This window comes from Acetobacter conturbans (genome assembly GCF_011516755.1).
GTDB lineage: Bacteria > Pseudomonadota > Alphaproteobacteria > Acetobacterales > Acetobacteraceae > Acetobacter > Acetobacter conturbans.
Map to the genome: position 1 here is coordinate 1 of NZ_WOSY01000017.1, position 51,423 is coordinate 51,423.

The following is a 51,423-nucleotide window of genomic DNA, read 5'->3' on the forward strand; positions in this document are numbered from 1 at the left end:
AAACCCAAAAACTAAACCATCCCAAAACCAACAGAAAATCCCGGAAAACCAACAAAAAATCACGCAAAAACAATGACAAAAATATACACAGAAATCCTAGAAAACCGATTCCCAACCGCCGCCCAGAGCAGCATAGAGTCGCACCACATCCACCGATTCCTGCTCAACCTGCGCGGTCAGGCTCTGTTCGCTCTGAAAAAGCCGCCGCTCCGCATCCAGCACACGCAGGAAACTATCGAGGCCATGCCGATAGCGCTCAAGCGCCAGATCATAGGCGCGCTGATCCGCGACTTTCTTCGCCTCGAGCTCGTCCTTGCGCTGCCCGTCCTTCGTGAAGGACGTCAGCGCATCATCCACGTCTTTCCAGGCAGACAGAACCGTCTTGCGATACTGGATCGCGGCTCCCTTCTGGCTGGCCTTCTTCAGTTCAAGCTGACCTGAAAGACGCCCACCCTGAAAAATCGGAAGCGTGATGGTTGGTCCCACATTCCACGCCCGGGCGCTCCAAAATCCCAGATCCCGGAAAGAGAACGACTGCATCCCGAAGCTCGCGTCGATCGTAACGCGGGGATAGAAATCGGCAATCGCCTGCCCCACCTCCGCCGTCGCAGCATGCAGCTCATCGCTTGCCGCCCGGATATCAGGACGACGCTCCGCCAGTTCAGACGGAAGCCCCACGGGCACACGCGGCGGAACGGGCTGGAGCCCTGTTGTCGGAGCGGAGAGCTCCGCATCCAGACTGCCGGGGGGGGATCCCATCAACAGACTGACCGCATTGATCTCCAGCTTGGCTTCCTGCTCCATCTGCGGGATCTGCGCCTGAATGGCGTCCAGTTCGGAGCGGGCCTCTTCCTGATCCAGTTCGCTGACAAGACCATGCTGGTATCGCGATGAACTCAGGTCGAGGACATGCTGGGCATCGTCCCGATTGCGCTTCAGAATATCGAGCTGCTGCTGCGTCCCCCGCAGGGTCATGTAATCGCGCGCCAGATCGGCTTCGCGCGCGATCAGCAGTGAACGGCGCTGCTCGGTGCTTTCATTGAGATAAGCCTGTGCCGCCTCATACTGGCGACGAACCCGCCCCCAGAGATCCACCTCCCATGTCGCGTCCACACCATCGCGCCAGCGATCAAGCAACGGAATGGTGGCATTACTGCTTCCGTCCAGAAGCTGCGCTATCCCCCCGCCGGTGCTCTGACCGATATGAGAGATAATTGTTCGAAGGCTCTGGGAGCTATACTGGGCGCGAGCATAGGAGCCTGATGCACTCAGGGCAGGAAAACGCTCCGCACCGGCCAGAACAAGCTGAGCCCGGCTCTCGGCAAGCTGCGCCGTTCCGCGCTGCACATCGAGGTTCTGGGTCGCCACCCGCTTTTCCAGCGAGGTCAGCTCAGGATCGTGGAAAACATTCCACCAGTTTACGTCCGGCGCATCCGGCACCGTCACGCTTCCGTTGCTTCCCGCCTGCGCGACCTTCCATTCAGGAGGGGTCCATGTTTGCGGCTTCTGATAGTTCGGGCCCACCGCGCAGCCTGACAACAAAATAGCAAGGGCGGGCAGGACCCGCTTTGATTTAGCTGCGCCCACCAACATTCGACTTCCTTACTCCCGCACGCTTTTACCTGCCGTCACGACCGCTCCATCCGTCCGCAAGGCAGACCAGCGCATCCTTTCGACATCATGCTCTTCACGCGCCGTGGCCTCTTTGATTTAAGGCACGATTCTTGACGCTGACCGACCAGTTCGGTCAGCATGCAGCCTATCGGCTTTCCCTCAGCCGTCAATCGCACCAGTGCCGCGCCGAATGAACAGGACACCATGGACCACAAGGACGCCTCCCTTCCCTGCTCCCACCCCGAAGGCTCAAACGCCAAACGGGAACAGATTCTTCTGGGGGCCGGAGCAGTCTTTGCTGAATGTGGCTATGAAGGCGCCAGCATGTCGGTCATCGCCCGTCGCGCCGGGGTTTCGAAGGGCACTCTTTACAATTATTTCGCCAGCAAGGCAGATCTCTTTACCGCCTTCGTGAAGCAGAAGACCGAACGGGAACTCCCGCAGACCTTCCAGCAGGTGAACGCCGATCTTTCTCCAGAGGACACCCTGCGCGGCCTCGCCAGATCGATCATCGCGCTCATCACCTCTCCCATGGCGCTGATGCTTTACCGCATCATCATCGCCGAGGCCGAGCACTTCCCTCATCTCGCAAAGATTTTCTGGGAGCATGCTCCCTCCGTGTGCATCGACACACTGGCGCGCTGGCTCGCGGAACGGACCGAAAAGGGGGAACTGAATGTTCCTGATCCGGTTTTTGCAGCCGAACAGTTCTATGCGCTGTGCCAGACACGGCTCGTGACGCGCCGCCGGTTTCGTATTCCCGTCTCCATGACGGAAGCCGATATAGAGCAGATCGCCGATGCGACGGCTGCCATGTTCCTTGCCGTTTATCGTGCGAGCTGAAATTTACGTAACGTCCCTTTTTCCATGAACCCGTCGTTCCTCCACCCGTTGGGGATTGCATACAGACAAGCGGATATGACCCTCCACCATCGGCTTTCATGAAAAGCATGCTTCGGTGGAAGGGACAGTATCCGGGTCAGCATCCCAGACTGCAAAGGAGACTGTCATGGCCGACAGAATGGACGACAACCTTCCCGGTGCAATGAATTCCGCTGTGGATTTCCTCACCCGTGCTCATAAGGATAACTCAGGGCTGGCGACGGCTGTGGGCGAATATATGGGGAAAGACGGATCACCCGGCATCCCGGTGGTCCGGCAACGGGCTCGCGAAGCCGGACTGGACGGGCTCCTCCAGAGCTGGCGCGACAAGATCGTGAAAGAGCCGGCGCGTGACGAAGACGTCAGGATTTTGATCCCCGAAGAGCAGATCAAGGTGTTTGGCAGGGCCACAGGTCTTTCCGACCCGGCTGTTGTCTCCGGTCTGGCGGAAGTCATTCCCGGCATCGTGTATCGCAATGCACAGCGCGAACATAGAACGCCGAAGGCGATGTGATGAACCGCCTGTCCTGAGACAACAGCCTCAGGGAACCGGCAAAAAGGGGCGGATATTTCCGCCCCTTTTTGTATGGACACGAGGACAAAGGAGAGAAAAGTCTCTCCATCAGATCACTTCCAGCGGAACAGAACTTGTAGGCGGGGTAAAAGCCCTGTCGAGCGCGGCAAGGTTCTCTTTCGTCAGGCTGATTTCACGCGCGGCAGAATTCTCATGAAGATGTTTCACGGAACCCGCTTTCGGAATCGCAATGAGGGAAGGCTGCCGCAACACCCATGCCAGGGCGATTTGGGCAGGCGTCGCCCGGCCGAGGCTCGTTTCATGTTCGGCGGCAATATCCGCGAGGGTCTGATTGTGCAGCATCCCTCCGCCCTGCCCAAGCGGTGAGTAGGCAATCGTCACCACCTTGCGCTTGCGGTCTTCGCCCAGCAGGTCGAATTCAATACCACGATGATCCAGACTGTAGAGAACCTGATTGGCGACACAGGAAGTGCCTGTCGAAAGCCGGTCAAGCTCCTTCATGCTGTTGACGTCGAAATTCGACACGCCCCAGCCTCCGATGACGCCTTCCTCCAGAAGCCTTTCGAAAGCTTCAACAGTTTCCTCAAGGGGAACATTGCCGCGCCAGTGCAGAAGGTAGAGATCGAGACGATCCGTGCCGAGACGTTTCAGTGACGTCTTGCAGCTTTTCATGACGCCATCGCGGGAGGCGTTGGACGGCAGAACCTTGGTGATGAGAAAGACCTCATCCCGCCGTCCCTTGATCGCTTCTCCCACGACATTCTCGGAGCGCCCGCTGCCATACATCTCGGCCGTGTCAATGACCCGCAATCCGAGATCCAGCCCTGTTCTCAGACTCGTCACCTCATCGCTGCGCAGCGAGGCGTTGTCCCCCATGTTCCACGTCCCCATGCCGAGAGGCGGAACGTCAATCCCATTCTTGAGCTTCACCATGCGTGTCACGACGCACTCTCCTTTGTGGAAATGACCTGCGACATTCAGGAACGATCATGATGCAATTCCGATGTCACCGCAGCCGGCAAACAGCCGGTTGCATCTGTTCGGTAACAACGCATGACAAGGCAAAACGATCCATTGCCAGGCGTCGGACCCACGCTGGCGTCACACGGATGCTTACTTACACATATTTTCCTGCGGGAACTGGACCGACCTGAAGCAGCCTCTCAGCGCGCCCGCGTCCAGCCCTTTGCTTCCTGTCGCCAGTAAGCCAGCGTGTGCCCGGCATCACGCAGCGCCACCCAGCGCACACGCGCCGCCGCGACAGCCGCCTCGTCCTGCCCGTCGAACAGATCGAACACCCGCTCGAACGGCTCTACCGGAAGCGCGTCGCCAATACCGGTGAGAAAGAGGAAACTCGCCCCGTTCGGCACATCGTCAGCAGCCGTGATCCAGATCGGCTGCCGTTCAGGATATTTCCCGCCCGTCGCCGCATGTGGCAGCCAGACGGGCTCGGACACTTTCCACAGAGCTTCGTCAAGAACAGCCACCGCCTTGGGATCACCGCAGCGAATGACTGCCCTTTTACCCGCATCGAGCGTCTTGCCGAGCAGCACCGGCAGCGCTTCGTGCGCGCCGGTGCGTGTCAGATGATAGAAGCCGATTTCGGCCACGTGGTCCGTCAGCCCTCGAACTGGCGCACGAACCGGTCAAGCAGACGCACGCCGAAGCCCGAAGCCCCTTTCGGAGAGCCAGACTTCGCCTTTGTTGCCCAGGCCACACCCGCGATATCGAGATGCGCCCACGGTGTTTCACCCACAAAGCGCTTGAGGAACTGTGCCGCCGTGATGGAACCGCCTGCCCTGCCACCACCGATGTTCTTCATGTCGGCAATGTCGGACTTGAGCTGCTTGTCGTATTCCTCGCCCATCGGCATCCGCCACAGCTTCTCCTGGGTCACAGTGCCGGCTTCTGTCAGCTTTGCGGAGAGTGTGTCATCGTTCGAGAACAGTCCGGCATACTCATTCCCGAGGCCGACGATGATCGCACCGGTCAGCGTGGCCAGATCGACCATGTAGCGCGGCGCGAAGGTCTCGCGGGCATACCAGAGCACATCGGCCAGAACGAGACGGCCTTCGGCGTCCGTGTTCAGCACCTCGATGGTCTGACCAGAGGCGCTGCGGACCACGTCGCCGGGGCGCTGCGCGTTGCCGGACACCATGTTTTCAACAATGCCGATCAGACCGACCGCGTTCACTTTTGCCTTACGACCGGCAAGGGCTGCCATCAGACCGGTGACAACGCCTGCACCAGCCATGTCCCACTTCATGTCTTCCATGCCAGCGGCAGGCTTGATGGAAATGCCGCCGGAATCGAACGTCACGCCCTTGCCGACAAATGCCAGCGGAGCGGAGTCATCGCCTGCACCGTTCCAGCGCATCACGACCATGCGGGGTTCGTTGGAGCTCCCCTGTGCCACGCCGAGCAGAGCGCCGAACTTCAGCTTTTCAAGAGCGGGAAGATCAAACACCTCGACTTCGAGGCCCAGTGATTTCAGCTCCTCGGTGCGCTTCGCGAACTCGACCGGCGTCAGGATATTGGCCGGTTCGCTGACAAGATCGCGTGTCAGGGTCACGCCCTTCGCCACGGCTTCCCAGCCAGCCCATGCTGCCTTCGCACCCGCTGCGTCCTTCGTGAGAATGGCGAGCGAAGCCAGCTTCGGCTTGTCGTCCTTCTTCTCCGTCGTGCGATAACGATCGAAGCGGTAAAGGCCGAGTGACGCGCCAAGCCCGGCATGGACGGCCAGTTTCGGGTCGAACGCCGCCGTGGAGATCGCGCCCTGCGCGTGCATGGCCAGCGCCTGCGCCGCCGTGCCACCAGCCTGCTCGGCCGATGTTTCGGTCACGTCCGCCTTGTCACCCAGTCCCACGAGAACAACTCGCTCCAGACTGGCGCCCGGGGCGAGCACCACACAGGTCGCGCCGCGTTTAAAGGTAAAGGACGCCGCTTCTGCCGCACGGGTCAGGGCACCGCCGGTGGCCTTATCAACGGTGGTGAAGAAGCCCGACCGCGCCGCATCGGCGAATTCCGGGAGCGCCAGTGCACCGCCGGCGGGGAGAGCGAGGTCGGAGAAGCTGATCTCTGTCACGTTGACGCCTTTTCCTTGTCTGACAGGCGCGACGGCGAACCGCTTCCGCTGCCGTGCCCCGAGCTGTCCGGCTACAGAAGTAGCGGACGGGGGGAGAGATTGGCAACGGGCGAATGCCCGAGCCCTGAACGCAAAAATGGTGCTGACAGGCGTGAAGCGCAACCGGGGCACTGTGTTCGTGTGACCACCTGAAAACGGCAACCTGCGTGCATGGCGGATGGGAGGGGCTGTCCCGACAGATAATCAATTGCGCCTTTACTCTTGTGGAGTAAGAGATAAGGCATGACGATCCATCCTGCTCCGCACTCCGACGCCGAACTCCTTGCCCTTGCCCTGCGTCTTGCGCGCGAGGCGAGTGACATCATCAACGCCATCCGCGCGAAGGGGTTCGTGACCACCACGAAATCCGATCGCTCGCCGGTGACGGAGGCCGATCAGGCGGCGGAAATCCATATCCTGACCGGCCTGCGGGGCGCTGTGCCGCATATTCCGGTCATTGCGGAGGAAGAAGTCGCCGCAGGGATCCGTATAGAAGGCGGCGCGGAATACTGGCTCGTCGATCCGCTGGACGGCACGCGCGAATTCGCGGCGGGACGCGATGATTTCACCGTGAATATCGGTCTGGTGCGCGGGGACCGGGCGGTTCTTGGCGCAATGGCGCTCCCCGCCTACGGCCAGTTCTATGCAGGTGGTGAAGGGCTGGGCGCGATCCGTTACGATGCGGACGGTGAGCATGCGATCCATGTGCGCAAGGCTCCGAAAGACGGCATTGCGGTTCTCGCTTCGCGCCATCACGGGGACGATCCGGCACTGGCCAAATTTCTCGATGGACGTCCCATCGCCTCCCTCGGCAATATCGGTTCGGCCGTGAAATTCGTACGCGTGGCGGAAGGCGTGGCCGATCTCTACCCTCGCCTTGGCCCGACTATGGAGTGGGACACCGCCGCCCCGCAGGCGATTGTCGAGGCTGCGGGCGGTCAGATCACGCTGCTCGATGGTAGTGGCCCTCTCCGTTACAGCAAATCAGGCTGGAAAAACCCCTTCTTTGTCTGCACCGGCAACTTTGGCGACTGACAGCGTCGCACGAGATAAAGTGCGACAAATCCAAACTGGCTGGGTGGCGCAGTTCCGTGATAAGCGGGCTGACTCACCGGGGTGTTGCATGACCGATCGCCTATTACCTGACGCCGAGGGCCTGTCCCGTGCCGCAGATCTGCTGCGCGCCGGTCGTCTCGTCGCGTTCGGAACGGAGACGGTGTACGGCCTCGGGGCTGATGCTACGGACCCGATGGCCGTCGCACGCATTTTCGAAGCCAAGAACCGCCCGCACTTCAATCCTCTCATCAGCCATTTCGCCAGTGCCGATGCAGCTTTCCGGCATGTGGTGGAAACCCCTCAGGCCCGCCTTCTGGCGGATCGGTTCTGGCCCGGCCCTCTGACGCTGGTGCTGCCTCGCCGTGCGGATGGGGCGATCTGCGACCTGACTGCTGCCGGATTGCAGACTGCCGCCGTGCGTGTTCCGGCGCAGGACATGGCGCTGGCACTCCTACGGGCCGTAAACCGCCCGGTGGCCGCCCCCTCCGCCAATCCCTCCGGCGGAGTCAGTCCATCCGATGCCGACCATGTCATGGACGGGCTGAATGGACGCATCGACGCAATTCTGGATACCGGTCCGTGTGCGGTGGGCGTGGAAAGCACCATTCTCGATCTTTCCGGTGACACACCGCGCCTGCTGCGCCCCGGGGGTGTGACGGCTGAAGAGATCGAAGCGGTGATCGGGTCTGTCATCCGTCCCGTTCCCGGCACACAGCCAGATCCCGCCGACGCCCCCATTATCGCTCCGGGGATGCTGACATCCCACTACGCTCCCGGTCTGCCGGTCCGGCTCGACGCCCGTTCGGTAGAGCCGGACGAGGCGCTTCTCGCTTTCGGCGAGCCGCTTCCTGGCGCGAAGGTGATGTGGAACCTTAGCGAAAGCGGGCGTCTGGACGAGGCTGCGTCTCGTCTGTTCGCCGGATTGCGCTATCTCGACCGCGAAGGAACCCGCATGGGCTGCCAGCGTATCGCCGTTCAGCCGGTTCCCGGCGAAGGGCTTGGACTTGCCATTCGTGACCGGCTCGGCAGGGCAGCCGCTCCGCGTCCTGCCTTACAGGAGCGTGACGTCGCATGAGCGACACTTTCGACCCCAAGGAACTGAAGGTTCTCTCCGATATTCTGGCGCTTGTGCTTGAAGATCAGCCCGGCCAGTCGGAGACCGCGCTGGCCGCCATTCGTGCGCGGGCGCTGCGCAACAAGGTCACCGGCGGTGCCCTGAAAAACCTGTTCACGTCCATCGCGCCCAATCCGCCGAAACGGGCTGCCACCACCGGCACCCGTGCCCGGACGAGCAAAACTCCTTCCGCCGATATCCAGATCGAACGCCAGCGGGTCCGTGATCTCTCGGAAAACCTGAACCGTCTGGACATGGAACTGCGCAGCGTGCGGGCGTCCAATGCCTCCCTGAAGGCCGAGCTGTTCCTCACCCAGCAGGCCCGGGCGGAGACACAGAGCCGGCTCGTCGCCGCGCAGTCCTCATCCCATCCGCGTTTCGGTCTGATCGGGATCGCTTTCATCGTCGGCTGCATTGCCGGGGTCGCGGGAACCGAACTGTTCCACTCGCTCATGCCCACGCCACATCACGTGCCGAACGCTGTTTACCTCCACTAATTCCAAAGCTTATCCGGACAAACGCCTATGACCAGTCTTCCTCCCGCGCTGCTCGACGCCCTGAAAAAGGCCCTCGGTCCCGGTGGCCTGCTGACGGACGCCAGTGATATGGCTTCTTACCTGACAGACTGGCGTTCCCTGTTTCACGGCAAGGCTTTTGCAGTGGCGCGTCCGGGCAGCACGGAAGCATGTGCCGAGGCTGTCCGTCTCTGCGCTGAACACAAGGTGCCGGTGGTTCCGCAAGGCGGCAACACCAGTATGGTCGGCGGCGCAACACCTGATGAAACCGGCCACGCGCTTGTTATCGTCACCAGCCGCATGAACAAGGTGCGTGAGATCGACCCGATCGACAACACGATGGTGGTGGAAGCGGGTGTGACGTTGAAGGCGGCGCAGGATGCCGCGACCCGGGCGGGCCTGATGCTGCCGCTGTCCATTTCCTCCGAGGGATCGGCGGAGATTGGCGGTGTGCTGGCAACTAATGCGGGTGGTAACAACACGGTGCGTTACGGCAACGCCCGCGAACTGGTGCTGGGTCTGGAAGCTGTGCTGCCCAACGGACAGGTTCTGAACCTGATGCGCCGCCTCCGTAAGGACAACACGGGCTATGCGCTGCGCCAGCTTTTCGTTGGGTCGGAGGGCACGCTTGGTCTGATCACCACGGCCATTCTTCAGTTACAGCCGAAGCCGAAATCCATTGAGGCCGCTCTGTGTGCTGTTGAAGATGCGAAAGGTGCGCTGGCGCTGTTCTCGGCCTTCCGCAATGTCGAGCCGAGCGCCATTCAGGCCTTCGAGTTCATGTCCGGGCTGAGCATGAACCTCGTCAATACGCTGATCCCGGATGCGTCGCTGCCACTCTCCGAACCTGCTCCGGCTTATGTTCTGGTGGAGCTGGCCAGCCCGCGCGGCGGCAATTCCCTGCGTGAACTGATGGAAGAAGTGCTCGGCAAGGCGTTCGAGGATGGACTGCTGAGCGATGCTGTTCTTGCTGAAAGCGAGGCCCAGCGTCTGGCGTTCTGGAAGCTGCGTGAGGAACATGCCGAGGCGCAGAAGCGGGCGGGCGCGTCCGTGAAAAACGACGTATCCGTGCCGCTTTCCGCCATCCCGAGCTTCATCGAACGGGCCACTGCGGCTTGTGAAAAGCTGATACCCGGTATCCGCGTCGTCCCGTTCGGGCATATTGGCGACGGCAACATCCACTTCAATCTCGTGCAGCCGGACGGTATGGACGGGCAGGCGTTCCTCGCCCGTGACCATGAGATGATGGACACGGTGGCGAACATTGTGCGCGAACTGGGTGGCTCCTTCTCCGCCGAGCATGGTGTCGGGCAACTCAAGAGCTACATGATGCCAGGCTGGCGCGGTGGCGCGGAGCTGGACATGATGCGGCGCATCAAGGGCGCGGTAGACCCGGAAGGCATCATGAACCCGGGGAAGATTTTCCCGGCAGTTTGATAAGCATCTGAGAACTTTCCTGCGTTTGACAGAGAGTTGTCGCCTCGTGGGTGCTGGTTGGAAGAACAAGCAGCACCCACGAGATGCCTCCAGATAAGCGGGGCTGGCACAGTGATGCAGAGAAACGACTGTCGTGCTTTTCTGCCTCTCTCCGTCGGTCACTGCGGGAAAGAACGCGTTCAGCCTGCGGGATCGGAGGCGTCATGGACAGGGCGCACCGCTATGGGCCGCTGGGCAATGTTTAGAGGCTGTTTCAAAGCTTTCTGCTGAGCGCGACCGGTGTAGGTTTTTGAGCCCTGAAGTGAAACAGCCACGCGGACCGTGAGCATCGGAGTGTGGAAAACTCTCGTCAGATCGCCAGCAGGGCGCTTTTGAAACAGCCTCTTAGAAGCTCTGATCAGTGGGCAGAAGAACCTTTGACCTGCCTTCTCTCTGGGCATCCGGGACCACCCATCCGCCTTCCCGCCTGCCTTGTCAGATGATAAACAGTGGGGGTGAACATGATTGATGCCCCCGACTCCTCCCCAGCCGCCGCCGATGGCGCTCTTCTCGGCGTTTCCCTGCGTCAGCCTCCTGCCAATGTGGACGCTGAGCAGGCGCTTCTTGGCGCGCTGCTGACCAATAACCGGGCTTATGACCGCGTCTCGGACTTCCTGACGGGAGCGCATTTCGCCAACCGGGTGAACGGCGCGATCTATGACGCGATTGCCAAGCGCGTCGAGGCGGGAATGCTGGCCGATCCGGTGACGCTGCGCGCCACGCTGGAGAACTCGGGAATTCTGGACGAGGTGGGTGGTCTTCCCTACCTCGCCAAACTGCTGACGGCGACGGTTGGCATCATCAATGCAGGCGACTACGGGCGTGCGATCAATGATGCGTGGATTCGTCGGCAACTGATCGATATTGGCGAGACGATCGTCAACAGCGCCTTCGGCAGCACCGATCTGGACGGACTGGACCAGATTGCGGCGGGTGAGGAGCAGCTTTTCAGGCTGGCCACCGACAAGGGGCAGGATGGCGGGTTCACCGGCTTCGACCGGGCGCTGATCTCCGCCATCGAGACGGCGGAAAAAGCTTTCCGCAATGAAGGCGATGTTTCGGGTCTGACCTCCGGTCTGCGTGATTTCGACAAGAAAACCGGTGGACTGCATCCGTCCGATCTGCTGATTCTTGCGGGACGCCCAGCCATGGGCAAGACGGCTCTGGCCACCAAGATCGCCTTCTCCGCCGCCCGTGCCCTAATGAATGCAGCGCGCGAGCAGGGCGAAGGCGTGCAGCCGGAAGGGGCGGTGGCGATCTTCTCGCTCGAAATGTCGTCCGAGCAGCTTGCTACACGTATTCTGTCCGAGCAGGCCGAAGTATCCGGCGAACGTATTCGACGGGGTGATATCGGCCAGAAGGAATTCGACCGTTTCGTACGTGTCAGCCGTGAACTGACGCAGCTTCCGCTAGTGATTGACGACACGCCGGCGATTTCGCTTTCCGCCATGCGGACTCGCTGCCGCCGTCTGAAACGAACCAAAGGGCTGAAGCTGGTGGTGGTGGATTATCTCCAGCTCATGCGGCCTGCCGTCGGCACGCGACCAGACAATCGCGTGCTGGAAATCTCGATGATCACGCAGGGCCTGAAGGCGATTGCCAAGGAACTGGAAGTGCCTGTCATTGCGCTGTCCCAGCTTTCCCGTCAGGTGGAAAGCCGTGAAGACAAGCGTCCGATGCTGTCCGATCTGCGTGAATCGGGTTCGATCGAGCAGGACGCCGACGCCGTGATGTTCGTCTATCGTGACGAATACTATCTCCAGCAGCGTGAGCCGAAAGAAACGGCCTATGATTCGTCGGATAAATATCAGGCTGCGCTGGAAGACTGGGGTCGCAAGATGGAGCTGGTCCACAACAAGGCGGAGCTGATTCTTGAGAAGCAGCGGCATGGGCCGACAGGCACTGTGCAGCTTTACTTCGAAGGCCAGTACACGCGCTTTGCGGATCTGGAAACGGCGCATGAGGATTACGGACGGTAAGGAACTGCTGTAAGAATCTCTGCTGAGCGATAGCGTCCCTGACGGGGAGCGACGGGCGGGCTCTGTTGTCGTTACGGATTAGCAGACGCCCAGCGCGTCTGCCCGGATCCGGGAGAGACCACAGGACCACTCCCGTGAGCTGTTGATTAACGAGGGGGGCCAAAGGTCCTGCTTCGGGTCGGTTTCCGGGGAAGCCCTGAGAAAGACCTAACCCTTAACTACAAAGCCACTCGCATGCGTATCTGAGCACCAAAGCCGAACAATCATGCAAGTCATGGGTATCCCTGCGACATTTGAGAGTTCTTACAGCAGAGAGTAAGTGTTTAACGATCCTTCTCACGCTGCAATGACAGCATAGCAACAGCCCGACAGGCAATGTTCAGCCTTCTCTCCAAACAGTTCTTTTATCCGATTGATCTGCTACGAAACATCCAGTATTAAACAATAATTAAAGAATTTTTACTGGTGATTTATGCCTGCCTTCATAGCTATTTTGGTTTCTATTTATGTAATTTATAACTATTTGAATGAGATTATCGAATTAAGCCTTATCGTTTTTATAGGTTTCGTTGCCTATAAAATGTTAACGGGGTCGTCAGCAAAACAATCAGCGCCTCCACCTCGCCAGCCCTCACCTTCTTACACTTCCTATACGCCGCGTCCGGCCCCTGAGTCGGCGGAAGAACCACTCCCTGATCTCAGGGATGACGAACCTCCCGAAGATGCGGCTGTCTCAACGGTTGCCGATGCCTTTGAGGATGAACGGCCCTGCGCGAAGGGTCTGGAAGGGGAGACACGGGTCAATCGCATCCTGAAAAACATTGGACGACCGTATCTCTCCAATGTTTATCTGGAGGATGATAAAGGTCTCACCCAGATCGATCATCTGGTGAAAATGAACTGGGGAATTGTTGTCATTGAGACAAAGACCTATGGCGGTTTCATTTCAGGAACGAAGAACCCGTCACAATGGAAGCAAAGTTTCAAAAAATTTGGAAGCGGGAAATATTACCTGTTCCAGAATCCCATCCGGCAGAATTATCGACATGTCTGCGCTGTCCAGCATATTTCCGGACTAGGCGGGAATATCTTTCCCCGCGTAGTGCTGGCGGGGGATGCCCGGACAAGTTTCTTCATCCATAAACAGATCATTCGCCTTCGCAGGCTGCAATCCGAACTGTCGCAGCGTCCAAACGACGCATCCTACATCCCGTATGAAGATCTCGATGCTGCGTGGAACAGGCTGAAACAACAGGCGAAAACCAATAAAGGACGCGAGCAGGAGCATCTTGCCTCTCTTCAGGCTCGCTCTGTCTGAACATCGAGATAGACTCGCTGTTTTTTAATTGAGAGGCATTTCCCGTATTGCCGGAGCACCGCCTGTCGGGGTCAGCTTCCGCACCGTTTCCACATCCACCGGGGGAGCGTCATTGCCCCATGCGCTGCGAATGAAACTCAGCACATCGGCCATCTGCTGAGGGGACAGGCTACGTACGAAAGACGGCATCACGAATGACGAAGGGGCTGTGCGGGTGGCGGGCAGCACAGCTCCTTTGAACAGGATGGCGACGAGAGAGTCCGGCCGGTCGTCCATCACCACCGGATTGCCGGCGAGGGGGGGGAAAACGGTGGGATAGCCGCGCCCATCATCGCGATGGCAGGCGGCACAGTGATCGACATAGACCCTTGCGCCCCGAGCGGTGACATCGCCTTGGCGGAGGGCTGTTTCCGTGGCGGGGTCGTAGCGCCATGCGGGGTCGGGCATGCGGGTGGGCTGCAACGACCGGAGGTAACGTGCGATGGCATGCAGGTCGTTGTCGGTCAGGTATTGCGTGCCGTGCTCGACGGCGTCCGCCATGCCACCGAAGGCCGATCCCAGCGGCGCCCCGGCTTCGCGCAGGAAAGCAACGATATCATCTTCCGACCATCGCCCCAGACCGGTACGATTTTCCTGACGCAGGGAGGGCGGGTGCCAGCCGTCCACCGCACCTCCGCCCGATAGATAGAGAGGTCCGTCAGCGGCCGTGAGAGCCTTTTCCTGCAATGTCAGGGCGCGGGGCGTATGGCATGCGCCGCAGTGACCGGGCCCTTCCACAAGGTAGGCCCCGCGAGCGATGGTGGTATCGGGGAAAGTTCGCCGAGTGGTTTTGAGGGCGACCTGTGGTGCGGGCGCGAACATCCCACGCCAGAAGATCAATGGCCAGCGCATCGATAATGGCCAGATGATCGTGCTGGCGGGTGGCGTTGTGGCCAATGGCTTCACGCCATAGCGGAAATAGACGAACAGGGCGTGGACGTCCGCGTCCGTCAGCCGGGCGTAGGAAGGAAACGGCATGGCCGGATACATCGACGCGCCGTCGTGGCGGACACCTTCCCGAATCGCGCGGGCAAACTGCTCTTCCGAGTCATGGCCGATGCCGTGGTCCGGGTCGGGTGTGATGTTGGGGCTGTAGATGCGGCCCATCGGCAGATCGAACGGCACACCGCCTGAATAGGGAGGCTGCCCCCTGACGGAGTGGCAGGCGGCGCAATCGGCGGCGCGGGCCATGTATTCGCCCTGCCGGATCAGGTCCGGGTCAGAATTGGCGGGGCGGCCGGTGGGGTCGGCTGCGAAGGCGGCCGCGATGGCAGACAGGCCAGCGCAACAGAGAGCCGTGGGCACAGCGGTGAGCATGATGACAGGCAGGATGCGGCTGCAGAGGGCGAACCGAACCCTGCTCATACCGGCACCAGCGGACCAGGGGCCTTGAGATAGGTCGTGCGGATATGATGCGCGGACCAGTAGGCAAGGGCTGCGACCATGCCGGTCGGGTTGTATCCCATGCCCTGCGGAAAGGCGTTGGAGCCGATGACGAACACGTTCGGCACGTCCCAGCTCTGGAGGTAGCGGTTGATCGCGCTGGTGTTGGGGTCGTCCCCCATGACGGCGCCGCCGCCGAGATGGGTGGTCTGATAGAGCCGCGTATCGAATGTCTGGCCCGGTTCCAGCATGCCGAGCTGATATTTCGTGGCGCCCAGTTCCTTCATGATCGGCTCGATTTTGCTGACCACGTAGCGGTTCATGCGGATATCGTTGTCATGCCAGTTGAAAGTCATGCGCAGCAGGGGCTGGCCGTAGGTATTCTTCCATGTCGGGTCGAGGTCGAGAAAGACGTCACGATAGGCCATGTTGCTGCCGTGAGCGTCGATGGCCAGCGCGTGCCTGTAGGTCTCGACGAGCGCCTTTTTGTATCCGGCACCCCAGCGAGGTGCGTCCTTGCCGCCACCGATGGTAGAGGCGGCAATGGGTTTGACGCCCGCCTGATTGACCCAGACGGGAGAGCCGCCGACGAAGCCGTGCGGGCCGTGATCGAAATTCAGACTGTTGAAATCATCAATGGCGACCCCGCCGCCGCCTGTGCCGATAAACTGATTGGTGAAGTGGTTTTCCGGCAGCCACGCACGGGAGGTGGTGATGGTCTGATAGACGAAATTGCGCCCGACAACGCCTTCGTTCTTCTTTGCATCATAAGGCTTGCCGATACCGGAGAGCAGCATGAGGTGGACGTTGTGGAACTGGAAGGCTCCCAGCACGATGAGGTCGGCCGTAATCGCCACTTCTTTGTTTGAATCGAGATCGAAATAGGTCACGCCGGTCGCGCGCGTCTTCGTGCTGTCGAGATCGACCCGCATGACGTGAGCGCGCGTGATCAGCGTGAAGTTCGGATCCTTCCGCAGAACCGGCAGGATATTCACGTTCGGCGAGGCCTTGGAATACATGTAGCAATCGTAACCACTGCAATAGCCGCAGAAATTGCACGGTCCCATCTGCGCGCCGTAGGGGTTTGTGTACTGGCGGGAGGCGTTCGCGGCAGGCAGGGAATAGGGATGGTAGCCTGCATCGGTAGCGGCTTTGCGGAAAAGGCTGGCCGTATAGACATCCTTCAACGCGGGTAGCGGGAAATGGTCGGATCGCGAGGGCGAGAACATGTTGCCGTTGCCGACGATTTTACCGTTGACCCTGTAGGCTTCTCCGGATGTGCCGAAGACTTTCTCGGCTTTGTCGAAGAACGGTTCGAGATCCTCGTAGGTCACGCCGTAATCCTGAAGGTTCATGCCTTCGGGAATGAATTTGCTGCCGTAACGGGCAATGACGTTGCTGCGCAGGGCAAGATCGTCGGGGGCTGCACGAAAATGCACGCCCGACCAGTGCAGGCCCGCGCCACCTACACCTTCGCCCGGCAGAAAGGCTGCGAGCTGACGATAAGGAAGCGCGGTCTGGTCGATTTTATTGCGGATGGTGACGGTCGTGCGGGACAGATCCTGAAACAGACGATGGCGGACCGCGCCGCGCAGTTCGTCGATGGACTCCGGATAGGCCCCTTCCACGGCGGTGGCGCGGTCGGGACCGCGCTCCAGCATGACGACCTTCAGGCCAGCCTCTGTCAGTTCCTTAGCGAGAATCGATCCGGCCCAGCCTGCGCCGACCACGACGGCGTCAGCGTTTATCGTGTTCATGGCGTGGCAGGCTCCGTCTGGTCAGGCAGGGGACAAAGGCGATGCGGCACGGGTCAGACTGTCTCGCCGCTGATCGACACACTGCCGAGTGGATAGGCGGGGCCGTAATGGTCCACCCAGTCCATGAAATCCGCGCGCGCACCGGGAAAGCCGAGCATCACCCAGCCACCGAGATGGCGGTTTCCACCGTGGATGGGATCGGAAAACGCGCCTTCCATCGTGTTGGTTCGCACCTGTTCGAAAAAAGTGCCCGAAGGGATCGTGCCGCCCAGCAGGATCGGCTGCTTCTCGAACGCTGTCAGGACCGCAATCTGACTTGCGTGATCGAGATCCGCGAAGGCATGGCCGTAATGGTCGCGGCAATAGCGGTCAGCGCCCGCGATTCCCAGCCGGTAGATTTCGCGGGGTGCATAGGGGAGCTGGTAGCCTAGATTGGCGGGACCCTGCTCGAAAGGACCGCTCATGAACCACAGGCCGCCCCGCCCATAAGGTGTGTCCATCTGCTGGTCGATGAAGGTGACGATGCCGAGTGTTCTGGCGCCGGGGCCTGTCTCGTCTTCCGGAAAGAGCTGTTCGCAGGCCGCATCCAGAAAGCGCCATTCTTCTGCGGTGAAATAACGTGGAGCGGCGGGGGTTGCTGGCTCGGCAGCCAGAGCGCGGTGCCAGTCGGCGAATGCGGCGGTGGTCCAGAACGCGGTCGTTCCGGCAAGCGCCATGAGGAAACGTCGCCTGTCGGGACTGGCCGGGGCGGATGGTTTCATCCCGCGCTTTTTCCCTTCGGGCGTCTTATCCTCGGGAACTTGCCCCCTGCGCGCTTCCCTCCCGGGCGTTTTTTCTTTGTCGTCTGGAAGGCTCATGGGAAGGGATCATGTCATGTTTCCAACATACGGCGCAAACCACCGGTTCGTCAGAGTCCTGTTCGGGTGGGCAGCTTCGTCGGGACCGGTTCAGAGGCGTTTGTCTGGACCGGTTCGAGCGCCCCGCCCCTAACAGACGATGACTATTGCGCAGCCCTGACCGGCCGGGGCGGCCCGAGGATCGACCGCACCAGACCGATCTGTTCCGGCGGGCAGCACACATAGGAGCCGGGAGCATCGTCCAGCGGCCAGACGACAAGCCCCATGTCAGCATAGATCGGCAGGAACGTCTCGCCGACGCGCCAGAACACGGGCCAGCCGCCTTCCTGCAAGGCCAGATCGCGCAGACGCCAGATCACTGATGCGCTGTCGCCATCATCACCTGCCGGGTCGCCCAGCCCGACGATGAAGGTGCCCCGACGGCGGATCGGCAGACCGGCGGTTCCGGCTTCACCAGTGAGCAGCCCATGTACCACGCCGCCGGGCAGGCCGGGCAGCGCGTGATCGAGGCCGTAATACCATTCCGCATTCTTCTCGTTCCACGGTCGGACCACCACCCGTCCCGGCCGGGCCAGCCGTGCGATCACCAGCAGGGAAAGCATGCCCGCCACGGTCACGATCCAGCGGGCATGACTCCCTTCCGGCACGAAGAGTTGCCACCAGCTGTCCGTGGCCTCCCGGTGCGTGCCGATGAGCAGCGCGCACCCGATGAGCATGATGAGCGACATGATGGTGGAAAAGGACAGCGGCTCACTGAGGAGGCGCGCGTGACGGTAGTAGCAGCGCCGGAACGGGGCGATGAGGAAGGCCGAAAAGGCCAGCACGGCGGGAACCGGCAGGGCGTTGCCGCGCAGGAAGGTCACAGCCGCCGCCACGACCAGCAGGCCGAGCGTCGTGCCCCATGCCAGCGTGACGCGCTGCGAGAGGCCAATGGCCAGAGCGATCAGCGAGGCTCCGGCGAGAGTCAGGGCATAGCCGCTGACCTGCCGCGAGATGAACATGATGACCTTGGAGCCCGCATGCAGATGCACCGGGTTGAGCAGGGGCAGGACCATCAGCAATACGCCGCACAGGGCGACCGCACCGGTCGCGACGGCCACGGAGAAATCGGCCTCGCTCTCCCGCACGACCTGACTGGGCCGACGTTCTTTTGCCGATCCCTCTCCGGTGCAGGCATTCTTGCGGGCCAGCGCCGCGTCGCCGCGCAGGAACAGTTCATGGGCGGCGAACATGCCACCGGCGATGAACAGCGGGATGATGTAATAGAACAGACGGAAGACGAGGATGACACCAATGATCTGTGGCTTGGGCATGTACGGCCCGAGGGCGAGCAGCATGGCGCTGTCGAACACGCCGAGGCCACCCGGCACGCTGGCGATCAGTCCGGCCGTATAGGATGCGATGTAGATGGCGAGGAACGATCCGTAATCGATCATTCCCGACGGCAGCAGCACCCATGCGATGGCCGCTGTCGCTGCCATATCCGCAGCCGCGACGACGGTCTGCGCGATGGCCATGGGCACTGAAGGCAGCTCTATCGTCTTGCCGCGGAAAGTCACTTCCCGCCATTTCAGGCCCGCCAGAATATAGGCGAGAACGCCAAGCCAGAGCGCCACACCCACGCCCGCGATGACCGGGGCCGGAACGCGACCGCCCAGCCCCGGCACGGCTCCCGGTTCGAGCAGCAGCACGCTGCCGATCAGCACCGATGCGCCGAGCAGGTAGGTGGCCGAGCAGAAGGCGATGATGTGGGCGATGGCGAAGGGCGGCAGTCCCCAGTTGCGGTAGAGCCGGAACCGCACGGCCGCGCCAGACACGGCGGAGAAGCCGAGATTGTGGGACAGGACGTAGGAACAGAAAGCCGCAAAGGCGGTCTTGAGGAAGGACAGGTTTTTGTGCCCGACCTGAATCACGGCCAGCCGGTCGTAGAAGGACAGGATGAAGTAGGACAGCAGGGTGCAGCCCGCGCCCGCCAGAAGGGCTGTGTGGGGAATCCCGTCCAGAGCGTGGCGGATATCGGCCATGCTGAGCGACTGGACTTCGCGCCGGACCACGAGAATGGCGGCGATCATCAGCAGCAGTCCGATGACATGCGGCAGATGCTTCAGCCAGCGTTTCCAGCCTTTGCCCTGCGTGCCCTGCAAGGCGCGGACGGCCTGCGCTGCGGCCTCCACACGGGAGACCATGGCGTCTTCAGCCTCCGGAGAAAGCGGAGGCGGCTTTTCTCCCGGTATACGCGTCATTGGCATGGGCGCGCCCTCAGGCTTCCGCGCTCCGCACCAGTGCCGCTTCGATCAGCGCGATCGTGCCCCGCACGCCGTAAAGCGCGATGAACCCGCCGAAACGCGGCCCTTCGCTCTGACCAAGCAGCACTTCGTACAGGCAGGTGAACCAGCTTCGCAGCGGCTCGAATTCATGTTTCTTACCAACCTCGAAGACGAGATTCTGAAGCGATTCCGCCGAGACGTCCTCCCCTTCATAGAGCTTGAGCGACTCTGCCAGATCGACCAGCGCCGCATGTTCCTTTTCGTCCGGCAGCCGGTAGCTTTTCGCCGGACGCACGAAGTCCGCGTAAAACACGATGGCGCGCTCCACCAGCGTAGCCAGCATCGGATGCGTCTCGGGCGACACGTCCGGATCGTAGCGGCGAATGAAGCCCCACATCACTTCCGGCGTCTCGGCATTGGCGACGCTGGCGAGATTCAGCAGCATCCCGAAGGACAATGGGCTGCCTGCGTGCTCGGGAATATGGCCTGCGTGAAGGAACCATGCAGGATTGGCACAGAGGGCGAGACGATCCGCATCGAGCGTTTCGTCTGCCGCGCCGGTGGCCACGCGGGCCTGAAGCACCGCGGCTTTTTCGACATGGGAGAGATATTCGTCCGCCGCCTTGGGGATCACGTCGAAGAACAGCCGTTTCGCGCGCTGGGGCTGGTTGAACATATACTGCCCGAGGCTTTCGGGCGGGGCGTAACGCAGCCATTCCTCGACGGAGAGCCCGTTGCCTTTGGACTTGGAAATCTTCTGGCCATGCTCATCCAGGAACAGTTCGTAGGTCAGGCCCGCTGGCGGCGTGGAGCCGAGAATGCGGCAGATCCTGCTGGAGAGGCGAACGCTGTCGATCAGGTCCTTGCCGGACATTTCATAATCGACGCCGAGGGCATACCAGCGCATGGCCCAGTCGGCCTTCCACTGCATCTTGGCGCCGCCGCCGGTCACGGGCGTTTCGAAATGCTCGCCGTTTTCATCGGTCCAGAAGACGGTGCCTGCTACCGCATCGACCTTGTCGATATGAACCTGCATGACGTTGCCGGTCTTTGGGTGGATGGGCAGGACGGGGGAGTAGGTCGCGCGGCGTTCCTCGCCCAGCGTTGGCAAGATGACGGCGCAGATTTCGTCATGCACTTCGAGCACGCGCTTCAGGGCGGCGTCGAAACGGCCGCCGGTGTAATACTCCGTGGAAGAGGCGAATTCGTATTCGAAGCCAAATCCGTCGAGGAAGGACCGCAGGCGCGCATTGTTGTGGGCTGCGAAGGAATCATGCGTGCCGAAGGGATCGGGTACGCGGGTCAGCGGCTTGCCGATGAATTCCATCAGCATCTCGCGCTTCGGCACGTTGTCCGGCACTTTCCGCAACGCGTCCATATCATCGGAGAACGCGAGCAGGCGGGTGGGGCGACCCGTCAGGGCCATATAGGCCTGACGCACCCAACTGGTGCGGGCGACCTCGCCGAACGTGCCGATGTGCGGGAGGCCGGACGGACCGTATCCCGTTTCCAGCAAAGCCGGACCATCGCCGCCTTTTGCAGCGACGTGATCGGCGAGTTTCTGCGCTTCCTGAAAGGGCCACGCTTTGGGCGCTGCCCCGGTCGGCAGGAGGGAATGGCCGGCAGGATTTACGGTTCGGTCTGACATGAGGCCGGAAGCTAGGAACAGAGCAGCGTCTGGTCAATTCAAATCACGCGCCCGCGACGATACCACGAGGCTGTCACATTGCCTCACGCTGCGTTATGTAAAATGAATACTCCGTATTTTTTCAGTCAAAGACCGCTATTTCATGTTCCAGACCGGCCCAGCCCGCTCCCTTCTGCTCTCTTTCGGCCTCTCCGCCGTCCTGTGCGCCTCAAGCATCCTTTCGCCCGCCCGCGCGGAACCGGAAGCGGCCCCGGTGCCGAAGGTCGTCATGGATGCACATGGCATTCCGGACAGTTTCGCCGATCTGGCGGACCGCCTTCTTCCGGCGGTGGTCAATGTCTCGACCACCCAGACGCTGAAGGGCGATTCGGACGAAGATGATGAGGAGGGCGAGGAAGGCCCCCAGATTCCCGAATTCCCGCGCGGCTCGCCGTTCGAGAAATTTTTCCACGATTTCATGAACCGCCAGAACGCCCCCAACGCGCCGCCCCGCAAGATGCAGGCGCTCGGCTCCGGCTTCATCATCGACCCGACGGGTTACGTGGTGACCAACAACCACGTTATCCGCAAGGCAGACCGCATCACCGTTACATTGCAGGACAACACAGTCCTCACCGCCAAGGTGATCGGCCATGACGACCGCACCGATCTTGCCCTGCTGAAGGTCACTTCGGCGCATCCCCTCCCCTTCGTGTCTTTCGGAGACAGCGACACGGCCCGTGTCGGCAACTGGGTGCTGGCGATCGGCAATCCGTTCGGCCTGTCCGGCACGGTGACGGCAGGTATCGTCTCCTCACGCGGGCGCAATATCGAGCAGGGGCCGTATGATGACTTCATCCAGACCGATGCGCCCATAAACAAGGGCAACTCAGGCGGTCCGCTGTTCGACATGCATGGAGCAGTCATCGGGGTGAACACAGCGATCTATTCTCCTTCGGGCGGATCGGTGGGAATCGGCTTTTCCATTCCGGCCAACGAGGCGCGGGGCATCATCGAGCAGCTTCGCAAGACCGGGCATGTGTCGCGCGGATGGATTGGCGTGCGCATTCAGGACGTTTCGCAGGAAATCGCTGACGGGCTCGGGCTGAAACAGGCCAAAGGCGCCCTGATCGCGGGTGTGGACGACAAGGGGCCTGCCGCAGCGGCGAAGCTTGCGACGGGCGACGTGATACAGGGGCTGAACGGCAAGCCCATCGAGGGGCGCTCATTGCCCCGCCTCATCGCCGATCTGCCTGTCGGGTCACAGGCGACGCTATCCGTCTGGCGTCATGGAAAGACGATGGATCTGCCCATCACCATCGGTGCGCTGCCGGAGCCGAAGGAAGCGGCGGCATCCGATCAGGGGCAGAAGAAAGAAACCAAACCCTCCGACAAGTCCGTGGATCTTGGAGGATTCGGCTTCAGGGCAGGCACCATTACGGATGAACTGCGACGCAAATTCCGCCTGTCCGACGACCAGAAAGGCGTCGTCATCACCGATGTCACCGATGGTGGTCCGGCGGCGGAACGCGGGCTGAAGCCTGGCGATGTCATCACCGAGATCCAGCAGGTGCCGGTCAGCACGGCCGCCGATTTGCGCAAGGGCATTGACGCCGCGAAAAAAGCCCAGAAACACTCGGTTCTGCTGCTGGTTCGCGACATGGACGGCCTGCGCTGGGTTCCATTCCCTCTGGACGCCACCCACTGAGATGTGGTCTGGCGAAAAGACGAGGAGTCAGGTGATGTTTTTCTCTCGACAATCGCCGGGCCTGAGCCGGGCGGCGCATCCTGCGGGCCTTCCGGCCCCGGACGGGATGGGCAAGAAGCAGGTGGAGCTCTGAATGGCTGAAGTACGTCTGACCATGCGGATCGACGTGGACGGCCACCCGGCGCTGGGACACGGCAAGATCCGCCTTCTCGAACATGTGGGCGAGACCGGTTCCATTTCCGCGGCCGGGCGGGCGATGGGCATGTCCTATCGGCGTGCGTGGTTGCTGATCGACTCGCTGAACAACCAGTTTCGCAATCCGGTCGTGGCGACGAAGCCCGGCGGTGGTGGCGGTGCGCAGCTCACCGAGATGGGCCGCACGGTCATCCGGTGTTACCGCGACGCCGAGCGTGACGCTGGGATTGGCGCGAAAACGCCTCTGGCGGAGCTGGGCACTCTTGTGAAGCGCCCTCAAAAAGCCCCATCGCAGTGACAGACAGTGACAATACGCCCACCACACTGAACAGAGCCGGGAGAATAAAAAGCGTGTCTTCATCAGTCTTCCGTCGCGACCTTCTTCGCGCGGGAAGTGGCGCCGCACTGGCTGCCCTCACGGCCGATCTGTTCAGCACGTCGGCCCATGCGGCGGACGCTCCCGCAGTGACGGCTCCCACACCGTTCGATAACAGTACGGTTCCGCAGATCGCCCGCCGTCTGGCCTCCCGTGCCTACAGCGCCCCGGACCAGTCGCTGCCTAAGGCCATCTCGAGTCTGAATTTCGACCAGTTCCGGTCCATTGAATACCGCGCCGATCAGGCTCTGTGGCATAGCCAGAACCTTGCGTTCGACGTGGAGTTCTTCCCGCGCGGCTTCCTGTATCCGCAGCGTATCGAAATGTATGAAGTGGTGGACGGTAAGTCCGCTCCTGTTCCCTACAATCCCGACATGTTCAGCTATGGCGACCCCATGCTGCGGGTGACGGACGATCTCGGCTTCGCCGGGCTGCGTCTGCGCTATGCCATCAACACGCCGGGCGTGATGGAAGAATGCGCCGTGTTCCTTGGCGCTTCCTATTTCCGCGCCGTCGCCAAAGGGCAGAATTACGGCCTGTCGGCACGCGGTTTCGCCGACGGGACCGGTGATCCGAAGGGCGAGGAATTCGCCATCTTCCGCTCTTTCTGGCTGGAAAAACCTCAGCCGGGAGTCGATTCGGTGGTGATTCACGCGCTGCTGGACAGCCCCTCCGTCACAGGCGCGTTCCGCTTCACCATCCGTCCCGGCGAGACGACCATCTTTGACGTGCAGTCGAGTTTCTTCCCGCGCGTGAAGATGGATCAGGCTGGAATCGCCGCGCTCACCGGCATGTTCTATTTCGACGCCAACGACCGCAATCATGTGGATGACTGGCGTCCTGCTGCGCATGACAGTGAGGCGCTCCAGATCTGGACCGGGTCCGATCAGGAGCTTTACCGCCCGTTGCGCAATCCGCTCGACCTCCAGTTCTCGGCTTTCAGCGACATCTCTCCGCGTGGATTCGGCCTGATGCAGCGTCGGCGCGCCTTCCATGATTTCGAGGATCTCGCCCTCAATTATGAGAAGCGCCCGTCCCTGTGGATTGAACCGATCGGCGACTGGGGCGGTGGCTCCGTCGATCTGGTGGAGATCCCGACGCCGAACGAGGTCAACGACAACATCGTGTCGTTCTGGCGTCCGAAGGAGCCGCTTCAGGCGGGTCATGAATACAGCTACACCTACCGGATGTACTGGGGATGGGATGTGCCGTTCCCCACGCAACTGGCCCGTGTCAGCGCCACCCGGGTTGGGGCGGTGACGGACCATAAGGAAGGTCGCTTCTTCGCCATCGACTTCACGGGTGGCCCGGTGGCCAACACCAAGCCGGACGCGCGCTTCCATCTTGTTCCGCAGACATCTGCGGGCACGATCAAGAACGTGGTGGTTGAGCCGAATCCCAACACCAACGGCTGGCGCACGACGTTCGAATTCTATCCCGCCGATACGAAGCTGGCGGAAATGAGTGTCGTCCTCGCCAGCGACACCGGACCGGTTTCAGAACAATGGATGTATCGTTGGACACCGTGACGCCCGCGCCCGACCTTTCTACAACCGGGTTTCACGCCCTTCCGCGGGAAGCGCCACTGCGGATGGAGGTGCAGAATCTCCATGCCGCCCCTGATCTTCATGGCCGGGAAGGCCGTTCCCCGACGGAGCCGCCGTTTGTCACATTGCGGCGGCTGGCGGTCATTGGCTCGGCACTCGCGCTGACGGCCTATGGCGCCTATCAGACGCATCTTGTGCTCGACGCCAACGGGTTTTCCGTGCTCGGCGTCATCATGGAGGTGCTTTTCGTCCTGCTGTTCACATGGATCGCACTGGCCTTCACCTCCTCGGTGGCGGGTTTCTGGTCCCTGATGACAAAAGGTGGTCTCGGACTGGGCATTCATGCCGACGGACCGCTTCCTGCGCTGAATACCCGGGTCGCGCTGCTGATGCCGACCTACAACGAAGATCCGCACCGCGTGATGGCGGGCCTGAGGGCCATCCACGAAAGCCTTCTGGAAACCGGCCGCACAGGCGCGTTCGACATTTTCATCTTGTCTGACACCACCAATCCCGATGTGTGGGTGACCGAGGAAGCGGCCTTTCTCGCTCTGCGTCGCGACATTGGTGACCGTCAGGCCGTCTTCTACCGCCGCCGCGCGAAGAACATCGAGCGCAAGGCGGGCAATGTGGGCGAGTGGGTCCGTCGCTTCGGCGCGGCCTATCCGCTGATGGTCACGCTTGATGCGGATTCCGTGATGGACGGCGGCACTCTTGTGCGCATCGCCGCCGCCATGGAGCGCAACCGGGAAGTCGGCCTGATCCAGACGCTGCCGATCATTGCGGGTGGCACCACTCTGTTTGCCCGCATGCAGCAGTTCGCCGGGCGCGTTTATGGTCCGCTGATCGCCCACGGCATTGCGTGGTGGCATGGCGCGGCGAGCAATTACTGGGGCCATAATGCGGTCATCCGCACGGCTGCTTTCGCTGAACAGGCTGGACTGCCGCACCTGCCGGGGCGCAAGCCGTTTGGCGGTCACATTCTCAGCCATGACTTTGTGGAAGCGGCGCTGATGCGGCGTGGTGGCTGGGCCGTTCACATGGTGCCGGCCCTGCTCGGTTCCTATGAGGAAAGCCCGCCCTCCCTGACCGATGTGGCCATTCGCGACCGCCGCTGGTGTCAGGGCAATCTCCAGCATTACAAAGTGGTGCCGACAAAAGGTCTGCACTGGCTGAGCCGGATGCATATGCTGGTGGGTATCGGGGCCTATGTCACCTCGCCGCTGTGGCTGATCTTCCTCCTGGTCGGTATTCTCATCTCGCTACAGGCGCGTTTTGTCCGTCCCGAGTATTTCGGTGACACCAAGACGCTCTATCCGCACTGGCCTCAGGTCGATCCGGTTCGCGCGAAATATGTGTTCATCGCCACGATGGCGATCCTGCTGGCGCCGAAACTGTTTGCCTACATCGCCCTGCTGTTCAACCGGGTGACGCTGAAGGGCTGCGGTGGTGCGATCCGGACGGCGCTCTCGATTCTGGTCGAGACCTTCATCGGTGGCCTCATCGCCCCGATTGCCATGCTGATCCAGACGAGCGGCGTGATCTCCATTCTCAGCGGGCAGGATTCGGGCTGGAATGCCCAGCGCCGCGACGATGGTCGGATTCCGCTGGGCATCATCGTGCGTGGCTACTGGCGCTATACGCTGTTCGGCATCATCCTCGGCACAGCGGCGTGGGCCGTGTCCTTCTCGCTGTTTCTGTGGATGACGCCTGTCCTGCTGGGACTGGTTCTCGCCATTCCCCTGGCGGCCCTCACGGCAAGCCGCGAGACCGGTCAGACCCTACGTCGGCTTGGGCTGCTGCTCGTGCCGGAAGAAACCCAGACACCGGATGTTCTGCTGAAGGCCTCCGCTGCGATCCTGCGTCCGGGCCCGGATCTGCCGGAGGAGGCGATGGCGGCTCTTCGCGCAGATGCGACCCTGCTGGCTGCTCACCGGGCGATGCTGCCTCCGCCACGCAAGGCCGGCGAGCCGATCGACCCGGAGCGGCTTGTCGGACTGCTGAAACTGAAGGAAGCCCGTTCACTGGGAGAGGCTGAAGCGGCGCTTTCACCAAAAGAGAAAGCCGCGGCTCTGGGTGATGCGTCCGGACTCGATCGGCTCATCGCCCTGCCCCGGTAAGCGACCACGCGGCATCACACCCCACAGAGGCACCGATGCCCCTCTTCACAACCCCGTTATCCGAGGAAAAAACTCCCCTCGGATAACGGGGTTTTTTGTGACCTCACGCCCGCGATCCGTCCAGTCAGCCACCTTGATGGGGGATCAGAAAACTCTGTCACTTCAATGATCTGCATCATGTGAGACCATCCATTCAGGTCTTGCATGATCGTCATGCCGCAAGATGCGAATGCAAGTCATTTCTTATATCACCTTGAAAAATAAAGGATTTTTCTTGCGCAATCACAAAATGCCGGTGTAAGAAACCTCCCATATTCCGAATTTGAAAGAAGATGAGGCACCCATGGCCATCAAAGACCCGAAGGTTCTCGAGCACCTGAACATCCAGCTCACCAATGAGCTGACAGCCATCAATCAGTATTTCCTTCATGCACGCACGCTGAACCACTGGGGCGTGACCCTGCTGGGCAAGAAGGAATACGAGGAATCCATCGAGGAAATGCGTCACGCCGACTGGCTGATCGAGCGCATCCTGTATCTTGGCGGCCTGCCGAACGTGCAGCGCTACAACACCATTCTCATCGGCCAGAGCGTCAAGGAAATCCTTGAATGCGACCTGAAGCTGGAAGAGAAGGCGCTGGATGATCTGCGCGACGGCATCGCTTATTGCGAGAGCGTCCGCGACTATGTTTCGCGTGATCTGCTGCTCAAGATCCTCGACAACGAGGAAGAGCATGAAGATTTCATCGATCGTCAGTTCGACCTGATCAAACAGGTCGGGATCGAGCGTTACATCCTGCTGAACTCCGCTCCCGCCAACGAAGGCTGAGCTCCGGACCACAGCACGGAACCGTAAGGGGGGAGACCGGATGGTCTCCCCTTTTTCGTATCGCACCGCTGCTGTCAGGCCGGAACGCCAATACCTCCGGGAACCGGCCAGAGCACCTGCGCCAGCCCCATGTCGTGTCCGCGCCAGCGCGACATGGTCGCCAGAGAAGCGGCGGCGACCGGTCTCACGCTGCGGGTTTCCGCACGGTTTCGTCTGGTCTCCCGGATTGGGTCGGGAATGGCCTGCGATTCGGCCAGACGGTCGACACGTACGCAGGTGCGGCTCAACAGCCAGTAACCTGCCGAGGCGAGACAGGCGGCGAGCTGGACCGTCACAGCCGCAAAAGACGACACGACATGGTGCTGGACAAAAACCCGGTGCAGGGTGGCCCGCATCTGCTTCTCATCCCCTGACTGCGCCAGCGCCGTCGCATCCAGCAGCAGCAGTTCGGTCAGGCTGACGGCGTCGCATCCGCGCGTTCGTACGTCGAGAAGTTGCACGCCCATGCCCGCGCACCGGTCGAGCGCGTGCCGGAAGGAGTCTCCCAGCGCATCGAGGTCTTTGCGGAAAAACAGGCCACCCAGCGTTCCCGTCCCCAGACGGCAGCATGGTCGTCCCGGTCCGGCGAAATACCGGATCATCCATACAGCCGCCCGTTCGTCGCCGGACAGATCAGCAAGAGCATCGGAAATCACGGTCATGGCACCCTTCGGACCGTAAGGCCCGCCCCCTGTGGTGATTGACCTCAATCTAATTAAGAACGATTATTAATTGCAATACAAAACTGCCTGAAAGCCGAAAAAATTTTCAGAGCACGCTTTTATCGCTCATCCTCAGGCGCCATCGGCAGGTTCGGAACACCGTGTCGTCCGGGGCGCATCACCCAGGGCCGGTCGCCCGACCACTGGCGGTCAGACAGGACATGCACACCAGAGGACGTCATCCACACGGCGAACGCGCCCTCCCGCCACACGGCGAATCGATCGACCGTCGGCACCGTACGGCAGGAGGTCCGGGCGGGACTGACCGTCATGAACAGGTCCATCCCGGAGCAGATCGTATCGGGAATCACTGTTTCCCCGTCGCTTCGGTCCTCGACCCGCAGCAGCACCGAACGGCCATTACGGGTAAGAACACAAACACCCGGCGCGCCATCCTCGCCGCAGGCCAGATCTCCGCTCGGCGTTTCCCCGCCATCGCCGGGCGTGTCAGCAATCGGACGGGCGAAAGCCTGCTCAAGAGACCGGCGCTCGAACCAGGCATCCCGCGACTTGCCTGTCATCAGCAGGTTGCCGCCTTCCCGAATCGCCACCACACCGCCGTCGGGAGCGATGACCGCATCCGGCAGGGTGTGACAGAAGGGCGATGCAAAGCCGATCAGCATGGGGAGTATCCCGACCAGTCGCCAGCGACGGCTCCACAGGCACAGCCAGCACAGGCCGAACAGAAACAGCGCCAGCCCCCATCCGGGCGTCATCGGCACGGCGATGCGCGCGGCTGGCCAGCCAGCGACGGTGCGGGCGAGCCAGACGATGGCATGCACCCCCTCGCCCATTGCGAACAGCGCCGGATATTCCAGATGCAACGGCATCAGCAGCATGGCGAGCAATCCCGCCGGCATGACCCAGAGCGCCGTCAGCGGCACGGCGACCAGATTCGCCACCACGAAAAACGGCTGGATCTCACCGAAATGCGCCATGGAGACAGGGAGCGTCGCCAGTCCGGCGAGCAGGCTGGTCAGCGCCAGCATCGTCACATGCACGACGAATCGCCGCCAGATCTGACCTTCCCCGTGCAGTTTCAGCAACGGTCCGCGCAGGATTTCGTATCCGGCGATAAGGGCCATGACGGCCGCGAACGACATCTGGAACGGCACGTCCAGCAGCACGGATGGTCCGGTGAACAGCAACGCGGCAGCAGCCACGGCCAGACCGCGCATGGACGCGGCGTTGCGTCCCGTCACCAGCGCCAGCACCACGAGGCACGCCATCATCAGACTGCGCAGCGCGGGCAGGTGCATTCCCGTCATGGTCACATAGAGCACGCCGCCAACCAGACCACATACGGCGGCGATTTCCTTGCAGGGCCAGCGGAGGGCCATCCACTCCACGCTGGTGAGCCCGTAACGGGCCACCGTCACCACAAGCCCCATGACGATGCCCAGATGCAGCCCGGCGACGGCCAGAAGGTGAGCCAGTCCGGAGGCCGCGAATGCTTCACGGTCGGTAGCGGGGATGGCGCTGGAGATCCCCGCAAGCAGGGTGGATGCCATTGCGCCGTCCACACCGGGCAGTACCGCCCTGATCCGGGACGAGACGGCTTCCCGCAAGCGTTCAAGGGTGGACAGGGAAAGCCTGTTGCCTTCCTCCCCGACACGAGAGACGAATCCCAGCGCCCTGCCTGTTCCGGCCTCTCCCCTGAACCATGCTTCCCGCTGGAGATCGCGCGTGCCGGGCATGACCGGGAAGGACGGGGCTTCCAGCAAGGCGCGGAGACGCAACTCATCACCGGGTCCGATGAGCAGGGCGTCATCGTCCTTCAGCCGGACCCGGAGTGTGCGCCTGAGCGGGGGCATGCCCTCATCGAGCCATGTCTCGAAACGCACACCGGCCAGTGTCACGCGCCTGCCCATGGTCGCATCATCCGAGCGGGCGGGCAGCACATCCACGGCCTGCACGCGGCCGGTCAGGATCACGGCCCGACGCGGGAGTTCCGGCATGGGCGGGGCGCGGTGGGTTTCGCTCCATGCCGCAAGAAAGCCGAGCGCGACGCACAGAAGGGCGCTTCCGGTCAGCCGTCCGCCAAGCCTGTGCCAGCCGAACACCAGAACGGGCAGCGAGATCAGAGCTAGGGCAAGGGCTGCCCATGGCAGAGGTTCATGATGAAGCTGGAAATAGACGAGGACGCCGACTGCGACTGCCACAGGCAGCCACAGCGGCAGTCGGTGCCGTTCTTCGAGGAGAAGCGTCTGAAGACGACTCAACCCGCCTCCTCCTCAGGCAACAAGCCGATCCGTGGACCGGTTTGTTACACAGGTCTGTTGCAAACGGCCCGGAAGCCGCGATTGTCAGACGGAAAGAGGACGGCCTTCGGACGCGCCGAAAAACACATAATGCAGGAACAGGTCGCCATCATATCCGGCGAGGTCCGGGTTGACCGCAAGATATGCCTTGGCGTCGAAGATGGCATTGGGCTTGCGGCCTTCGCGAAAGCCTGTCGTGCGGTAATGGGTGGCGGCATCGACGCCAGCGTCCGCGACATCGGGATAGGATGTCCGATACCAATCGGAATCAAAATACAGGGCCTCACAGATAGGGTCAGCCTTGACCCGAACCGGAGCAACCTCCACCTCTTCAACTGCGAAAAGCGTCGTATCCTGCTCGGCCCGCTTCTTGGCAGAAACGGGCTTCCTGCGTGCTGGCGTGGTTTTCGGTGCCGCTTGCCGTGTTTTTGCCTGACTCATCGATTTGCTCACACTGGCTCGTGCCACGCCTGCTTCTCCCTCTTTGCCGACACCAGCCGTCGGCATATTTCGTCGCAGAGATTAACAATACGGACAGGAATGACAATGCAACGTGACACAAGAAAGACGTTAAAAACGCTGACAAAGCCACTTCAGTTCCCCTGTTCTTAATTTTCCGGAGTTCTTTTCCTGTTGGCCAAACGTCCCCTCACCCGTTTCGTGTGTCAGTCCTGCGGCGCGGTGTATCCAAAATGGTCCGGCAAATGCGAGGCCTGCGGCGAGTGGAACTCCATCGTCCAGGAGACAGTCGAGCCGACGGCCTCCCGCGCCAGCCGCTCGAAACACCGGCTCACCTTCACCGGTCTCGAAGGCAGCGCCGCCCCGCCACCACGCATCACCACGAAGATCGAGGAACTGGACCGGGTGCTCGGTGGCGGGCTCGTGCCTGCGTCGGTCGTGCTTGTCGGTGGCGATCCGGGCATCGGCAAATCCACGCTGCTACTCCAGATGGCCTGTCGGCTGGCCACGACGGGGCAACGCGTCGCCTATATCTCCGGCGAAGAATCGGTGGAGCAGATCCGGATGCGGGCGCGGCGGCTCGAACTCACCGCGCCGAGCCTTGAGCTTGCGGCCTCGATCAATGTTTCGGACATCGCCGCCACTCTGGAAACGGATACGCCACCGGGTCTCGTCATCATCGATTCCATCCAGACGATGTGGCTCGACACCATCGAAAGTGCGCCCGGCTCCGTGGCGCAGGTCCGCGCCTGTGCGTTCGAACTGATCCGGCTGGCCAAGAAGCGCGGATTCGCGCTGGTTCTGGTGGGACATGTCACCAAGGAAGGTGGTCTCGCCGGACCGCGCGTGATGGAGCACATGGTCGATGCGGTGATGTATTTCGAGGGTGATCGCGGGCACCAGTTCCGCATCCTGCGCGCCGCCAAGAACCGTTTCGGTGCGACCGACGAAATCGGGGTCTTCGCAATGACCGATCATGGTCTGGTGGAGGTGCCGAATCCTTCCGCGCTGTTCCTTGCCGAACGGCACGGCAACATCGCCGGTTCCGCCGTTTTCGCCGGGCTTGAAGGCACGCGGCCGGTGCTGCTGGAAGTGCAGGCGCTCCTCTCACCCAAAGGAGGCGACGGCAGCCCGCGCCGTGCCGTCGTCGGGTGGGATTCGGGGCGGCTGTCCATGCTGCTGGCCGTACTCGAAGCCCGATGTCGGCTCAAGCTGTCAGCCATGGATGTTTATCTGAACTTTGCCGGTGGTCTGCGCGTCAGCGAGCCTGCTGCCGATCTCGCCGCCGCCGCCGCCATCATCTCCGCCGCCACGGGGCATCCCAACAGCGCGGGGTCGGTGTTTTTCGGGGAAATCGGTCTGTCAGGCGAGATCAGGCAGGTGCCACAGGCCGATCTGCGGCTGCGGGAAGCCCAGAAACTCGGCTTCACCACGGCCATTCTGCCGCGTCGGGTGTCGCGCGACGCGGCACGGGCCAAGCCACCACCGGGGCTCGACCTGCACGAACTGGGTCATCTCTCCAGTCTTGTGAGCGCTCTGGGCGTCAAGGAAAAGGACGCTGACGAGAAGAATAAGGCTTAGGGAGGCGGAACCTCGTCCGAGCGCCGCATGTCAGCGCGATCGGCCGGGGTTTCGATCCCGGTCTTGTCCGGCAGCCCGATGACCCGGACATAAATGCGGGTGGAAGGCACGCCTGCATTCATCAGGACCGCGCGCACGGCGAGACCACGACTGAGAGACATCCGACGCGGCCGGGACGGATCATTCGGCACACCGCTCGCGGTCACGTCGACGAGGCCGCGAATGTCGGGGTGTTCCAGAAGCATCTTCCCAAAGGCCAGAACGGCGTTCTTCGTTTCCGGATTCAGTTGCGCCGAGTCCGCCGCGAACGTGATGCGCAGACCACCGACGATGGGCCGCACTTCGCCCACGGCGTCCTTCACCGCCGGTGGATCGGCCGGCATGGGGAAGGGATGCACTTCGACGGGAATGGGCGGCGGCGTCAGCACCGGCAATGGCGGCGGTGCGGCCGGGATCGTCGGCGGTGGCGGTGGAGATGACGAAGACGCGGCTGCCGGTTTCGTGGCGGCAGGCGTTGAGGTGGCCGTAGAGGCAGCAGGTTTTTCGGAAGCGGTGGCGTGTCTGTCCGTCTGGGACACCGGAGCCGTGCCTGAGCGGGCACGGGTTGGTGACCGCTTATGATCGCCCTCATTCGTGTGGGCGTCCGGCTTCGCGGATGCCGGAGTTCCCAGCGCGTTCAGGGCGGCGGTATCCGTCGTCACCTGCGCCTGTCCGCTTTCCAGTCCGAGAGCGGCGACCAGTCCGGCTGTCGCCACCGCCGCCATCAGTCTGCCGACATGCGGACGGTGAAAACCTTTCTGCGGACCATTCATGGAGAGAACCTCAGGGCTGCGCGTTCGAGATGCTAAATCCCTCGAACGACGCCTCCACGCAACCGGGGATCATCATGGCCGTCCGGAAAAGCGTGCTGGACGGGCGACGGTTTGTCACGCCTCGACGAGGCTGTCCGCCACGATCTGACGCAGCTTGCCGTGCATATGGCTGTTACCAGCCACGATCAGCACGTCATCGGGCAGGTCGTTGAGTTCGACCCCCGCCGGGTCGGTGCAGTACCCACCGGCCTCACGCACCAGAAGGGCGCCAGCAGCGCAGTCCCACGGCTTGATACCGAATTCCCAGTATCCCTCGTACCGGCCTGCCGCTACCCATGCCAGATCGAGCGCAGCGGCGCCGAAACGGCGGATACCGGCCACCTGTGGCATGAGTGCACCCATCACTTTCGCAAACGGCAGGCGACGCTTCGGTGACACCTTGGCGAACGGGATACCGGTGGCGAAGAGCGATTCCAGCATGTCGCGACGGGCTGACACGCGGATACGACGGTCGTTCAGATAAGCGCCCACGCCCTTCTCGGCCCAGAACATCTCACCAGCGGCCGGGTTATAGACCACGGCAGCAGTCAGTTCGATGGAACCATCCGGCAGGCGACGCTGAAGACCGATGGAAATGGCCCAGTGCGGGATACCGTGCAGGAAGTTGGTCGTGCCATCCAGCGGATCGACCACCCAGCGCCAGGTCCAGTTTTCGCCGCCCGACTCGCCACTTTCCTCCATCAGGAAAGCATAACCGGGACGTGTCCGTTCCAGTTCTTCCTTCAGGGTGCGCTCGGCACGGAGATCGGCCTGCGACACGAAGTCACCCGGTCCCTTGATGCTGACCTGAAGCTGCTCGACTTCGTTGAAGTCACGCAGAAGACGCTTCGCTGCCTTTTCGGCAGCGGCCTGCATCACGGTCATTACGGGAGAAAGACGCATCGCCACGACATTGGATCCTGTGGAAAATCGGAAACGGAAATCGCCGGACCGGAAAGGGGCCGGGGAACGATCAGTATCGGACGCGAGTCCTCAGGACTTCGCACGCTCCACGTAGCTGGCGTCATCGGTGCGGACAACGATACGCTCGCCGGCTTCGATGAACGGCGGCACCATGGTCTTGACACCATTGGACAGCTTCGCAGGCTTGTAGGACGAACTGGCCGTCTGACCTTTCACGACCGGATCAGCCTCGATAATCTCGAGCGTCACCTGCGGCGGCAGGGTCACGGCAACCGGGTCACCTTCGACGAGGTTCAGGCTCAGCACCATATTGTCCTGCAGGAACGGTGCCTGATCGCCCAGCAACTCGACGGGGATCATGAACTGCTCGAACGTCTCCGGGTCCATCAGGACAAGCGTTTCGCCGTCGGTATAGGAATAATTATATTCCTTGTCCTCGGTGATCAGGCGCTCGACCGTATCGGCAGTACGCCACCGTTCGTTGGTCTTGTTGCCCGTCTTCAGGTCACGCATTTCGACCTGAATGAACGCGCCACCCTTGCCCGGCGTGATGATCTGCTGCTTGAGAACCGTCCAGCGACGTCCATCATGCTCAATGACCTGGCCCGCGCGGATCAGGTTTGCCTGCTGTTTCATAACTTATCCCTGAAGAAGGAAACACTGGGGATCAAAGGCGGGCTTCTACCGCCCGAAAGGCCGAAGAGCAAGATCGGACGGCGGTCGAGAGCAGCGGAGCCGCTCTGCGCGCACCAACAGGTGAGCGGAAGCTGGATCTGCTTCCGTGCTCACATCCGCACAAACTGAAAAGGAAAACGTTCATTAGACGGTCCGCCAGAAACGATGACGGAAAAATATCGGGCAGGCGGGATTCGAACCCACGACCCCCAGTCCCCCAGACTGATGCGCTACCAGGCTGCGCTACTGCCCGTCAGTAATGAACGCGCACTCTCTAGCAGGCTTGTTCACCCTCGACAAGAGACGTTCTTGCCGTCAGTTGCCGAGGGGAGCGTCAACGGGAGTCAGTTCGAGACGAGCACGGCTTTCACCGCTTCCAAACGTTCCAGAACATGTTCGAGACTCGCGCGCATGACGGCATTTTCTTCATCTGTCCGTTCATCGCGCACCGTCACAGTGACAATTTCAGGTTCCGGAAACGATGTGGAAACATTTTCCGTCACGGACTCGATGATTGTCGGCACTTCCGGGGGATCGGATGCTTCGTCAGCAACAGACATCCCGCTGCCGCTCACTTCCTCTTCCAGCCCTTCCGCTCCTTTTTCCCGGAGCACGCGCTGCACACCCTTAATGGTATAGCCCTTGACGTAGAGCAGTGTCGCGATCCGGCGCAGCAGATCGACATCTTCCGGACGGTAATACCGTCGGCCTCCGCCTCTCTTCAGAGGGCGGACCTGATCGAAGCGCGTTTCCCAGAAACGGAGGACGTGCTGCGGAACTTTCAGTTCGTCCGCGACCTCGCTGATCGTGCGAAAAGCCAGCGGTCCTTTCCGGTTGCGGAAGTCCGCTTCCGATTCCGCTGCGTCATCCAGGCCGTTTGCTTCGGTCTCACCGCTCATTCGGACAGGCTTTCGGTGGAGTCATCATTAGCCCGTCCCCGGAGAATCTGACTGGGGCGGAACGAGATCACGGAACGCGGGAGAATGGGAATTTCGACGCCGGTCTTGGGATTACGCCCGCTCCGGCGGCCTTTGCGGCGCACCATGAACGTGCCGAAACCGCTGATTTTCACGGACTCGCCGGATTCAAGCGCGGCCGCCATCGTTTCAAGGACGGCTTCCAGCAATGCCACGGACTCACTCCGGGACAGGCCTACCTGCGTATAGATCTGTTCTGCCAGACTGGCGCGCGTCACTGTGCTCATAATGACAGGGTAACATGCTGATGCGGCCCGTCAATTCATCCTGCACCGTCGAGTCGCGCTGCGGATGGCGTTTAGAGACGGACGAGCGCCGATCCCCATGTCAGGCCGCCGCCCAGCGCTTCCATCAGCACAAGGTCACCCTGTTTGATCCGCCCGTCCCGCACCGCTTCATCAAGCGCCAGCGGAATGGATGCCGCAGAGGTATTCGCATGGCGATCCACCGTGACGACAACCCGTTCCATCGGCAGTTGCAGCTTGCGGGCGACGCCTTCGATGATACGGATGTTCGCCTGATGCGGAACCAGCCAAGAGACGTCATTGTAAGACAGCCCCGCCGACTGGAGAGCCTCATCGACGGCAGAGGTCAGCTTACCCACGGCATGGCGGAAAACTTCGCGGCCGTTCATCCGTAAATGACCGCTCTGTTCGGGCAGGCCGATGGCCCCGTCGATATAAAGGATGTCGCCGGTTGCACCATCTGCGTGGAGGTGAGTCGCCAGAATACCCCGTTCGCCCGGATCGTCGCTGGCGCGGATGACAACCGCACCGGCCCCGTCACCAAACAGGACGGCTGTACCCCGGTCGGACCAGTCGAGAATGCGGGAATAGACCTCGCTCCCGATCACGACGACGCATTTGGCGTTGCCGGCCCGGATAAAGGCGTCGGCGGAAGAAAGCGCATAGATGAAGCCACTACAGGCGGCGGCGACATCGAAACCGAATCCATTCGGTATGCCCAGATCGTGCAGCACCCGCACGGCTGTGGCCGGAAAAACCTGATCAGGGGTGGAGGTGGCCACGATCACCGCATCCACCTCAAGAGGATCGATGCCCGCGAAATCCAGTGCCCGCTGCGCAGCCCGGGACGCCATGGAGACAGCCGTCTCGCCATCGCCGACAATGTGACGCTGCCGGATGCCTGTGCGACCACGAATCCATTCATCGGAGGTCTCAAGGCGCTCCGAGAGTTCGTCGTTGGTCACAATCCGTTCGGGCAGATAGCTGCCAAAGCCAACCAGCATGGAACGTATTGTCATCCGACACACCTTCTGGAGGCAGGGGACATGACACCCACTCTGTCTCCGGTCACAGAAACTAGATTAGAATTACGCCGACGCACCGAAAAACGGCTGGTCAGGCTACGGACTGGCGTTCACCCTCGGCGTTGATCCGACTTCCCGTCAGGGACGTCATGTGCGTCAGCCGATCACGAATACCTTCATTGAAATGGTGCGTGACCATGTCCATCGCCACATCGACAGCAGAGGCGAAACCCTCGGCATCCGTCCCGCCGTGAGACTTCACCACCACACCATTGAGGCCCACGAACACCGCGCCATTATAGCGCCGCGGGTCCAGCCAGTCCTTCATCCGCTCAAGGGCGGGACGAACCAGAAGATACGCCAGACGTCCGGCGAGACTGCTGCTGAACACCTGACGGAACAGGCCGGAAGCCATTTTCATGGTTCCCTCGCCCGTCTTGAGCGCCACATTGCCAGTGAAGCCGTCCGTCACCACCACGTCGGTGGTTCCGGCCGTGATGTCGTGCCCCTCAACGAATCCATGGAACTGATTCGAAAGCGGGCTTTCACGCAGCACTTCGGCCGCCTGCCTCAGCTTTTCGTCGCCCTTCAGCTCCTCCGCCCCGACATTCAGAAGTCCGATGCTGGGAGAAGGAAGACCGAGAACTGCCTTGGCGAACGCTTCACCCATGACGGCGAACTCGACAAGGTTACGCCAGTCGCAGGCGACATTGGCCCCCAGATCGAGCATGACGACATCGCCCTTCATACTCGGACTGATGGCGGCCATGGCCGGGCGGGAAATCCCCGGAAGCGTCTTGATGACGATCTTGGCAAGCGCAAGCATGGCACCGCTGTTGCCAGCCGAGACAACGCCTGTCGCCTCACCTTCGGCAACGGCGTTCATCACCAGCCTCAACGACGAATCACGCACACGAAGCGCCGTTGTGGGCTTCATGTCCATGCTGATGGCCGACGGCGCATGACGCACCGTGCAGATCGCCGCAGCCTTGGGATGCTTGGCCAGAAGAGGCCGTAGCCGCTTCTCGTCGCCCACAAGCAGAATCCGGGCACCGGGATGTCGGTCAGCCGCCAGGGCAAGCCCGGCAACAACCGTCTCGGGGCCACCGTCGCCCCCCATGGCGTCAACCGCCAGGGAGAACGACTCGGACTGCTCACCGCACAGCTCGTCAGAACGCTCCATCCTGTTCATGAGGATGAGCCATCCATCACGAACGCATGAAGCGTCGCCATATCTGGGATGCCACTCGTCAAACCACAGACACCGTTATCAGGCGCGAACAGCGACCTTCAGGGCCTTCCCGGCCGCGATCACTTCACGACCGTCATAGTGGCCGCAGTGGCTGCATACGTGATGCGGACGCTTCAGCTCTCCGCAGTTCCCACACTCGGCGTGCGCTTCGACGCGCAGCGCCTGATGGCTGCGACGCATGCCACGACGGGAAGGTGAGGTTTTTCTTTTAGGTACAGCCATGGGTCCAAGCCCCTCCGAAATGACGACATCCCGGAACCGCCGGATTAAGGACGGAACCTGGACACAAAAACTACAATTGAGCGCGGGCCTCTAACAGACCATAGCCACTTCCGCAAGGACTGAGGCGGAAGTGTTTACCCTGCGTCTGACGTATTCGCGCTATTTTCCGCCCCCCCGAAGCCGCGCCAATGCCGCGAACGGATTGGTTTTTTCCTCTGCGGCCGCCTCGTCTTCGAGCAGATCCACGTCGCTTTCGGTCAGGACACCTGCCGGACGCGCCACGCCCGGACGACGGGGATAGGGATCCAGGATCAGTGAGAGCTGCTCGACAGTCGCCTCACCCAGATCGATTGAGTCACCGGCATAGGGGATTTCATCGATTTCATCCAGCTCCCCCACAGGATCAAGGGCCTTGTTTTCCTCAAAACGCGCTTCCGGCACGAATCGGATGGTGAACCGCTCTCCGATTACATCCTCAAACACATCGAGTGTCAGGGCGCAGAGCTGGCTGAGTTTCGCCGTCAGCGCTCCCCGCGCCAGAACGGTATGACCGACTTCCGAATGCAACTCGTAACGGCAGGTCAGACTCGCCACGCCCGGAATCTGCAATCGAGTAGCGATGCGGGCGCATTCCGCTTCGGTCGCCGTGAAGAGTATCTCCCTGGGGGCATCCGCAGATGCTTCACGCAGCGTCCTGACGAGCATGGGCCGGGAGAACTCGGGCATTCCGGAAGGGGACATGATGACGCTCCTTATCCTGACAAAAAGACCTGTGACGACGACACCACATTGACAGAAAACACTCTATCGGGCACCCGCTGCTTGTGCTTTAACAAAACAGTCGTTGCAGAATGTTGCGGCTCATTCTTTCCGGAGAGACCAGACCCGCGTCATGTCAAAACGTGAGACACCTGTCCGGACCGGTTTGACTGCCACCGTCGCGAAGCGCGGCAGGCAGGCGTTTTTGGCCGTAGGCCTGACCAGCGGCCTGTTTTTTCTCTCCGGCTGCTCAATATTCGAGAACGCGCCCATGCCGCGCGGCTCTCTGGTTGAGGCGGATGATTATAACCAGCTCAAGCCCGGCGTGAGCAATCGTGCGGATGCGCTTGATCTGCTGGGTTCACCGACTGCTAAAGCAACGTTCGACGACAACACATGGATTTACGTCTCCATGATGACGGCGCCGACACCGGCCAACTTTCCGCATGTCACCAAACAGCAGGTGGTGGTCCTGAATTTCGATCAGGGCGGCACGCTGAAGTCCCTCAGGACACTGGGCATGCACGATGCCAAGCATCCGGGCATGGTTGGCGATACGACGCCGACACCGGGCACCAAGATCAACATCATTCAGGAAATCATGGGCAATGTCGGGCGTTACAACCCGATGCAGGGCATGATGAACAACAGCTCCTTCGGTGGCGGCAGTTCGAGTTCTGGCATGATGGGCGGCATGAACAGTGGTCCGGGCCATGGAGGCTCGGGCAACTCCCTGCCCTGATCGTCTGACGACACCAGCAGGCTCAGACGCCCCTCTACAATTTCATGACGACAGTTGGCGATCGCCTGACACGGCAATATCCGTCAGGTTATCTTGCCCTATGAGCATCGCCCCACCGGTGAATGCTTTCGCAATCTATATATGAGCGCTGTTCGATAGTCTCTCTGCACCGATGAGCAGCGCGGGCGGCACGAACAGCGGTGGGTAAGTGTCTCGTTTCATGTGCCCGATGATCAGAGCACCTTAATCCCAAAAAAACACTTAGCGTCCTTCAGGCCCCATCGGGCGGGAGGCTCATGTATTCACTGTGGCACCCGGGCTGAGAATACCCTTCACCCCATATCTTCAGACACAAAAAAACCGGCTCCCCCTCAGGAAGCCGGTTTCCAGTCCGCCAGGAGCGGGCAAAGGCGATTTAGAAGCCTTCGCGCTCGAGACGCTTGCGCTCCATCTTGCGCGCACGACGCACAGCTTCGGCAGCCTCGCGGGCGCGACGCTCGGACGGCTTCTCATAATGACGGCGGAGCTTCATCTCACGGAAAAGCCCTTCCCGCTGCATCTTCTTCTTGAGTGCTTTGAGAGCCTGATCGACATTGTTGTCGCGAACGAGAACCTGCACTGGCTAGTCTTCTCCCGAAAAAATCTGCTGACCTTCGTCATGCCGATTCATGAGTTTGATGAGGGTAAGCGCGACTCCATACGGATCCACGCATCCAAGTTGCGCGCTGCTTATCACAGGCGAACTGCAAAAGACAAATCCAATTCGCAGGCGCGTTCTTCCTGTGAGAAGGAGAGTTATTGTATCGAACGGATGAAGGAAATCAGATCATGACTTTGCTGAAGATCGCCAGAATGGGCCACCCTGCCCTTCTCAGCGTTGCACAACCGGTTGAAGATCTGTCTGATCCCGCACTCCAGACCCTGATCGACGACATGATAGACACCATGCACGATTCCGGTGGAGTGGGACTGGCGGCCCCACAAGTTCATGTTTCAAAAAGAATTTTTGTCTATCATGTGCCTCCTTCCAGACAGGAAGAAGGCGAAGAGGCACCTGCTGATGTGCAGGTTCTGATCAATCCCGTCATCACGCCTGCCAGCGCGGATAAAATTCTCAGGATGGAAGGGTGCCTGTCCATTCCGGGGATGCGCGGCTGGGTTCCCCGTTATACGCAGGTCAGATATGTAGGCACTGACCGAAACGGGCACCCCGTTTCCGGCTTCGCACAAGGATTCCACGCAAACGTGATCCAGCACGAGGCCGATCATCTCGATGGCATTCTCTATCCGATGCGGATGACAGACCTCGGTCTGATGGGCTTTGATGCCGAAGCAAACCGGTTCCTGACGCCGGACAAGATCGCGGGATACACAGTATAATGTTTGGCAATGCCAGAATTCTCCAGTTCATCGCCGGGGCCGGATACGGTCTCATGCAAACCGTCACGCCACCACAACTGGAACGTACGGCCGAGCGCGACGCGGCGCTCCGGGCGCTGGCCGGTCTTGCGGGCGAGAAAGGCTGGACGATCGCAACTCTTCGGGAGGCCGCAGGCGCGGACGCCGACCTGCTTTTTCCGGGGGGACGAGTCGAACTGATCGAAGCCTGGGCGGATCTTGTGGATCGGGACATGATCGAGCGTGTTCGCTTCGCAATCGACGAAGGGGACTGTCCGCGCCTCAGCCAGCGCGTGCGCCGCGCCATCCTCGAACGACTGGAACTGCTCCAGCCCTATCGGAATGCCGAACGCCGTGCCTCCACACTTGTTCTGTCTCCCTGTTCCAGAGGCGTCTCCGGCCGGATTCTGGGACGAACCGTCAACGCCATCTGGCTCGCGGCGGAAGACACGTCCGGCGGCGTGACCTGGGCCACCAAGAGGCTCAGCCTGACGAGTATATATATTCCCACCTTCCTCGCGTGGCTGGGAGGCGCTGATCGTCGTGTGGTGGAGCAGGTTCTGGACAACGGTCTGGCCAGCGCGCGCCGGATCGGGGAACTGAAGCGCCGTGTTTTCCGCACGCAGGCTCAGGCCACGCAAGCCGCGTGAACGGTTTCCGGGACACGCGCAGGAGCGGCGAACCCGTAGCGGGGGACGGCCTGCTGTTCCTGCGCGAGCAGCAGATCCGACTCGCTCAGGAACTCATGGTACTGGCGTGGCTGGATCTCGGGCAGGCCATCGCGCCGGTACTGGAAGAACTGCATCTGGGTGCAGCGCAATACCGGGCCCTGCAAATGCTGGCCTTCCGTCCAGGCCTGAAGGTAGGCGAACTACAGGCCGTGCTCGGTGTCACCAAGCAGAGTCTGGCCCGGACCCTGACGGAACTTCAGGAACGCGCACTGGTAAGTGCGGAACAGGGGCGTCAGGACCGCAGGCAGCGGTTCCTTTTCCTGACCCCGCACGGACGCGACATTGAGAGGCGCTTGTTTTCAGTGCAGCGCGAGCAGATGGTGACAGCATACCGTTCCGCCGGCAGCAGTGCCGTGCAGGGGTTTCGTCAGGTTCTGCAGGGAATGTTATCGGAGCGCAGTCGCGTCTTTCTGACCCGTGAGGACGGAGTGGCGAAGGAGACAGCAAAGGGAGGAAGGCGGGATGGTCAGTGAGGCGATGCACGACGGCGTGGAAGAAGGCGAGCGGGCATCAACGGTTCGGGAAGATGGGTCCGGTGCCCATGTGCTGGTGGTGGATGACGATCCGCGCCTGAGAAGACTGTTACACCGCTACCTGATCGAAAACCATTTTCGCGTGACCAGTGCGGCCTCCGCGATCGAGGCCCGTCAGGCGCTTGGCTTCATGCTGCCCGACGCTGTCGTGCTGGATGTCACGATGCCCGGTGAAAACGGTCTGGAACTCACGCGCTCCCTGCGGCGCGAGGGACTCGACATCCCCATCCTGCTGCTGACGGCGCGCGGAGAGCCGGAAGACCGCATCACCGGCCTGGAAGCCGGCGCAGACGATTATCTCGGCAAGCCGTTCGAACCGCGTGAACTGCTGTTGCGCCTGAAGGCCCATCTGCGCCGCCTCACCCCCCCTGCCCCATCGGACAATCTGCGGGTGGTGCGGCTTGGTGCCCTCGAATTTGACCCGAATCGTGGCATCCTGACGGGTGACGATGGAATCGTACATCTGACTGGGGGCGAAGCGGCTCTGCTCAGCGTTCTGTCCCGCAATCCCAACGAGGTGCTGTCACGCGAAGATATCGCGGCGGCACTGGACATGGCCGAAATCGGTGAACGGGCCGTGGATGTGCAGGTCACGCGCCTGCGGCGGCGGATTGAGATCGACCCACGTGAACCCCGTTACCTGCATACGATCCGTGGCAAAGGATATGTCCTGAAGCCGGGAATCTAGGTCGTTCATGATGCGGGGGTGGCGGACTTTCTGGAGCGACGGGCAACTGGACCGGTCGGTCCGGCGCGTGTTGCCCAACTCGTTTCTGGGCCGCTCCCTGCTGATCGTGCTGATCCCGATACTGGTGACGCAGGGCATCGCGCTCGAACTGTTCTACGGCAACTACCTGCATGTGATGTCACGCCGCATGTCGGAGAGCATTGTCTCCGAGATCGGCCTGTCTCTCGACCTTCTCGAACGCTATCACTCCCATGACGACCGGGCCTGGCTCACCCGACAGGTGCGCACCCGCACCCAGCTTGCGATGGAGTGGCACCAGAACGCCAGACTGACGAAGTTCGGTTCGACCCATGTGCTGGGCCCCATGGACGAGGATCTGGTGCATGCACTCGCCACATCCATCTCCTATCCGTTTTTTGCCGACTGGCTGACGGATGAACGGCATGTTTTCATCCTGATCCAGCTTCCCGACGGGGTGCTGAAAGTCGATGCACCCCGCAAACGTCTCGATGTCGGGCAACTCTGGCTGTTCGTCATCTGGGCGCTTGGCGGCTCGCTTCTTCTGTTCGCCATTGCCGCCCTGTTCATGCGCAATCAGGTGCGTGCCGTGCGGCGGCTGGCAAAGGCTGCGGAACAGTTCGGTCTTGGCCGCGATATCGGCGCGATCCGGCCTGAGGGTGCGCGCGAGGTGCGCAAGGCGGCGGTGGCATTCAACCGCATGCAGGAACGGATTTCCCGTTTCGTCATGCAGCGGACTGCGGTGCTGGCGGGCGTCTCGCACGATCTCAGGACACCCCTGACGCGGCTACGGCTTTCACTCGCGATGTTTCCACAGACCGGTGTCATCGATGCGGGACTTCTGCGGGATGACGTGACCGACATGGTCGGAGATGTCTCGGAAATGGAGCGGATGATCGAGGGTTATCTTTCGTTCGCCCGTGGCGAGGGGGCGGAGCAGCCACAGGCGCTCGACGTTGCGACAGTGCTGGAGGATGTGGCTGCGGCGGCCGTGAGGAGCGGTGGACGAGTGCGCGAAGTGGTCTGCGATCCGGGGCTCGTTCTGGAAGCCCGCCCGGACGCCATGCGGCGGATGCTGGCCAATCTGGTGGAGAATGCGCGGCGTCTGAACGCTGCTGTGTGGCTGACGGGTTATGGTGAAGATCGGAATATCGTCATTGAGGTCGATGATGATGGTCCGGGCATTCCCACTGAACGCCGGGAAGAGGTGTTTCGTGCTTTTTCCAGTGGCGAGCGGGGTGGCACGGGACTGGGGCTCACGATTGTCCGCGATATCGTGCGTGCACATGGCGGCGACGTCAGGCTGGCGGCGAGCCTGAAAGGCGGCCTGAACGTCCGTATTACCCTGCCACGTTAGGCTTTCGCCCGTACTGTTTTATTTACTAATGTCAGTTCCATCGGAAGAACGCGATTTTCTTCACCAGATCGCTGGACATGCTTATGAGACTCTCAAGAGGCATTGGTGAAAGCGCGCAGTTTTCAAATTCCTTGGGGAAGAGTGCTTTGGCATCAATACTCTTGCCGGTTTCTTGATATTTCACGCAAAAATTGGTTTCATTTTCTATTGTGATGGTTTCCCATTCGTCAACTTTTCTGACTCTAAAGGTTCTCGCTTCATCGCGGTGAAAAGCGATAAACTCACAATCCACCGTCAGGATCGTGCACTTCTCATGCCGCCTGTCCGAAAGGATCGGGCAGGCATAATATGGATTTGATTCCATATGAAATTCATCGATGTCAGAACGATATTTCAAAAAGTTTTCACCAGAACGCAAAACATTCAGATGAAAGCCAAGATTGGCGAACTGCCGCATGAAACGAACAGCCTGAAGGGCACCCAGTGCGGTTTTTGGGCCATTGCAATGGGCAATGCTGGGAGCCGCTCGTGTAAGAACATTCTTGAACAAAAACCCGTCAAATGAATAATCCTGCTCCGAGGATGGCATGGTGGCGAATATCTTCGCTTCGTCATCGACGGCAACTTTGTATTTCTTCGATATATTGGTCTTGTAAGCGTAATACTGTGCGAGAGCCTGATCATCATCGACAGCACAAGCAGTATAGGCCCGTTCGGAAAAATCTATCATGTCACGGATGGCATCGACATAGCCGACAAAACATCCTGAGTTTATGTAGCGATAAGGTCCGGTGTTATGAGCATCATCATGCCGCTTGATATCTTTCCTGTCCATATCACCAACGGTTGGAATCTCGTCGATAGGAGGCCAGAAAATTTTCTCGCCGTTAAAAACAATATCAGCATCAAACTCCCTGAATTTGTTAATGATGCTGCGGCATGAATCAAGCACCACCACATCATAAGCATCTGTAAAGACAATGATATCGTCATCAGAGACCAGAGTGCCGTTCACAAAACCCTTTAATAAATCGAATTTCTTTTTGAGTTCTATTTTATCGTATTGCGTATGACATCCAAGATTCAGAAAACAGAACCCTTCCTGCTGCGCAGCAGCTTCGAGCTCGCACAGGTCGTGGTTGATGGGAAATCCGGTAGTCAAATAATAAACCTGCACGATGACGCTCCCTGCAGTTACGGCCCGTGCGATGGTCTGTTACCGGCCCGGCCCTGGACATCTGCGTCATCGGTAAAGGGAAAAGGTTGGCCCTTTCTAAATTTTTGAACCAATACAAAAATATAAACATACCTGCCTGCCAATAGTCATGAGGCCACCACAAATGAGGCAGCCTCACGCTTACGGGCCGAGCGTGTCACCATGTCTCCCCATTGCTCGCGCGGTGCCATGTATTCGGGGCGACACAGGAATAAAAGTAGCGCTGATCCATTTTCATCTCGCCCGGTGCGCAAGGGGCATGACTGCCGGTCGGTGCGCCAAAGGGAACCACCAGTTGCTGACTGGCTGCCACCGTCCGCGCAGCGATGGTATGACGGACAATGGCATTGCCTGAGCCGTCAAACACCACATTGCAGCCCGCATCGGTCTGCTGATAACCGCAGAATGCAAAACCGTTATGGTTGCTCCGGGGATTCAGTTCGATATGTTCCTGCAGAACACCATCGACTTTCCGATCCCGATCAGCCCCGCCGGTCGCACCTGCGATCTGGACACCGAGGCTGGTGGTCATGTCCCGATAGTCTCCCGTCGCGACGTTGCGGTGGTTCCAGAAAGTCAGCCGGTCCCACTGACCGGGATATCCGTAACCGCGCGTCGTTCTTTGCGCGAATTCCCCGAGAACGGCTTCCGATCCGGCAGAGGCTTCCGCACCACCAAAATCACCGGCGTAAAAAGACGGGCTGGTGAAAGGAACTGTCCAGTATTCACCTCCCATCTTATAGGCTATGGAGGTGGCGCCCTCAGATGCGAAATTGAACGCATCAAGTGCCGGAAGGTAATCGTGCGCTTTCCCGTCTCCGCCGGGCTTATGGTAATTAATGGTAAGCCCGTTGACGGCGGATCTCCCATTCAGTGGGTCACGACCCCAAAGGTCCACTTCCGAAAACTCAGCCAGCCGCAACTGACTGTTTTTTTCACCTGTCGGATTGTTGACATCTCCGGCTGCCGCATGCGGCGCAGGAGCAGGTCCTTCCACGGAAGCGTACAGTCCAACAGATTTGGTATATCCACCGAACATGACTGCCGGAGTTACATAACTGCTCCAGACGGTATCCAGACCCGGCGCGCTTCCGTCGACACTGCTCTTTCCGGGAATCAGGCCGCCGTGGCTGCCGCTCCCGAAAATCTGCCATCCGTCGTGCAGGGAAAATCCTGTTATCCGACCCATGCCATCTTTTGCATAGGACGATACGATCCCAACAAAGTTCGGAAAGACACAGCGTGATGTTGCGCATCCGGTCTCGTTCGTGACGACCCTCATGCCGCTCCCCCGTTCGAGAAGCCACTGCGAAATAGGGAATGGCAGAGGATTTGCGAAACCTGCTCCGCTGGACGTGAAGGCTGGAGAATGATCAGCGCCATCATCGTAGGGAGAGGTTGCGTCCTGCCCTGCTGAGGTGGCGGTGAAGATGGGCGTCGCACCGACGGTCCTCAGCGTCAGGGCAGCGGCGTCGAAATGATCGTAGCTGCCGATCTGCGAGGCCGCACCCGGACCGATTCCCGGAGCCTCTCCCGCCATGTTCTGGCTGCCGAGCCCGACGCCCACGCACGTCCCCTGCCAGTCGGCACCATAGGGGTAACAATGTTCGGCCAGCGGCACGCTGTCATATTCCTGCGCGCCTCCCAGACGGAGATGGGTGGGGGTCATGGGATCGACCTGTGGCACCGAGCAGTTCTCGCCTTCGCAGCCCCAGTCGCGACCCTTGCCGAATCTCAGGTGATAGTTCCCGTATTGCTTCAGCCTGAGTGTCGGCCACTGAAACGCCTGAGTGGGCGCAACGGCGAGACCTTTGTCCGCAACAATCCCTGTGGGCGGACCATCGCTGGCCACTGAAGGGTCAGACCACTGGGCGACCGCCCCGCCTGCCTGACCCGGCGACACACTCTTCACCGTGTGGTCATGCAGTAGAAGGCTACGTCCATAAGCGGGTGTCATGGCCAGCGATGCCGAACAGATCAGAAGGGTCCAGCGTTTCAGCATCTCTCTACTCCCTGCGGTCTGGGGCTTTACCCGGCGCATCAGCACGCATGTCCGCGACAGAGGAAACATCACGCGAGGCAGGAAAAGAAAAGAGACGGAGCCTTTAGGCTGTTTCCCGGCAGGGGCATACGGTGCCGGCATGAGCACTTCCGGCGCGAAAAACGGGAGAAATTGCCATAGCTTCCTGCATTGGATGGAGGATGCCAGATGACAGGGTGTTTTAGGCGTCATGCGCCACAAACAAAAAAACGGCCCAGAGGGCCGTTTTTTAAATCGCCGATTTCACTGAAGAAATCTGGAGCGGGCGAAGGGATTCGAACCCTCGACCCCAACCTTGGCAAGGTTGCATATACTCTACCATCCCACACTCTACCTTTCGCTTCCATACGATAATATCGTTTTATAACAGAGTATTATTTGGCGGCGCTTTGTAAGGCGTTCGCTCCAATTTGCCAGAGTTTCTCTCTACGGTGGACACCATGTGGACACCATTTTATGGTGGTGTCCACCCGAGAACTCAATACGAGGCGTGCGATGAAACGATCGTCCAGCGTACGTTTGACCAAGCCCGTCGTCGACAAGGCCGAGGTCCGAGATAGTCGATATGACTTGTGGGATCTCGATCTCGCTGGCTTTGGACTACGCATCGAGAAAAGCGGCACGAAAACTTTCATCATACGCTATCGCATTGAGGGCGGTGGCCGATCGGCACCAAGGCGATTCCTGGCGCTTGGACGATTCGGAGCACTTACCGTCGAACAGGCGAGAAGGAAGGCTAGGGGCCTGCTGGGCGCGGTCGCACACGGCGAAGACCCAGCGGGTGACGTGCAGGAGAAGCGGCGCGAAAAAACGATTCGGGACTTACTCGACTTCTACGAGGAGCATGGATGCATCGTGCAAAGGGGTATTCATAAGGGCAAGCCCATGAAACCTCTCACCAAGCAATACACCATGTCACGGCTTCGTCACCATGTTGAACCACTTCTAGGGGGACGTCGTGCGAGCGAGATCACTTCGGGCGATGTCGAGCGATTTGTGGCCGACGTAACAACTGGCAAGACCGCGAAAGACATAAAGATTGGGCCGCGCAAACGTCTTATCGTTCGGGGCGGTGAGGGCGCAGCACGGAAGGTCGTTCGTGATCTTTCGGCCGTATTCAGTTTCGGCAGGCGGCACGGCTTTATCGCCCAAAATCCCGTCGAAGGGGCTTCCGTCAGAAAGACGGATAATCGTCGCATGCGCTTTTTGACGTTGGAGGAAGTAGCCCGACTAGGCGACGCGTTCAACAAGGTCGAGACACGAGGGGCAAATCCTAAAGGGGTCGCAATCGCCCGGCTTTGGGCGCTTACCGGATGTCGTCGAAACGAAATTGCGGCGCTCAAGGTTGAGGAAGTCAATCTAGAGGATAACCTCTTCGAGTTCGAGGATAGCAAGACTGGGAGATCGATTCGCCCCATCGGCCCCACGGCGAGAGCAATGCTCGAGAATCTCCTGAAGGACCGCAAGAAAGGCTATCTTTTTCCGGCGGAGAGAGGCGAGGAAGGACATTACCAAGGCACGCGCAATATCTGGTCGGAAGTTATCAAACTTGCCGATCTACCGGGCGTAACGCCTCACACCCTTCGGCACACTCTTGGCTCTACTGCGACGTCAAGCGGCGAAGCATTGGCCCTGACCGGTGCTCTTTTAGGACACGCCAACCTCAAATCGACCGCCATTTACGCCCATGTCCAACGCGATACTTCGCTCGAGGCTGCCAAGCGTGTAGAAAAATTACTTGCAATGGCACTAGAGGGAAATGTTATTGGGGAAACAAATTCCGCGCAGGAGATAAAACCTAAAGAATTGGATGCAGATTTGATCCGAGAGCTATCTAAAAGGTTGTCAAAAGAAAATGCAGATACAGCAAGACTTCTAGGAATTATAGCTGACAGCATTTCTAGTACTCTATGAATCTCCGAGTTATTTTGCTCTTTAATCTCCGTACACTAGTTCCACATACCGATGATGCCGCACCGTATTCTCTTCGCGTCTGTCAGACTGGGATCAAGATGAAGTTCCTCCAGATAACGGCCGCCTCGCAGATCGCGGCGAGGTCGTTCAGTTCCAGAACGGGAACGGTGCAGGCTGGATTAAAGGCACAGAACGCAGGCGCATACACGCGCGACATTAGGAGCGGTCGGACAATCATAAAGCTTCATGGCAATGCTGGGCGCGGGTGGTGAGAGGGCGGAGACTCCGACTGTTCCCGGATAGCCGTGAGCATGCGACGGCGGATCAGGCCGCTGACCGGGCGGATCAGATACCAATAGGGGGCGAAGCGACGCCTGGCCCGGTCCGTGACGCAAAACACGCGGGTTTCCGTCACCAGCCGCTGGGTGCCGTGTGGTCCCCGCTGGATGGAGAAGCCCAGAGCGAGCTTGCAGAC

Annotated in this window: 44 protein-coding genes, 1 tRNA gene and 2 pseudogenes; 21 read left to right on the forward strand and 26 right to left on the reverse strand. The window is 60.6% G+C overall.

Going from position 1 to position 51,423, the window contains the following annotated elements:
* Positions 1-96: 96 nt before the first annotated feature.
* Positions 97-1,593, reverse strand: coding sequence for an efflux transporter outer membrane subunit (locus tag GOB81_RS13920; RefSeq protein WP_173571037.1), 1,497 nt, complete (start codon positions 1,591-1,593; stop codon positions 97-99).
* A gap of 225 nt (positions 1,594-1,818) precedes the next feature.
* On the opposite strand from GOB81_RS13920, the gene GOB81_RS13925 reads away from it, so the two are divergent.
* Both GOB81_RS13925 and GOB81_RS13930 read left to right on the forward strand, forming a co-directional pair.
* Positions 1,819-2,457 carry a TetR/AcrR family transcriptional regulator C-terminal domain-containing protein gene (locus GOB81_RS13925; RefSeq protein ID WP_173571074.1) on the forward strand — a complete coding sequence of 213 codons (639 nt, stop codon included), beginning with the start codon at positions 1,819-1,821 and terminating at the stop codon, positions 2,455-2,457.
* Positions 2,458-2,623: 166 nt separating this feature from the next.
* Positions 2,624-3,010 (forward strand): YidB family protein, encoded by a 387-nt coding sequence (locus tag GOB81_RS13930; protein WP_173571038.1) that lies wholly within the window; start codon positions 2,624-2,626, stop codon positions 3,008-3,010.
* A 108-nt stretch (positions 3,011-3,118) separates the two neighbouring features.
* Here the strand turns inward: GOB81_RS13930 and GOB81_RS13935 are convergent, their stop codons facing one another.
* The 3 genes from GOB81_RS13935 to GOB81_RS13945 all read right to left on the reverse strand — a co-directional run bounded on the left by GOB81_RS13935 (position 3,119) and on the right by GOB81_RS13945 (position 6,116).
* The gene (locus GOB81_RS13935; protein ID WP_242010294.1) at positions 3,119-3,964 is read right to left on the reverse strand and encodes an aldo/keto reductase; all 846 of its coding nucleotides are present in this window, start codon (positions 3,962-3,964) and stop codon (positions 3,119-3,121) included.
* Positions 3,965-4,194: 230 nt separating this feature from the next.
* Positions 4,195-4,641 (reverse strand): DNA polymerase III subunit chi, encoded by a 447-nt coding sequence (locus tag GOB81_RS13940; RefSeq protein ID WP_173571039.1) that lies wholly within the window; start codon positions 4,639-4,641, stop codon positions 4,195-4,197.
* Between the two features lie 8 nt (positions 4,642-4,649).
* On the reverse strand, positions 4,650-6,116 hold the full coding sequence (locus tag GOB81_RS13945; protein ID WP_173571040.1) for a leucyl aminopeptidase: 1,467 nt from the start codon (positions 6,114-6,116) through the stop codon (positions 4,650-4,652).
* Between the two features lie 282 nt (positions 6,117-6,398).
* Between GOB81_RS13945 and GOB81_RS13950 the strand changes: the two genes are divergently transcribed.
* The 6 genes from GOB81_RS13950 to GOB81_RS13975 all read left to right on the forward strand — a co-directional run bounded on the left by GOB81_RS13950 (position 6,399) and on the right by GOB81_RS13975 (position 13,613).
* Complete coding sequence (locus tag GOB81_RS13950) at positions 6,399-7,190, forward strand: 3'(2'),5'-bisphosphate nucleotidase CysQ family protein (protein WP_173571041.1); 792 nt, start codon at positions 6,399-6,401, stop codon at positions 7,188-7,190.
* 88 nt (positions 7,191-7,278) lie between these two features.
* Entirely contained in the window at positions 7,279-8,286 is a 1,008-nt protein-coding gene (locus GOB81_RS13955) for an L-threonylcarbamoyladenylate synthase (RefSeq protein ID WP_173571042.1), read from the forward strand.
* On the forward strand, positions 8,283-8,822 hold the full coding sequence (locus GOB81_RS13960) for a hypothetical protein (protein WP_173571043.1): 540 nt from the start codon (positions 8,283-8,285) through the stop codon (positions 8,820-8,822). The genes GOB81_RS13955 and GOB81_RS13960 overlap by 4 nt, the downstream gene beginning before the upstream one ends.
* Positions 8,823-8,849: 27 nt before the next feature.
* Positions 8,850-10,277 carry an FAD-binding oxidoreductase gene (locus GOB81_RS13965; RefSeq protein WP_173571044.1) on the forward strand — a complete coding sequence of 476 codons (1,428 nt, stop codon included), beginning with the start codon at positions 8,850-8,852 and terminating at the stop codon, positions 10,275-10,277.
* 500 nt (positions 10,278-10,777) lie between these two features.
* Positions 10,778-12,295: a replicative DNA helicase gene (locus GOB81_RS13970; protein ID WP_173571045.1), complete on the forward strand. Its 1,518-nt coding sequence runs from the start codon at positions 10,778-10,780 to the stop codon at positions 12,293-12,295.
* Between the two features lie 472 nt (positions 12,296-12,767).
* A complete protein-coding gene (locus GOB81_RS13975; protein WP_173571046.1) occupies positions 12,768-13,613 on the forward strand; it encodes a nuclease-related domain-containing protein in 846 nt (281 codons plus the stop codon).
* A gap of 24 nt (positions 13,614-13,637) precedes the next feature.
* Here GOB81_RS13975 and GOB81_RS13980 read toward each other — a convergent pair whose 3' ends face one another.
* The 5 genes from GOB81_RS13980 to GOB81_RS14000 all read right to left on the reverse strand — a co-directional run bounded on the left by GOB81_RS13980 (position 13,638) and on the right by GOB81_RS14000 (position 21,564).
* Positions 13,638-15,017 carry a cytochrome c gene (locus GOB81_RS13980; protein ID WP_173571047.1) on the reverse strand — a complete coding sequence of 460 codons (1,380 nt, stop codon included), beginning with the start codon at positions 15,015-15,017 and terminating at the stop codon, positions 13,638-13,640.
* Positions 15,014-16,792 (reverse strand): GMC family oxidoreductase, encoded by a 1,779-nt coding sequence (locus tag GOB81_RS13985; protein WP_173571048.1) that lies wholly within the window; start codon positions 16,790-16,792, stop codon positions 15,014-15,016. The genes GOB81_RS13980 and GOB81_RS13985 overlap by 4 nt, the downstream gene beginning before the upstream one ends.
* Before the next feature lie 53 nt (positions 16,793-16,845).
* Positions 16,846-17,553: a gluconate 2-dehydrogenase subunit 3 family protein gene (locus tag GOB81_RS13990; RefSeq protein ID WP_173571049.1), complete on the reverse strand. Its 708-nt coding sequence runs from the start codon at positions 17,551-17,553 to the stop codon at positions 16,846-16,848.
* Between the two features lie 239 nt (positions 17,554-17,792).
* The gene (locus GOB81_RS13995; protein WP_408736936.1) at positions 17,793-19,835 is read right to left on the reverse strand and encodes a lysylphosphatidylglycerol synthase domain-containing protein; all 2,043 of its coding nucleotides are present in this window, start codon (positions 19,833-19,835) and stop codon (positions 17,793-17,795) included.
* A 73-nt stretch (positions 19,836-19,908) separates the two neighbouring features.
* Complete coding sequence (locus GOB81_RS14000) at positions 19,909-21,564, reverse strand: lysine--tRNA ligase (protein WP_173571051.1); 1,656 nt, start codon at positions 21,562-21,564, stop codon at positions 19,909-19,911.
* 142 nt (positions 21,565-21,706) lie between these two features.
* Here GOB81_RS14000 and GOB81_RS14005 point away from each other — a divergent pair, with 142 nt between their 5' ends.
* From GOB81_RS14005 to bfr, 5 genes are all read left to right on the forward strand, one after another.
* The gene (locus GOB81_RS14005; protein WP_173571052.1) at positions 21,707-23,251 is read left to right on the forward strand and encodes a DegQ family serine endoprotease; all 1,545 of its coding nucleotides are present in this window, start codon (positions 21,707-21,709) and stop codon (positions 23,249-23,251) included.
* Between the two features lie 133 nt (positions 23,252-23,384).
* Positions 23,385-23,744: a winged helix-turn-helix domain-containing protein gene (locus tag GOB81_RS14010; protein WP_173571053.1), complete on the forward strand. Its 360-nt coding sequence runs from the start codon at positions 23,385-23,387 to the stop codon at positions 23,742-23,744.
* 53 nt (positions 23,745-23,797) lie between these two features.
* The gene (locus GOB81_RS14015) at positions 23,798-25,351 is read left to right on the forward strand and encodes a glucan biosynthesis protein (RefSeq protein ID WP_173571054.1); all 1,554 of its coding nucleotides are present in this window, start codon (positions 23,798-23,800) and stop codon (positions 25,349-25,351) included.
* Positions 25,327-27,489, forward strand: coding sequence for a glucans biosynthesis glucosyltransferase MdoH (mdoH, locus tag GOB81_RS14020; RefSeq protein WP_173571055.1), 2,163 nt, complete (start codon positions 25,327-25,329; stop codon positions 27,487-27,489). Before GOB81_RS14015 ends, mdoH begins: the two co-directional genes overlap by 25 nt.
* 343 nt (positions 27,490-27,832) lie before the next feature.
* Positions 27,833-28,318 (forward strand): bacterioferritin, encoded by a 486-nt coding sequence (bfr, locus tag GOB81_RS14025; RefSeq protein WP_173571056.1) that lies wholly within the window; start codon positions 27,833-27,835, stop codon positions 28,316-28,318.
* A gap of 74 nt (positions 28,319-28,392) precedes the next feature.
* On the opposite strand, the gene GOB81_RS14030 is transcribed toward bfr, so the two are convergent.
* The 3 genes from GOB81_RS14030 to GOB81_RS14040 form a co-directional block, all read right to left on the reverse strand.
* Positions 28,393-29,019 (reverse strand): hypothetical protein, encoded by a 627-nt coding sequence (locus tag GOB81_RS14030; protein ID WP_173571057.1) that lies wholly within the window; start codon positions 29,017-29,019, stop codon positions 28,393-28,395.
* A 119-nt stretch (positions 29,020-29,138) separates the two neighbouring features.
* Positions 29,139-31,301, reverse strand: a complete 2,163-nt coding sequence (locus GOB81_RS14035; RefSeq protein ID WP_173571058.1) for a ComEC/Rec2 family competence protein — start codon at positions 31,299-31,301, stop codon at positions 29,139-29,141.
* An 84-nt stretch (positions 31,302-31,385) separates the two neighbouring features.
* Positions 31,386-31,808, reverse strand: coding sequence for a hypothetical protein (locus tag GOB81_RS14040; protein WP_173571059.1), 423 nt, complete (start codon positions 31,806-31,808; stop codon positions 31,386-31,388).
* 165 nt (positions 31,809-31,973) lie between these two features.
* On the opposite strand from GOB81_RS14040, the gene radA reads away from it, so the two are divergent.
* Positions 31,974-33,380 carry a DNA repair protein RadA gene (gene radA, locus GOB81_RS14045; protein WP_173571060.1) on the forward strand — a complete coding sequence of 469 codons (1,407 nt, stop codon included), beginning with the start codon at positions 31,974-31,976 and terminating at the stop codon, positions 33,378-33,380.
* Here radA and GOB81_RS14050 read toward each other — a convergent pair.
* The 10 genes and pseudogenes from GOB81_RS14050 to GOB81_RS14095 form a co-directional block, all read right to left on the reverse strand.
* Positions 33,377-34,192, reverse strand: a complete 816-nt coding sequence (locus GOB81_RS14050; RefSeq protein WP_173571061.1) for an OmpA family protein — start codon at positions 34,190-34,192, stop codon at positions 33,377-33,379. The genes radA and GOB81_RS14050 overlap by 4 nt on opposite strands.
* 114 nt (positions 34,193-34,306) lie before the next feature.
* Positions 34,307-35,134 carry an inositol monophosphatase family protein gene (locus tag GOB81_RS14055; RefSeq protein ID WP_173571076.1) on the reverse strand — a complete coding sequence of 276 codons (828 nt, stop codon included), beginning with the start codon at positions 35,132-35,134 and terminating at the stop codon, positions 34,307-34,309.
* A 90-nt stretch (positions 35,135-35,224) separates the two neighbouring features.
* Positions 35,225-35,791 (reverse strand): elongation factor P, encoded by a 567-nt coding sequence (gene efp, locus GOB81_RS14060; protein ID WP_173571062.1) that lies wholly within the window; start codon positions 35,789-35,791, stop codon positions 35,225-35,227.
* A 218-nt stretch (positions 35,792-36,009) separates the two neighbouring features.
* A tRNA-Pro gene (locus GOB81_RS14065) sits at positions 36,010-36,083 on the reverse strand.
* A 351-nt stretch (positions 36,084-36,434) separates the two neighbouring features.
* A pseudogene (locus tag GOB81_RS18090) lies at positions 36,435-36,729 on the reverse strand (MerR family transcriptional regulator); the annotation flags it as partial.
* On the reverse strand, positions 36,726-37,034 hold the full coding sequence (locus tag GOB81_RS14075) for an integration host factor subunit alpha (RefSeq protein ID WP_173571064.1): 309 nt from the start codon (positions 37,032-37,034) through the stop codon (positions 36,726-36,728). The gene GOB81_RS14075 and the pseudogene GOB81_RS18090, both read right to left, overlap by 4 nt.
* 71 nt (positions 37,035-37,105) lie before the next feature.
* Entirely contained in the window at positions 37,106-38,071 is a 966-nt protein-coding gene (locus GOB81_RS14080; RefSeq protein WP_173571065.1) for a beta-ketoacyl-ACP synthase III, read from the reverse strand.
* Positions 38,072-38,168: 97 nt separating this feature from the next.
* On the reverse strand, positions 38,169-39,269 hold the full coding sequence (gene plsX / locus GOB81_RS14085) for a phosphate acyltransferase PlsX (protein ID WP_173571066.1): 1,101 nt from the start codon (positions 39,267-39,269) through the stop codon (positions 38,169-38,171).
* A 78-nt stretch (positions 39,270-39,347) separates the two neighbouring features.
* Positions 39,348-39,551 (reverse strand): 50S ribosomal protein L32, encoded by a 204-nt coding sequence (gene rpmF, locus GOB81_RS14090; protein WP_173571067.1) that lies wholly within the window; start codon positions 39,549-39,551, stop codon positions 39,348-39,350.
* A 159-nt stretch (positions 39,552-39,710) separates the two neighbouring features.
* Entirely contained in the window at positions 39,711-40,292 is a 582-nt protein-coding gene (locus GOB81_RS14095; protein WP_173571068.1) for a YceD family protein, read from the reverse strand.
* Between the two features lie 223 nt (positions 40,293-40,515).
* On the opposite strand from GOB81_RS14095, the gene GOB81_RS14100 reads away from it, so the two are divergent.
* Positions 40,516-41,052, forward strand: a complete 537-nt coding sequence (locus tag GOB81_RS14100) for an outer membrane protein assembly factor BamE (RefSeq protein ID WP_242010298.1) — start codon at positions 40,516-40,518, stop codon at positions 41,050-41,052.
* 415 nt (positions 41,053-41,467) lie between these two features.
* Here GOB81_RS14100 and rpsU read toward each other — a convergent pair whose 3' ends face one another.
* Positions 41,468-41,671, reverse strand: a complete 204-nt coding sequence (gene rpsU / locus GOB81_RS14105) for a 30S ribosomal protein S21 (protein WP_146887076.1) — start codon at positions 41,669-41,671, stop codon at positions 41,468-41,470.
* A 209-nt stretch (positions 41,672-41,880) separates the two neighbouring features.
* Between rpsU and def the strand changes: the two genes are divergently transcribed.
* The 5 genes from def to GOB81_RS14130 are packed head-to-tail and all read left to right on the forward strand — an operon-like array spanning position 41,881 to position 45,777.
* Positions 41,881-42,432, forward strand: coding sequence for a peptide deformylase (gene def, locus GOB81_RS14110; RefSeq protein WP_173571070.1), 552 nt, complete (start codon positions 41,881-41,883; stop codon positions 42,430-42,432).
* On the forward strand, positions 42,432-43,100 hold the full coding sequence (locus GOB81_RS14115; protein ID WP_173571071.1) for a ubiquinone biosynthesis protein COQ9: 669 nt from the start codon (positions 42,432-42,434) through the stop codon (positions 43,098-43,100). Before def ends, GOB81_RS14115 begins: the two co-directional genes overlap by 1 nt.
* On the forward strand, positions 43,097-43,654 hold the full coding sequence (locus GOB81_RS14120) for a MarR family winged helix-turn-helix transcriptional regulator (RefSeq protein WP_338421372.1): 558 nt from the start codon (positions 43,097-43,099) through the stop codon (positions 43,652-43,654). The genes GOB81_RS14115 and GOB81_RS14120 overlap by 4 nt, the downstream gene beginning before the upstream one ends.
* A gap of 4 nt (positions 43,655-43,658) precedes the next feature.
* Positions 43,659-44,402, forward strand: coding sequence for a response regulator (locus GOB81_RS14125; RefSeq protein WP_173571078.1), 744 nt, complete (start codon positions 43,659-43,661; stop codon positions 44,400-44,402).
* 10 nt (positions 44,403-44,412) lie between these two features.
* Positions 44,413-45,777 carry an ATP-binding protein gene (locus GOB81_RS14130; RefSeq protein WP_173571079.1) on the forward strand — a complete coding sequence of 455 codons (1,365 nt, stop codon included), beginning with the start codon at positions 44,413-44,415 and terminating at the stop codon, positions 45,775-45,777.
* A 31-nt stretch (positions 45,778-45,808) separates the two neighbouring features.
* Here the strand turns inward: GOB81_RS14130 and GOB81_RS14135 are convergent, their stop codons facing one another.
* Together GOB81_RS14135 and GOB81_RS14140 are read right to left on the reverse strand one after the other, a co-directional pair.
* Positions 45,809-46,954: a glycosyltransferase domain-containing protein gene (locus GOB81_RS14135; RefSeq protein WP_173571072.1), complete on the reverse strand. Its 1,146-nt coding sequence runs from the start codon at positions 46,952-46,954 to the stop codon at positions 45,809-45,811.
* 196 nt (positions 46,955-47,150) lie between these two features.
* The gene (locus GOB81_RS14140) at positions 47,151-48,995 is read right to left on the reverse strand and encodes a hypothetical protein (RefSeq protein WP_173571073.1); all 1,845 of its coding nucleotides are present in this window, start codon (positions 48,993-48,995) and stop codon (positions 47,151-47,153) included.
* 495 nt (positions 48,996-49,490) lie between these two features.
* Here GOB81_RS14140 and GOB81_RS14145 point away from each other — a divergent pair, with 495 nt between their 5' ends.
* The gene (locus GOB81_RS14145) at positions 49,491-50,948 is read left to right on the forward strand and encodes a site-specific integrase (protein WP_018308104.1); all 1,458 of its coding nucleotides are present in this window, start codon (positions 49,491-49,493) and stop codon (positions 50,946-50,948) included.
* A gap of 244 nt (positions 50,949-51,192) precedes the next feature.
* Here GOB81_RS14145 and GOB81_RS14150 read toward each other — a convergent pair.
* A pseudogene (locus GOB81_RS14150) lies at positions 51,193-51,423 on the reverse strand (hypothetical protein); the annotation flags it as partial.

What these genes read in the sequence shown, in the direction of transcription:
- GOB81_RS13920 (WP_173571037.1), bottom strand. Translation starts at nt 1,593, where the DNA reads ATGTTGGTGGGCGCAGCTAAATCAAAGCGGGTCCTGCCCGCCCTTGCT.
- GOB81_RS13925 (WP_173571074.1), top strand. Translation starts at nt 1,819, where the DNA reads ATGGACCACAAGGACGCCTCCCTTCCCTGCTCCCACCCCGAAGGCTCA.
- GOB81_RS13930 (WP_173571038.1), top strand. Translation starts at nt 2,624, where the DNA reads ATGGCCGACAGAATGGACGACAACCTTCCCGGTGCAATGAATTCCGCT.
- GOB81_RS13935 (WP_242010294.1), bottom strand. Translation starts at nt 3,964, where the DNA reads ATGGTGAAGCTCAAGAATGGGATTGACGTTCCGCCTCTCGGCATGGGG.
- GOB81_RS13950 (WP_173571041.1), top strand. Translation starts at nt 6,399, where the DNA reads ATGACGATCCATCCTGCTCCGCACTCCGACGCCGAACTCCTTGCCCTT.
- GOB81_RS13955 (WP_173571042.1), top strand. Translation starts at nt 7,279, where the DNA reads ATGACCGATCGCCTATTACCTGACGCCGAGGGCCTGTCCCGTGCCGCA.
- GOB81_RS13960 (WP_173571043.1), top strand. Translation starts at nt 8,283, where the DNA reads ATGAGCGACACTTTCGACCCCAAGGAACTGAAGGTTCTCTCCGATATT.
- GOB81_RS13965 (WP_173571044.1), top strand. Translation starts at nt 8,850, where the DNA reads ATGACCAGTCTTCCTCCCGCGCTGCTCGACGCCCTGAAAAAGGCCCTC.
- GOB81_RS13970 (WP_173571045.1), top strand. Translation starts at nt 10,778, where the DNA reads ATGATTGATGCCCCCGACTCCTCCCCAGCCGCCGCCGATGGCGCTCTT.
- GOB81_RS13975 (WP_173571046.1), top strand. Translation starts at nt 12,768, where the DNA reads ATGCCTGCCTTCATAGCTATTTTGGTTTCTATTTATGTAATTTATAAC.
- GOB81_RS13980 (WP_173571047.1), bottom strand. Translation starts at nt 15,017, where the DNA reads ATGAGCAGGGTTCGGTTCGCCCTCTGCAGCCGCATCCTGCCTGTCATC.
- GOB81_RS13985 (WP_173571048.1), bottom strand. Translation starts at nt 16,792, where the DNA reads ATGAACACGATAAACGCTGACGCCGTCGTGGTCGGCGCAGGCTGGGCC.
- GOB81_RS13990 (WP_173571049.1), bottom strand. Translation starts at nt 17,553, where the DNA reads ATGAAACCATCCGCCCCGGCCAGTCCCGACAGGCGACGTTTCCTCATG.
- GOB81_RS13995 (WP_408736936.1), bottom strand. Translation starts at nt 19,835, where the DNA reads ATGGTCTCCCGTGTGGAGGCCGCAGCGCAGGCCGTCCGCGCCTTGCAG.
- GOB81_RS14000 (WP_173571051.1), bottom strand. Translation starts at nt 21,564, where the DNA reads ATGTCAGACCGAACCGTAAATCCTGCCGGCCATTCCCTCCTGCCGACC.
- GOB81_RS14005 (WP_173571052.1), top strand. Translation starts at nt 21,707, where the DNA reads ATGTTCCAGACCGGCCCAGCCCGCTCCCTTCTGCTCTCTTTCGGCCTC.
- GOB81_RS14010 (WP_173571053.1), top strand. Translation starts at nt 23,385, where the DNA reads ATGGCTGAAGTACGTCTGACCATGCGGATCGACGTGGACGGCCACCCG.
- mdoH (WP_173571055.1), top strand. Translation starts at nt 25,327, where the DNA reads ATGGATGTATCGTTGGACACCGTGACGCCCGCGCCCGACCTTTCTACA.
- bfr (WP_173571056.1), top strand. Translation starts at nt 27,833, where the DNA reads ATGGCCATCAAAGACCCGAAGGTTCTCGAGCACCTGAACATCCAGCTC.
- GOB81_RS14030 (WP_173571057.1), bottom strand. Translation starts at nt 29,019, where the DNA reads ATGACCGTGATTTCCGATGCTCTTGCTGATCTGTCCGGCGACGAACGG.
- GOB81_RS14050 (WP_173571061.1), bottom strand. Translation starts at nt 34,192, where the DNA reads ATGAATGGTCCGCAGAAAGGTTTTCACCGTCCGCATGTCGGCAGACTG.
- GOB81_RS14055 (WP_173571076.1), bottom strand. Translation starts at nt 35,134, where the DNA reads ATGCGTCTTTCTCCCGTAATGACCGTGATGCAGGCCGCTGCCGAAAAG.
- efp (WP_173571062.1), bottom strand. Translation starts at nt 35,791, where the DNA reads ATGAAACAGCAGGCAAACCTGATCCGCGCGGGCCAGGTCATTGAGCAT.
- GOB81_RS14075 (WP_173571064.1), bottom strand. Translation starts at nt 37,034, where the DNA reads ATGAGCACAGTGACGCGCGCCAGTCTGGCAGAACAGATCTATACGCAG.
- GOB81_RS14080 (WP_173571065.1), bottom strand. Translation starts at nt 38,071, where the DNA reads ATGACAATACGTTCCATGCTGGTTGGCTTTGGCAGCTATCTGCCCGAA.
- plsX (WP_173571066.1), bottom strand. Translation starts at nt 39,269, where the DNA reads ATGAACAGGATGGAGCGTTCTGACGAGCTGTGCGGTGAGCAGTCCGAG.
- rpmF (WP_173571067.1), bottom strand. Translation starts at nt 39,551, where the DNA reads ATGGCTGTACCTAAAAGAAAAACCTCACCTTCCCGTCGTGGCATGCGT.
- GOB81_RS14095 (WP_173571068.1), bottom strand. Translation starts at nt 40,292, where the DNA reads ATGTCCCCTTCCGGAATGCCCGAGTTCTCCCGGCCCATGCTCGTCAGG.
- def (WP_173571070.1), top strand. Translation starts at nt 41,881, where the DNA reads ATGACTTTGCTGAAGATCGCCAGAATGGGCCACCCTGCCCTTCTCAGC.
- GOB81_RS14115 (WP_173571071.1), top strand. Translation starts at nt 42,432, where the DNA reads ATGTTTGGCAATGCCAGAATTCTCCAGTTCATCGCCGGGGCCGGATAC.
- GOB81_RS14125 (WP_173571078.1), top strand. Translation starts at nt 43,659, where the DNA reads ATGCACGACGGCGTGGAAGAAGGCGAGCGGGCATCAACGGTTCGGGAA.
- GOB81_RS14130 (WP_173571079.1), top strand. Translation starts at nt 44,413, where the DNA reads ATGCGGGGGTGGCGGACTTTCTGGAGCGACGGGCAACTGGACCGGTCG.
- GOB81_RS14140 (WP_173571073.1), bottom strand. Translation starts at nt 48,995, where the DNA reads ATGCTGAAACGCTGGACCCTTCTGATCTGTTCGGCATCGCTGGCCATG.
- GOB81_RS14145 (WP_018308104.1), top strand. Translation starts at nt 49,491, where the DNA reads ATGGTGGTGTCCACCCGAGAACTCAATACGAGGCGTGCGATGAAACGA.